This window comes from Mesobacillus foraminis (assembly GCF_004340465.1).
Taxonomy (GTDB): Bacteria; Bacillota; Bacilli; order Bacillales; family Cytobacillaceae; genus Mesobacillus_B; species Mesobacillus_B foraminis.
In genome coordinates this window covers 48,982-106,652 of the sequence record NZ_SLVV01000003.1, presented here as the reverse complement: position 1 = coordinate 106,652, position 57,671 = coordinate 48,982, and the positions used below count along the sequence as shown (strand labels likewise).

Genomic DNA, 57,671 nt, shown 5'->3' with positions numbered 1-57,671 from the left:
TACGGTTTCACTGCAGTGGCGATTTCTTTTCCTGTTGCTACTTCAACCAGTACGGCCCTTCCAGATTGTGTTCCGTAATCAACACCAATCGAATACTTTGCCATTTGAACCACCCTATCTCTTAATTTAAAGGATATAATATACAACCAGCAAAAGCCGCTTGTATGGCGAACCAAGTATCTCATTCTTTATACGTACAAGTAAAAGCAAATAGCTTGAAAGTTTTAATAGTAACAGATTAGTTGGATATGTACTCCAACTTGTACGTATAACCTTAATTAGATTGTATCATCTTCCCTGTATATTTCAATCATTTTTTTTCATTTTACGCAATTTCCAATGAAAAAAAAGACAAATTTCAGTCACAGTGCAAAGAATTGGTACGTACTACTATATTTGTATAGCGATTAAACAATCTTTTTAATACCATCAATAGGAAATATAGACCGCAGGGAAGTGGCTTTGCTCCCTCAATCTCGCTTGTTATTCCCTCCTTTTGAACGGTATAGTAATAGGTAGAGTAAGTCTTTAGGAGGATATTATGGAAATTGATCTTTCGAAACATTCTTTGCCCATCTTTGAGGCGCTGGCGAGCAAGGTGCGGATTAACATCGTCCACCTCCTGGCTGACAAAACAATGAATATTAAAGAGCTTGCTGAAGCACTGGGGTTAAGCAGCGCCATTATGACCATGCATGTCAAAAAGTTAGAAAAGGCTGGAATCATCCGCACGGAAATGATTCCCGGCAAAGGCGGAGTCCAGAAGAGGTGTGTCCTGTATGTTGATAAAATCGAAATCCTTTTCCCGTCCATTACGAAAAAAGTAATGGATTACCATGAAATGGAGGTTTCCGTCGGACACTTTACCGACTATCAGGCTGAACCCACCTGCGGACTTGCTACACAGGAGGCCATTATCGGCGAGTTCGATGATCCAAGATATTTCCTTTCTCCTGAGCGCATCAATGCCAAAATTCTCTGGCTGGGCAAAGGGTATCTGGAATATCGAATCCCTAACTTCCTAAATGCAAACCAGGAACCAAAGACACTGGAAATATCCCTGGAGATCTCCTCCGAAGCCCCATTCACCAACAGCAACTGGCCCTCCGACATAAGCTTTTACTTAAACAATCATCATCTGGGGGTATGGACGAGCCCCGGTGACTTCGGCGACAGCCGGGGCAAATTTACACCAGCATGGTGGCCAGGCGTGATCAACCAGTACGGACTGCTAAAACACATCCGGATTACGGAGAATGGGACCTATATTGACGGCAGAAAACTGTCGGACACCTCGATCGACCAGATCGGCATCCGCGAAAGTCTTTTTTCATTTCGCATTGCTGCCGAGGGCGAAAGTGAAAACGTAGGAGGACTGACGATATTCGGCAGCGGATTTGGAAATTATAATCAGGATATTGTTTTCCGGCTTTACTATGAATAAAAAGCAGGCCTCAAGCGAACCATGCTTGAGGCCTGTCTTATTTTAATTACTTATAAAAGTTTCTGATCCAGCGGTGTTTGGCCAATGTGTCAAGCTGAGCTTGAGTTAGACCTTCCCCCGACCCGACAGTGCAGTTGGCTTCCGCATGGCGAACCGATCGCATTCCAGGAATAACTGTGGATACGAGGGGATTGCTCAGAATGAAACGCAGCGCCGTTTCCGGCATTTGCTCGATGGCAATTTCTAGATCCGAGGCAATATTCTGCACCCTTTGGTACACTTCCTGCTTCCTGTCTTCCCTGAAATAGTGATTGCGGAAATCTCCTTCCGGGAATGTCGACTCAGGCGTGATTTTGCCGGTCAGCCCGCCTTCATCAAGCGGCACCCTGACAATGATTCCTGTATTGTACTTCTCGCATGCCGGGAAAAGCCTGTCCTCCGGAAGCTGCTCAAAGATATTGTAAATCACTTGTACGGTATCGACGACTCCCGTTTCAATCAGCTTAATCACATTTTCCGGTTCATTATCGTTGACCGAAATGCCGAAGTGCTGAATTTTACCGTCTTTTTTCAGCTGCTCCACTGCCTCCAGCCAGTCTCCCTGCCCTGTCCACTCATCTGTCCAGACGTGGAACTGCTGGACATCAATGGTTTCAAGCCCAAGGTTCCTTAGGCTTTCCTCCGTCTTTTCAATGACATATTGAGCCGGATAGGCATCATTCACGGATACATCCCTGCTCGCAGGCCATTTCATATTTTTGGGCGGCACCTTTGTCGCAACGTGAATCTTGCCAGATCGTTTCCTGACCGCCTCGCCAACCAGGCGTTCACTGTGGCCATTGCCATATGCCAGCGCAGTGTCAATAAAATTAAGTCCAAGGTCGATGGCTTTGTTAAGGGCTTTCAGGGACTCCTCATCGCTTGCCCCCACCCAGCTTGTCTGGCCGATACCCCAGGCTCCATAGCCAATCTCTGATACTTTTAATCCTGTCCTGCCCAATGTACGGTAATTCATAAAGCTTTCTCCCTCTCTGGTTATGAATCTGGCAAATCTCTTTATTAACACCGAGGGATTCGGGGGATCCCCCGGCTTGTACGTTATTCCAGCAGATTGCTTGATGCTGCCTTATTCTTCTGTCACCGGTACCACTTTCTTCCCGATGATGACTTCCCCATGCTCATCTTTTCCTGCGAACACAAGGGTTGGCACCCAGTTTTCCCAGTCCCATGCAGGCAGGACAATGATTTCCTCTTTTCGTTCTCTGCCGTTTTCACTTAAAAACAATTCAAACTGATTGCCTTTTATATACCTGCAGGATCCCTTGCCCCTGCCTGCTTTTGTATCGGTTCCGAGTTCAATGGACCTGGAATGAAGCTGTTCATTCTGATCCTTGTCCATTTGAATATATTCCCATGTGCCTTCCATTAGAGCAGGATCAATTTCTGTTTCTTCTTCTCCTGCGTAGCGTTCAGGGGACACTAATGGCCAGCCGTCCACACTCCAGAAAATTTTCCTGACGTGCAAATAATGCCAGTGGGGGTCCTTTTCGCCCCTTGCATGATGGACGATGAAATAGGAGTCGCCGTCCTTCAGAACCGAATTATGGCCTGGGGCAATCCAGCCTTCGGAATCGCCAAATTTATAGCCTCCCAGGATTTTCATGCCCACATCATTGGGCGGCAGGGAAAGATCGGTCATTTCATTTCCGTTAAAATCTACATACGGGCCCTCAATATGGTCTGCCCGGCCAACGCGGATATTATAGTTTTTAAATAGGGAGTCATAGGAGACAAAGAGATAGTACTTTTTAAATTCTGGATGATAGACAATATAAGGCCCTTCGATTGCTGCCTCCACACTCTCATGCCTCTTCGCAATCAGCTTCTCTTCGCTGCCTGCCAGTTTCTTCCCCGTAGCCGGGTCAATGCGGAACACAAACATGCCTCCGAAAAATGAGCCATACACCATCCATGGGTTTCCATCTTCATCAAAGGTGATATTGGGATCGATCGCATTGGGAAGGTCGCCCTGCTTTGACTTCACGACCTCACCCTGGTCCTCCCACGGTCCCTCGATATGGCTTGAGGTCGCCACCCCGATAAAGGACTGGTTTTTTCCAAACTGTGACGCCGCATAGTACATATAGTATGTATCTCCAAATTTTACGACTTCCGGCGCCCATAAGCCTTTGGCCCCCGTCCATTCGTGAGCTTCTGCCGGAATCTGATCAAAGGCATGGCCGACAAACTCCCAGTGAATCAAGTCCCTGGATTTTCTAATCTGGATTCCTCCTATTGGAGGACCGCCATATTTCGCATCCGTTGAGAAAACATAGTATGTATCGCCATCTTTAAAACTCGCTGGGTCATGGGCGTTGTTAATCGTCCACAGACTTTCTTCATGAATGATCGACTCATCGTACAGCTTGTATTTCATGGGCGCTTTAGGAAACTTCATGTAAAATCTCTCCTTTATGTCACTTTATTTGAAACAAAAAGCACTTATCAGAGGTTCATAAATGATAAGTGCCTTTTTATGGGTTTATTCTATTTCGAAAACGTAAATTGGATTTGGCCAACTTACCCTTTTACCCCGGAGATCGCAATCGATTCGATGATTTGTTTTTGGAAGACCATAAACACAATCAACATAGGAAGCAAAGCAACAACCGACGCAGCCATAATCAGCGGATAATCAGACTGGATTGCATACGAAGCATTGAAGTTGGCAATAACCAGCTGCAAGGTCTGCTTCTCTGGTGAATTCAAGTAAAGGATCGGGCCAAGATAATCGTTCCAGATTCCCATGAACCACAGGATTAACTGTGCTGCCACCGCTGGTTTGATCAAAGGGAAAATGATCTTGTAAAAAATCTGGAAGTAAGAGCAGCCATCAATCTTAGCCGCTTCAATGATAGAATTTGGAACACTGCTTAAATATTGTCTCAGGAAGAAGATCATGAACAGGTTGCCAAATAATCCCGGAACAATCAGCGGCAGAAGGCTGTCTACCCAGCCGATGCTTGAAAACATCATGAATTGGGGAATCATCAGCGCTGGATACGGAATCATGACCGAAGCGAACAACAGGATAAACAAATTATTCCTGCCACGGAACTTAAGCTTTGAAAAGGCAAAGGCAGCCAGGCTTGAAGTAATCGTCCCGATCACCGTAACGGTTACTGCTACGATTAAACTATTCGAAATACCAGATAAAAGAGGGCCCATCGACCAGATTTCCGCATATTTGCTAAACGAAATATCGGTAGGAATCCACACGGGCGGCAAAGCAAAAACATCCTCTTTCGTTTTAACCGATGTTGACACCATCCAGAGCAGAGGTGCCACCATGAAAATGGCTCCTATGCTCAGGAAGGCAAATACAAATATATTAGTGATTCTATTTCTTTTTTTCTCAGATACTGGTTCAGCTTTAATGGATTTCTTATCTGCAATGGCTACTTCCATTTTCATAAACCCCTTTCTTCTTATTCTTCATCTTTATTAATCCATGTCAAAAGAATTCTTTTCATTGATCTTAAATTGAATCAGGGTAATGATAAAGATGAAAAGTCCAAGTACTAAGGCCATTGCTGATGCATAACCTAGCTGGAAATTACCGAAAGCTTTTTGCCAGATATAAAATACGACGGAAGCAGAGCTGTATTCCGGTCCGCCCGTAGGTGTCATGACGTTGATTTCCGTAAAGATCTGGGCACCGCCAATAATGTTTGTGACGATGATGAAGAAGGTTACAGGCTTCACCATTGGCAGGGTAATATGCCAGAATGCCTGGAGAGCGTTAGCCCCATCAAGCTTCGCGGCTTCATAGTAGGACTTCGGCACACTTTGAAGCGCTGCTAAGTAAAGAAGCATCGTATAGCCAAGACCCTTCCACACTGCCATGATGATCAAGGCAGGCTTTACGGTAGAAGTATTTTGCAGCCAGTTTGGACCTTCAATGCCAATCAGGGCAAGGAACTGGTTGACCAATCCATAGTCTCCGTTATAGGCCCACTGCCATAGAATGGAAATAGCGGCGATGGAAGAGATGACCGGAATGTAGTAAATCACGCGGAAGGTACTTGTTCCAGGGATCCCCCTGTTCAGACCCATTGCAAGCAGTAAAGCCAGGACAATTCCGATTGGAATACCAAGCATCATAAAAAGGGTATTGTACATGGCTTTGTAAAAATACTCATCCTGGAATACATTCTTGAAGTTTTCCAGACCTATAAAATTCATTTGCCCCAAACCGTTCCAGTCGGTAAAGGATCCATATATGGCATAAACTAAAGGAACGAGTGCAAAAATGAGAAAACCTAGGAAGGGCGCTGCAATAAATAAGTATGCGTATCTCTCTTCTGTTCGATACAGTTTTGACGTTGCTTTCACTTTCCCCCCACCCTTTCATTAAAGAATTACTTATAGAAATTCCCTTTCTCTAAATTTCTTGGTGAGAAAAAATTTAGATAAAAGGAATAAATGGCGCCAGCGATGTTCCCTATTAAACTGGCGCCATTTACTCTTGGTCACACTAATTATTTTTTAGAAGACTGTTTTTCCTGCTCGATCGCTGCATCTAATAGCTTCTGCATTTTAGGCTGTTCTTCTTTTACGTATTGCTCAGCCGTTTTCTTGCCGTCAAGGACTGGCTGGATGTTTTTGAAGAATTCGTCGTACCATTCACCAGTATAAGTAGATTCAGCAGGGAAACCACGGCCATAATCATTGATGATGTCAAGGAATTCCTTCTTGTTGGCTGGCTTGATGGAGTCATCGGCCACCCACTGTTCAGCAACCTTTACGTTGTTTGGAAGCTGTACCTGTGCATTAACCAGGTCTTCTTGACCTTCCTGGTTAGCAGATAGGAACAATGCAAGCTCAGATGCTTCTTTCGCATGCTTCGTAGTTGCTCCTACACCAATTCCAAGTGAACCAATCCATGTTGCTGTTTCGCCAGTGGAACCAGCAGGCCAAGGCATTAAGTCATAATCAAATTTCAATTGTTCTGCATAAGTTGCCATATCCCATGGACCTACAGGGAAGAACGCCAATTCGCCTTTCATCCATCTTTGGTACGTATCAAGTGTCTGAGCTTCAGAGATGGAAGGAGTAATTTTGTGCTTGTTTTGCATGTCAGCAAAGAATTGCAATGCTTCGATAAACTTTGGATCATCAACTGTTACCTTTGTCTTTGTTTCATCAATCCAGTCTGCACCGTTGCTCCAGACAAATGCCTGCAATGCCCATGAAACGTTGAAACCTGTTGCATATTGGTCACTCTTGCCATCGCCATTTGTATCCTGGGTCAGCTTCTTGGAAACTTCGATGAATTGATCCCATGTATATGGCTTGTCCTTGTCAGGAAGAGGAATTCCTGCTTTTTCAAACATTGTCTTGTTGTAGCCAAGAGCAAATGGCCCCAAGTCTTTTGGAAGACCGTAGATTGCACCTTGCCCTAAAGTTTCTCCATCATAACGGTACTTGGCAACACCCTTCTCCCAGATGTTTTCCAATTTCACATCTTCAGCGCTTTCAACGTGCTCAGTGATGTCAAGAAGAACGCCGGAGTTTACATAAGCTTTTACTTGAGCCGGGTTATAGAAGAATACATCCGGAATTTTGCGTCCGGCAATTGCGGCCTTCAGTTTTGTATCATATTGGTCAGGCGCTACAGTTACCACGTTAACCTTAACGTTCGGGTTTGTTTCATTGTATTTTTTAATAACTTTCTGATAAGCCTCTTGTTCTTTAGGCTGGCCTCTGAACATAAAAGTAAGTTCGACTTTTCCGTCCTTGCTTTTGCCTTCGCTTCCGCTGCTCTTGCTGGAGCATCCGCCAAGCACCGCACCGATCATCATCAGTACAGCCATCATCAATACAACTAACTTACGGGACTTAAACATATAAAATTCCCCCATTTTTTAAATAAGATGGTAGTTTTCTGCCTATTTCTACAAACTTTTTATCCAAACCTGAAGACGTACTATATGTACGTACATGTCATGATGTCCACACACCAACTCCTCCTGGCTCTCTCTTAAGTTCCAAATCTACTGAAATCAACCACTTCTAATCTACTTTTTTCGAAGCCGCCCTCTCGTTGAAAGCGCCTTCTATATGTTTCATATTAAGGCACCTGTTCGTACATGTCAATCCGTTTTTTTTTGAAATTATATAAAAATTGTGAAACCACCCATATATGTCCGGACAATGTGTCCGAAATTTGTCGAAATACTAGGAAATGACCGCATTTTTGCACAATTAAAATTTAACCTGTACTTTTCTCTTTGTGTACTGTATTCTTCCTGACATTCGTGTATAATGGAATTAGTTGTACGTATGAGTGACGTTAATTTTAGACAAGTTGAAAGCGGTGATATAATTGCGGCAACCCACTAAATATATAATGGTAAAAGATAAAATCAAGGAATGGATTGAAAACGGGGATGTACAGCCCGGGGAAAAAATCTATTCTGAAAATGAACTCGTCAAGATGTTCGGGGTCAGCCGTCATACGGTTCGCCAGGCTGTGGGTGACCTGGTCCATGAGGGGTGGCTTTACAGGGAGCAGGGAGCAGGAACTTTTGTATCCAGCCTCGCGCGGGAACCACATCCCGCTCCTCAGGAACCCGCCGCGGAACCAGCTGGCGGAAAAAATATCGGAGTCATTACAACCTATATATCGGACTATATCTTCCCTTCAATCATTAAAGGAATCGAGTCCTATTTGACCTCCAAAGGGTACTCCCTTGTTTTTGCCTGTACGGATAATGATATTGAGAAGGAAAAGCAGTGTCTTGAAACCATGCTTAGCAGGAATATTGACGGTCTGATTGTCGAGCCGACAAAAAGTAGCGGCTACAACCCCAACGTCAATTACTACCTGCAAATGGAGCAGAAAAACATTCCTTACTTAATGATTAACCAGTTTTACTCGCAGCTTAATCCACCCCATATGCTGCTGAATGATGAGAAGGGCGGATTCATTGCAACAGACCATTTAATCCATCAGGGCCATGAAAGAATTATCGGCCTGTTTAAAACGGATGACCTTCAGGGTGTCTACCGGATGAAAGGATTTGTCAGTGCGTTTAGAAAAAATAATATCACTTTTTTCCCTGAAATGATCATTACTTATTCAACCGAGGACGAAAAATCGGGCATCCTTGATAAGCTGAATGGATTATTGGATTCACCGGAAACCATGCCAACAGGGATTGTCTGCTACAACGACCAAATGGCCCTCGCAGTGATCGACATGCTGAGAGAGCATGGGTTGAACGTTCCGGACGATATTTCAATTGTCGGTTATGATGATTCCTACCTGGCGACCGCCTCTGATGTGAAGATTACTTCCGTTACCCATCCAAAAATGCAGATGGGCATTGACGCAGCGAAGTGGATTGTTTCCGCTGTCGAGAACAAGCATGAAGACGGCAATGAGCAAGATTCCATCATCTATGATCCCGAGCTTGTCATCCGGAATTCTACTAAACCAATCACCAGTGACCTGCAGCAGCCGATTACGGTTTCCCAGGAATAAAAAAAGAGACGAACTCAAAGTGCCGCAATGGAACGGCACTGCTTGAGTCGTCTCTTTTTTTGTGGACCAGGAATCACCCTGCTGCGAGTGAGTGGGACTGTGACCGGTACAGCTTATAGTATGGTCCTTTCCTCGCCAGCAGCTCGGTATGGGTACCTTCCTCAATGATTTTCCCATTATCGATGAACAGGATTTTATCTGCATTCTGGATGGTGGAAAGCCTGTGCGCAATAATAAACGAAGTCCTTCCTTCCAGAAGGTGCTCCATTCCCTTCTGCATTGCAAGCTCCGTTTCGGTGTCGATGCTGGAAGTAGCTTCATCAAGGACAAGGATTTTCGGATCGGCAAGCAGCGCCCTTGCAAACGAAATCAGCTGCCTTTGGCCGGAGGAAAGTCTTGTTCCTCTTTCATTCACTTCGGTTTCATATCCATCCTTCAGGGAACTGATAAAGTCATGGGCCTGAACCGTTTTGGCGGCTTCAATCACTTCCTCATCGGTGGCATCAAGCCGGCCGTAGCGGATATTGTCCATGATGGTTCCTGAAAAAATGAACGGGTCCTGGAGCATGATTCCCATCTGTTTCCTCAGCGACGGAATGGTCACGGTGCTGATATCCACTCCATCTATTTTAATCTGCCCGTCTGTGACGTTATAAAAGCGGCTCAGCAACGAGACAATAGTAGTTTTGCCAGAGCCTGTCGCACCCACCAGGGCGACGGTTTCCCCAGGCTTCACATCGATGGAGACATTTTTCAAGATCGGAGACCCTTCTTCATAGGCAAAAGTCACATCATCAAAAGTGACTTTTCCTTTAATTGGCTTCAACTCGGCAGCATTCGGGTCACTCACCACTTCAGGCTTTTCATCGATGGTTTCGAAAATCCTCTCGAGATAGGCCATCGCATTAATTATGGCATTATAGAAGTTCCCGATATTGGCGAGCGGAGCCCAGAACATCCAGATATAGCCGATAAAGGCAACCAGGGAACCAACAGTGACTCCTCCATTGGCGATGCTCGAGATTCCCACGATATAAACCAGGGAAACAGTGAGCACCGAGATGTTCTCGATGGACGGCCAAAGCAGGAATTGAATTCTTACTGCTTTCATCCATGAGCCCCGGTAGCTGTCGGAAACCTCTTCAAAGATCTGCTTGTTTTCTTCTTCCCGGACAAAAGCCTGGGTAATTTTAATCCCGTTGATGCTTTCATGGATGTAGGCATTCAAGTTGGACTGTTTGTTGCTCAACTTCTGCCATGCTCTTCGCTGCGCATTTTTGATGATAAAAATAATGCCCGCCAGCACCGGGAATCCGGCCATCGCATAAAGGGTCAGCTTTACATCGATTGCGAGCATGAATCCGACAATAACGGCGATTGAAAATAGGTCTGTTATGAGATTGATAATTCCATTTGACAGCAGATCGCTTAATGAGTTGACATAGTTGACGACCCGGACAAGAATCTTTCCGTGAGGCCTGCTGTCATAAAAGGAAAACGATAGCTTCTGCAGGTTCTCGAACAAATCCTTCCGGATGGCTTTAATGATGCTCTGCCCGATTTCGGACATGATGCGGATCCTGAATTTCATACAGATTCCGGTGACAATCAGTGCAGCCAGATAAATGCCCGCCAAGAGGGTCAGCCCTGAAACGTCTCCATCAGGAATTTCTGTATCAATCGCCTGCTTAATCAGAAAAGGGCCGATCAAATTTGCCCCGCTGGCAACCAGCATGAGGATAACCGTGATGATAATCCTGTTCCGGTATGGAGCGATATAAGTCAGCATCCGCTTAAAATGCTGGGGGTTAAAAGGTGATTCGAGTTCTTCATCCACATCGAATTTATTCCGTGCCACTTAGCTCACTCCCTCCTGTGAGTGCTGGTTTTCAAAGTTGCCAAATTGATTTTGGTAGACATGATGGTAATAGCCTTTTTTCGCCAGCAGTTCACTATGGGTTCCTTGTTCAATGATTTTTCCGTCCTCCATTACGAGGATCAGGTCCGCTTCTTTTACGGAAGAGATGCGGTGGGCAATGATAAAACAGGTTTTCTCCATTAAAATGGATTTCAGGGTTTTCTGGATTTTCAGCTCGGTTTCCATATCCACACTTGAAGTGGTATCGTCAAGAATAAGGATGGACGGATCCTTGAGCAGTGCCCTTGCCAGCGCAATTCTTTGCCGCTGCCCTCCTGACAGGCCTACGCCTCTCTCCCCGACGATGGTATCGTATTGCTCGGGCATTTCCAGGATAAATTCATGGGCCTCCGCTTTCTTGGCTGCATCTATGACTTCTTCAACGGTAGCATCCGGCACCCCATAGGCGATATTGCCCTCGATGGTATCCGAAAACAGGAAGATGTCTTGCATGACGGTCGCCATATTGCTCCTCAGCTTTTGAATCTCCCACTGTTTGACATTGATGCCATCCACGCGTACTTCCCCTGTATCAGTGTCATAAAAGCGGCTCAGCAAGTTGATCAGCGTAGACTTCCCGGCACCTGTTGGCCCGATGATTCCTACCGTTTCACCCGGCTTTGCCCTGAAAGAGATATTCTTGAGCACTTTTTCGTCCCCATAGCTGAACCCAACCGAGTTAAATTCCACGACCCCTTTTAACTCGTCAATCTTTTTGGAGTTCGGGAGATTTTTTATACAAGGCTCCACTCTCAGGAGATCCTCAATTTTTTCGGCCGACGCGATGAACCGCTGAACATCATTGATGAGCCAGCCGGCCATGCGCATCGGGTTATTCAGCGCCCAGATGAGGGAGTTGAAGGTAACCAGTTCCCCGAAAGTCAGCGAGCCATTAATGACCATGATTCCGCCCGCAAAAATCATCACGACGGTCAGCGTGCCGGCAAGGGAATCCAGGACAGGCAAAAATCTTTCCCATACCCTTGCAGAATCAAGGCTCCTTTGTTTAAAGGCTTCATTTTGCACCGAGAATTTTTCCATTTCATAATCTTCCCTGGCGAATGCCTTTACCACGCGGTTTCCGCTGATGTTTTCCTGAACAACCGAATTCAGTCTTGAAAACTGCTCCCGAATCGCGGAAAAGGTCGGCCTTACGGTATTGGCCAGTCTGTAGGCGAAAAAGCCGATGGCCGGCGCGACTGCAAGCATGCACAGGGCAAGCGGAGGATGAATATAAAACATGAATCCAACCGCCAGCAACAGAATTGTCGCATTCTCAAAAATCATATAGATGGTCCAGGCGGTAAAATGGCGGACAGCCTCCATATCACCTGTCATCCTGGCCATGATGTCCCCCGTCTTGGTTTTATCATAAAAACTAAAATCCAAATGCTGGAGGCGGTCATAAAGATTTTCCCTGATTTTAAAAATAGAGTTCTGGGACACGGTTTCAAATACAAGCTGATAGCTGTAACGGACCACTGTCCTAATCAATGTGATTCCGATCATGACACCCAGGAATGGAAGAAGCAGGTTCTCCTGTTTGCCATAGATGACCTCATCAATGATCCTCCCCGACAGCCAGGGATTGACCATGTTCAGCCCTGCCACCACCAGAGCCATGAAAAGGCCGAGGAAAAACCTCCGTTTATAATTCCTTATATAGCCCCAAATCCAGCGAATACTTCCCATAAAAGAGCCTCCTTTCCAGTAGAATATCAGTGCAGCTCTTAACGCAGGCGCAAGAGACAGGCTCCATGGGCTGGAAGTTCCATGCTAATTTCATTTTCTGCCGGGCCGATCTCCTTTTTGTTCCAAAGGTCCTTTACGTTTACATCCCTCTTTTTAATACCCAGCTGGTCAAGAGTTACACCAATTTCTGTAAAATCATTTCCAGTATTAAACAAAGCTGCATAGGTTTCGCCATCGAGTCCATCCGCAGCCCAGACGATTTTCCCGCCTTCCCGGTAAACCAGGCGGCTGTTGGTGCTGCTTTGATTGACCTTGATGACCTCTTCATTCGTCAGGAGGGACAGAGTCCAGTCATCATTATCGCGAAGCTCTCCTCCGAACATCAGCGGCGAACGGAATATGGACCAAAGCGTCATCATCGTAATCTGCTCCTCTTTGGTGAACCGGGTATAGCGGTCCCCGCCGCCGCCATCGACACTCCGGATGCCAATATGGCCAAGCGGCAGCATATCGCAGTCCGGCCAATTTCCAGGGCCTGTGTGAGGCGCCCATTTCTCGCAGCGTTCAAACATCGCATACAGCAGGTTCCAGTGATCCCAGAAATCGTCGGTCATCCTCCACATATTCGCGCTCTTTTTCAGCTCTTCCGCATGCTCAACCGGCGCAGGTCCAGGTGACAGGCTCAGCACCATGTCCCGGCCGCACTGGTCAATTGCCTTCCGGATCAGTTCAATTTCGGCAAGATGCATCCCATAGAGGCGCGATGCCGCGATATCGTCCACTTTGACAAAGTCCACATCCCACGAGGCGTACAGGTCAAACAGGGAGTTATAGTATTCCTGCGCTCCTTCCTTTGAAGCATCCACTCCGTACATATCCGTATTCCATGGACAAATGGAATTAGGGTGGGCAATATCCCGTGCCCTTGCGTCCGTTCCTTTTATCGGCGTATTGTCATGAACCGCCTGTCTCGGTATGCCGCGCATGATATGAATGCCAAATTTCAGCCCAAGGCTATGTACATAATCAGCCAGCGGCTTGAAACCCTTTCCATCCGCGGCTGAAGGAAAACGGTTCACAGCCGGTACAAGCCGGGAAAACGCATCCATTTCCAGCGGCACAAAAGGCCGGTACTGCGACGAGTTGGCACCTGGTTCAGACCACTGGATATCAACTACAATATATTCCCACCCATATTGCTTTAATTCCCGTGCCATATATTCTGCATTTCCTTTTACTTCCTCTTCCCTCACCGCTGCGCCGTAACAGTCCCAGCTGTTCCAGCCCATCGGCGGGGTTTCCGCGAATCGAAGATGCTTCATCCTTTTGGCTCCTTATCTTTGATTTATCATTAATATCATAAAAAAACATGGAAGCGGCATCTATAATAAAGATTTGCTTCCATGTGTAAAATATTGCTGCCTTCTAGTCAAAGGTCATCTGGCTGAACGAGACCATTTCCTCTCCGTGACGGAATTCCCCAGGCGAGAATCCCGTCCATTGCCTGAACACTTTTATAAAATAGCTGCCGTTGGAATATCCAATTTCCCTGGCCACTTCTTCGACGGTCAAAGCCGTTGAGCGAAGAAGCGAAACCGCCTTCTCCATGCGGACCTTTGTTAAAAATTCAATCGGCGTCAGGCCTGTGGTATTTTTAAATGACCGGGTAAAATGGTACTTCGACAAGCCGACACTCTCGGCAATCTCCTCCAGGCTCTGCAGAGTCACGTACTGGTTTTCCATATGGGCAGCGGCCTGCCGGATTTTTTCGGGCCAAGCTGCCTTTTCCTTTTTATTGGCGGTCCCGAGCCGGTACAGCTCCATGATGAATTGATAGACAATGGAGGAAGCGCGGTACCCATCGGTAATCTGTTTCCTGGCCGCCGAATGGAAGATTTGCTGAAGGAACAGGACGGGAGGGCTTTCCTTTGACAATTCCACAACCGGACCGAAACTCCTCGTGATTTCCCTCCACTCCCTCTGGATGAAATCGGGCCTGAATTGAACAAAGTAGAATTCCCAGCTCTTGCTGGATTTCGGCAGAAAATAGCGGTGCGCCCCCGGAATTTCAACCATAAAAGCCTTGCCTGGCCCCAGTTTATGCGTCTTTCCATTGATTTCAATATGGCCATAGCCGGACAGGGTGTATTGAAACAGCAAGAGCGGGCCATCCACCCGTTTCAGTCCATCCCAATTGTATGAATGCTCCGTCACCTTCTGGCAGCCCAGAGCGTAAAGCTTATAAAAAGGCTTATCCAATGTATCCAAAAATCGAAAGCCATAAACGCCGTATTGATTGGACATAACTAATTGCTCCTCGCCGTTCCATTCTTGTTTTAAGAGTTGGTGTTTACTATAGTTAAAATCGAGCTTAATTGATTGATTTCCGCCAAAGGCTGAACGCTGGTTTCAGACTTCCTCATGCGGTGGTTGAACCATATCGCCTGCCACCCCGCCTTGATCGGTGCATCAATATCGTTTGCCCAGGTATCGCCAATATATAAAAGATCCTCAGGAGGAAGCGAGGCCTTTTCCGAAACATAATGAAAGATTTGCGGATCTGGTTTCGCAGAGCCCACAGCATCCGAAATGAAAATCATTTCCTCATCCACGTACTCCAGCAAGCCAAGCGTTCTGATTTTATTGTATTGATGGCCGACCGGACCATTTGTAATGATGCCCAGTTTAAAGCCCGCTGCTTTTAGCCGGGGAAGCAGGGTTGGCACCTCGGGGAACAGCGTTAAGGAAGACAGCTCCTTTTCATATTGCTCCTGGAACTGGAGGGCTTCTATAAATGAAAGGCGAACCCCAAAGCTTTCCAGTGCAAACATGATTCTTTGCGCCCGGAGCTCTTCCAGTCCAAGCTTCTCGCTGCTGTACTCCTCCCAAAGGAGATCGCTCATCCGGCGGAATTCCTTGTATAACGTTAAATCAGATGCTGACTCAGGCAAGTTGAGAACGCATTCATGAAGCGCATTAGCGAAGGGCTTCAAATGGTCATGCAGAGTGTCATCCAAATCAAAAAAAATGGCAGAGAACGCCATAGTTGCTTCCTCCTTTAATGGTATGAAAACCATGAAAATACTATTCTTATTTATTTTAATGGTAGAGATCGATCAAGGGTTTGGTGAACTTTTGGAAATTGAATCTGCTGCTTTCCTGTTACTATTGATTATAGCTGTTTTTAAGCTGATAATCCTCTTTCCTAACATGGCAAGTTCATATTTTGGAAAAGGCTGTGGGCAGAGGGGCTCTTTTCTTTCATTTTTATAGAAGGAAGTAGCGGAATCCGGGCGATTGTGACTTTTATTGGTTGCTGACAAATGGTTATGCATTGATTGTTCGAGGTTATGCATCGATTATTTGGAGTTATGCGTCGATTAGTTTCATTTATGCATCGATTCTATTAGTTTATTGAAGAACCTGTGTCCTGCTGGTGACATCGGGGCAGTTTGACCAAGGGTTATGCATCGATTCTATTAGTTTATTGAAAAACCTGTGTCCAGCTTGTGACAACGGGGGTTTTTTAGTAAAAAACGGTAGTTTGCCTTTCGTTTTTAAAAACGAGTTGGTTGGATCCTCACAATTAAGGGCGGCTGTGACTTTTATCGGTTGCTGGCAAAGGGTTATGCATCGATTTTTCCGGGTTATGCATCGATAATTTTCGTTTATGCATCGATTCTATTAGTTTATTGAAAAATCTGTGTCCGGCTGGTGACAGCGGGGCAGTTTTATAGTAAAAAACGGTAGTTTGCTTTCGTTTTCAAAAGCGAGTGGGTTGGATATCTGCGCTTTTCCCGGCGGCTGTGACTTTTATCGGTTGCTGGCAAAGGGGTATGCATCGATTGTTCCGGGTTATGCATTGTTTATTTTGAGTTATGCATCGATAATTTTCGTTTATGCATCGATTCTATTAGTTTATTGAAGTACCTGTGTCCGGCTGGTGACAGCGGCGGGCGGAGTTTTATAGTGAAAAGCGGTAGTTTGCTCTGCTCTTTATAAATGTAATTTGTCTTTATTTTAAGCTTTCCCATACAGGAAGTAACAGAAAGGGGCCACGCATAACCTGTATGCGCGGCCTCTCCTTTCCTATATAAGTTTAGCGGTTTGCCTGCGCCAGGTTCGCTACTTCTCCTGGTGACAGGGCGCCTTCATAGATGCGCAATTCGTCCATTGCTCCCTTGTACGGGGTATCCCACCAGTTGACGCCCAGGCTGAAGCTGCCATTTGACGTGGTGAAGATATCAGGGAAGTTCGTTCCTGTGAACTTTTTATCCCCGTTAACATACAGGTTAATGGTCCCTTTATCAACGGTGAACGCAAGATGGGTCCACTCGCCTTTGTTGATCGTCAGGCCGGCCGGAGCGTCATACCATCTTCCGCTTCCTGACCAGACCATGGTGTTTCCGCCAATTGGGCCGTTCGGAAGAAGGCTGACCCAGTTATTGGAGTCTCTCGCACCGAAAAACGTTGTTGTGTAATTCGTCAATTGCTCTGGCTTCAGCCATACTGAAACGGAATAGGTATTGCTGGAAATCAGTCCGTTCGGCAAGCGTACACCTGATTCTCCATTAAAGACAGCAGCCTGGCCGCTTTTACCTTCCGTATAAGTGATCGTCCCGCCAGTATTATCAATTCGATTGCCTGTGATGGTACCATCACTGAATTTTCCATCGTTGTCTTTCAAACTGCTTTCGAAGCTGTAAGCTGCTGTCAATCCGGTTGCTTTGTAAGGAAGCACAGTAATGTCAAAGCTCTTCGTTGCAGTGACTTCCCCTTTGGTGACGGTTGCTGTCAAGGTAGCCTTCACGCTTTCTTTCCCAGCTTCAGGGCGAGTGATGACTCCTGTATTTGTTACAACAGCAGAGTCGGAAGTCTCCCAGGAAATCGTCGCGTGGTTTGTTCCTTCAACAGGAAGGTTCAGGTTGGAAATCACCTTGTCGGTATCGCCAAGGCTCAAGTCGCTGATGACCGCACCAACCACTTCTTTGTCGGTTTTGCTTTCAATTTTGCTTCCCCAGATCGATACGCCTTCCTTCGATAGAGCTGTAAACGCCATTACATAACGTTCTGATGTCGGATCCCACTGGCGAACGAATACTCCAGTGTAGGTTGCCCCATCGATTGTGATAATCGCTGTATTATGGCTGTCCTTCTCCCATGTTCCTTCTACATCGCCGGAAATGGTGCCATCCTTATTCAACGAGATAAATACTGATTTTTTAATTTCAGCAGAATAGTCTTTTCCTTGATTGATAAACTTATAGTCTCCAATTAGATCCTGACGGTTGACCTTGGCGATTTCCTCCCCTGCATAGCGGTATGGCGCCACTACTGGCCAGCCTTCTTTATTCATGAACATCTGGTGGATCCGGACTTCATGCATTTCACCTGTCTCAGGGAAACGGGAATGGAAGACCAGGAATTGCTTGCCGGTTTCAGGGTCCAGGTAGACGGAGTTATGCCCAGGGGACATGTATCCTACACCGATTCCTGTACCTGGGTCACCGACTTTTCGTTCAAACAGGAAATTACCCATAATTTTATTGCCATAAGGAGTATGATCCACATTGCCTGGCAGGACCGCATCCTGTCCACTTGCATCCAGGTAAGGACCATCAGGACTTTTCGACCTGAACTGCCTCATGTTATAGCCGCCGTCTACTCCCAGCCAGCCGTAGGTAACATACAGATAAAAATAGTCGGTATTCTTGTCATAGACAATGTACGGGCCTTCGCCTGATTTGGTATAGCCGCCCGCAATCTTCGTTCCGAAATAACGGTCAATCATGCGTCCATCTTCAGTTTTGCCGTCTTTTCCTGGATAAATGGCTTTGCCTGTCTCTTCGTCAATTTCTAAAACGAAGATTCCGCCTGACCAGGAACCGTACGTCATCCACAGCTTGCCTTCTTTGTCACGGAACAAGTTGGCATCAATGGCGTTAGGGAAATTGCCGTTAGCGAAAGAGCCGTTGCTGTTGAACCAGCCAGTTCTCGGTCCTGTTAATGTCCCTTCATTGATCAGGTCCTGAATGTTGGTGTTGGTCCATTTTTTATTGACCTTGCTGTTGGCATCATATGCTTCTTCCTTCGTGAAACCAGAATATACAATGGTATCAACATACTTGTAAGGCCCTTCGATTTTGTCAGAAACGGCATATCCGATAGCTGAACGGATATAAGTGGAGGAAGCACTGTAATAGATCATGTACGCACCCTTTGATCCATCCTCGTTCACATAGTTTTCATTCCAATACACATCCGGAGCCCAGACAGCGAATCCTCCTTTGCTGTCTGAATCATTTTCTCCTGCCCATTCAAAAGACCCTGCCAGATTTTTGGACAAGTCCCCATAAATGGCATTGTCCGGTGTCGTATAGCCATTGGTAAAGGTTTCCCAGCTTTTCAGATCTTTTGACTTGGCTGCCTCAATATGGGAGCCGAATACATAATAGGTATCTCCATCTTTTACAATGGAAGGGTCATGCACGGAAACATCATTAAACACCGGTGCCGGGCCTTGGATATCCTGGCCTGGCTTATTGCTGTTCTCGTTCGGCTTTGCCGACTTGGCCAGCCCTTTCCCAAAGGTTGTGCTGGAAATCACCAGAACAAGCAACAACATATAAATCGTAAAACGCCCTAGGTTTTTACGCATCTAAAAATTCCCCCTCTTTTCTATTAGATTGAAAGCGCATCCATTTTTTGGTTACGTGAAGCTGCCTATCTACTATATGGTATGGCCTGTCCCCTCCTTAACAGAGATTAATAAAAACATTAACATATTAATGTTAATATAAATTCAGATAAATCTCAATATTATCTTTAAATTGACACAATTAAAACAAATTCTCCTATGGCAGCAATATCCCTCTGTGAACAACGGCTCTAACTAAAGTGCCCACATCAAATTGTCCATAGAGATCTTAGTATTCTATTGCTTTTATCAGATATCAATCAATTTTTCAATATTGGAGCGGATATTTTAACAAGTTGTAATTCTATTGTCATATTCCAGTTTCATAGTTGAGGTAAACTATTTAAAATGATGAATATCTCACGCTAAAAATAGGTCAGAGCCAGAAAGGTTAGTGAACTTTTAAAATGCTTTATATTTGGGACATCGAGAAAATAATCAAAAATGCGTTACACGAACTCAAGATAGATCTTGACTATGCACATGACGATAAACTAGCTGCACCAATGAGTTACAATGTATCCATCAAGACCATTAAATTTAATTACCTCGAAATTAACGGTTATATAGGAAAAATCAAATTTAAGGAAACCCAGGAGAATCTAGTTAAAATCATCCTCTATCATGTAATCGGTTACTACCTGGATTTTAAGAAAAACAAGCATGATACACGGATTTTGATGTATGGAGAGGATGAGGAAAAGGAACAGTTGAAGTCTATAATAGAAACAAATGCCTGGGAATACGGGAGGAAAGTGGTACCTGAAAATCTGTTAGATTCATATGATAAAGTGCGTGAATTCGATAAACAATTAATAAAGAGTTTGTAATACCATTCTAAGTTGAGGATTTATAGTTTGGCTTTTATTAAAAAAAGGTAACTTTGCTCTGAAACTGGGCCTTGTCACCGCCCGGACACAGGTTTTTCAATAAATCATGATGATCGATGCATAAAATTCCGTAATCAATCGATAAATCCCGGGAATCGATCCATAAACGTCGGTGAACGATGCATAACTCGAATTTACTCTTGTCATACGTCTTTTGAATCGAGCTCTAGACTCTCGTTTTTCCAGGTTTTAGTGGGAATATTGGGTTTTCTGGCTTTTTTAATTACTATTTTTATAGGCTTTTATTAAAAAAAGGTAACTTCCTCTGGAACTGGGCTTTGTCACCTCCAGGAAACAGGACTTTCATCAAAAAGCACCGGGCATAATGCCCGGTGCTTCTGATTTCTTATTTACGGATCCAGACGGCACCAGCAGAGTTGTCTTTCGCTTCGCCGATGACCTGGAACTTGATTGGATACTGGGAAGGTACCTTCACGCCGGCATCCGGAATCATGCTATTAATGTAGGTATTGGCAGAATCGAATGTAGATATACCCTTAAGTCCTCCGTATTCATAGAGGCCTCTAGTAGGAGAATCTACTGTCCATGCCGGAGCTTTGTCCAGGGAGAACGCTGCATCCGCTACCTGGTATCTTACACTTTGGTTGATGCTTGGCTTACCGTTCAGTGTACCTACAATTGCTTCTGGATGTGCGTCAACTACACTTAGGAAGCCTTCGCCAGGGTGAACGCCAGTCCAGTTGTCAGTATAGGTGTCATCGCCATACCAAACGACTAGACCAGTATTATATTTTACTCCGCGGGAGAATTGAAGAGCTGTATCGGAACCAGCGTAGTTTCTCCACTCAAGATAGTAATAATGAGGCTTTGTGATAAAGCCGTCGGATACTTCAAAACCATCCAGAGTGACTTTCGCTTCGCCTTCAGCGTCGTCAGAGAAAACAACTGTCCCATCGACTGTCAATTTAAGATCATCCATCGCGAAACCGTTCGGAGCCAGTCCGCCGTCCGTCACGTATTCAAAGACAAGCTTCACTTTCTTTCCGGCAAATTGAGTTAAGTCAAGAGACTTGTCTTCCCATTTGCCAAGGGAAGTTTCCATCCCATCTTTCGTATTAACATCACCGATTGTATCAAGCGTTACGGAGGTACCATCTTCGGTAACAGCTTTTACATACAGATAGTCATAATCAGTTTCGACTTCGTACCACTGCTTGTAATCAAACTGGGCAACTGAAGCAGCAGTTAAATCAAACTGTGGTGTTTCCAGTACAGTGTGAAGGTCATCGCCTTTTGTGCTGTAGTAGTATTTTTCACCAGAAGCAACCGGAATTCCAGGAACCTTTTTATCTGGAAGATTCACTTTTACAATTCCAGGATTCTTGGACTTCGTGACACTCTGGTCAATGACAGTTGCAAGACCGTTTTTATCGATATCTTCATAGTCTACTTCTGTAATGTTTGCCCAGTTGCCGCCCATTGTTTTCTGGAAGAATTCTTTGTTTTGCGGAGAGAAGCTTGGTGCTTCTGTTCCGGCAATCTCACCGTTCCAAGAGCCGCCGCTCATGATGGACCAGGAAGCAACTGTGTCGCCGTGTCCAGTGTACTGGGTATCATATTCATCCGGAAGGCCAAGGTCATGTCCAAATTCGTGTGCGAATACACCAACGGCGCCATCTTCAGGCTCGATTGTGTAATCAAAGGCTGCCATCTTGCCGCCCCAATATCCTACAGATGCTTTCGTGTTATCAACACGATAAACGCCATCCAAAGTCCAGCGGTGGGACCAGATTGCATCATCGCCCAGCGCTCCGCCGCCAGCTTCCTGGCCAACCCCTGCATGAAGGACCATCAAGTGGTCAACAAGGCCGTCCGGCTCGTTTTGGTTTCCGTCGCCATCAAGGTCATATAAGTCAAATTCATCATACTCAGCCAGATCGATTCCCGATGCCACAGCTGCATTCAAAGCATCTTTTACAAGCCCGCGTGGACCTTTTGTTCCTGGGTTATTATCGTTTCCGCCTTCAGGATTGTCACTTCCGTAGTCTTTATAGTTCCCTGGCACAGTCAGCCAGTCGGAAACCATCCCGTCAACCGTGTAGCTGCCGCCGGACTGCTCTTCATAGTATTGTTTGAAGGTTTTTACTTTATCTCCGTTGAAAAGTTCGAAATCTTCATCGCCAAACAGCATTTTTTCATAATGCTCTTTGTTGAAATCGTCTGCATACATATAGCCTGGTGCTTGCTTGATATTGTTGTGCTTGAAATCAGCGTATTCTACCAGCAGCACAAGCACCTTGTCCTCACGAACGTCCCCATCATAGCTTGCCTGTTTAGCAGAGTCGACTTTCACTGCGCCGTTTGGCTTGCCCTTTTTAAAATTCTCATGGCCTTTGTCAAGCTGCTTGGACAGCTTGTCCTTTTGTTTGGTTACGAAATCCTTTGCTTTCTGGTCAAAAGCCTGCTGTTCTTTCGTAAGGGCCTTGTCTGATTTACCAGGCTTTTCCCCCTGCTTTTTCTTTATGTAGGCTTTTACCGCTTTGTTCACTTCCGCCTCGGAAGCACCTTTCTTAATGACGCCTCTTTCCTGCAAGGCTTTTGCCAGCCTGTCCTGATCCACGATGTTTAAATCGATCGGCGCTGATTCCGCAGCTGATACCGGTGCAGCTGAAACTGGCGCTGCACTTGGACCAGCGAAGGTTGCCGAAAATAATGCTGTGGCTGCGATCGTCGTAGCCGCGATGCTGGACAGCACCTTTAACCCACTGTTCTTTTTCACCCTTGTAACCCCCATTACTTTTTTAATAGATTGTGATATGGATTGTAGCACCGAGTTAAAATATTGTAAATATTTTAATATATTGTTATATTTTAATCATTCAATCTATTTTAAGGACTATCTTCCTAAAAATAGGAGGGAAACTCCCTGTCAAAATGGGGAATTTGGTAAAATAAAGCAAAAAACGGCGAGTTTACCGCCCATTTTACTAAAACTATACTTATTTCGCGTCCCGAAATTTGATTCTTTTTACCTATGAAAAACAGGCGGAAAAATTAGTTTGTTTTACCCACTACATTACTTTACTATAGTAAAACCGTACAGAATTAACTTGGAAAAGGAATCCTTTTTGATAGTCCGTGGTACTTCCACTAACCACAGGCTCCGTACCCTTATATGTAAAATATTATTGCTCCTATCTACTGCTGATCTAAATAGCGGAAGGCTTCGCCGAAATATTTATTAATCAAACGTTTGATTAAAAACCCCTTGGCAAATCAAGGCTCATCGGTCCTGTGCCCGAAGTAAAATGAAATTTGCAGCAAAAAACAGCCCGAAACCGGTTCGTTTCGGGCTGTTTTTTATGAAGAATAGGAAACTAGCAAAATGATCAGCAGCGGGCCGAAAATGAGGAAGTACCCTTTTGGATTGGCAAAATTGATGGTCCATCCAACCCCAAACCGCTTCTCCACAAAGATGGAGGGATCATTTTTATTAAAATAAAAGAGTCCGACCTTCCAGTGGTCATCTTCATCATAGTCTCGGATTCCCTGGGCAGCCGGCCCTTCGCCTGCCTGGTGGCCGGCAGTTCCCACCTTGACCGCAAAGACGATGGACCCGATCAGGACAACAAGCATGAAAACGACCGGCAAAATCATCATCACCGCATCATCAGCCAGGCCCTCATGGATAGTGGTGAGCTGCAGGAAGGCCAACAGCATGGTCATCAATACACATACAAGAAACATAAACCAGCTCGAGTATTTTCTAAGTGTCAGCTGCCGGATGGTGGAAGCTTGCGGCCTTGATGCGCTTATTTTAATCCCGGAGCGCTTTGTGGCCTCGTTGATTCCCAGGAACATCCCCTGCATGCAAAAAAGGACGATCAGCGGGGTAATGACAGAGAGCGGGCTTTTAGCCGTAAAGGCATCCGGCTTTCCATTTGCTCCCCAATGGGTCGGAATCTGTTCGGGAAGAGCGCCATATTGTGTGGCCGTGTAGCCCATCACCCCCAGCGTCACAGCAATCGGAAGCAAATAGACGTACCATGGGAGCATTTCATCCTTTGAGCGGGCCGACATATCCGTTATTTTCACCTGCTTCAGGTCCTCGCCCCACTTTTCGGTCCTTTTCCGCTTTGCCGTCTTGCCGTGAAAGTAAAAATAAAGGGCCATGCTTAAGAAAATGATTCCAAACTGGATCGCTGTTCCTGTCAGGACCAATTGACCCTCGGCCGGATTACCGGATACGGTCCATATCCAGAAAACAACTATAGCCAGCGCGGATAGACTGAAAACCAGCAGTGAGTATGTTCTCTTATAGGCTGCAAGCTTGTCATCCTTCGCCTCTCCCTCCGGAATGGACACCCCGAAAACGACTGTCTGCTTGACTAAATAAGGAATGGCTGTTTGAGTCATTGCCAGGAATGCCAGCGTGATCAATAAAATGGTTAAAGCCATGAGTACTCCTCCTTCTTCATGATTTTATTTCTTTTAGATCGTGAATGATGGAAATGAGCTGCTTCTCAATTTGCTGCTGATCCAGCCCGACAACCAGCGCCTCTGCAATCACAGGCCTAAGGGCGGCAAAAATTCGTTCGGCATGGCCGGCCTCCTGGCTGATTTCCTTCCGCGGCCGGACCACCGCGCCTGATTTTGGAATGATGGAGATGATCCCTTTCTTCTCGAGTTCATGATAGCTTTTATTGACGGTATGCATATTGACGCCAAGATCGGCTGCCAGCGCCCGGACCGAAGGCAGAGAATGACCAGGCTGTAAAAATCCGGTGGCAATTCCTTCGATGATTTGGTTCGTCAGCTGCGTATAAATCGGAATATCAGACTGAGGTTCTAACTGTATGATCATTCCTGTCCCTCCATTCTGTTCTACTTACATTATAACAGAACTGTTCTATATTTTATAGAACAAACATAAAAAAACGCCGGAGAATTTCCGGCGCCTTAACGAAAACAACTACAGGTAATAATAACCATCGAAATTGTACACCCAAATGCTGTAAAATGGGAGATGGCTGTTCCAATGGGCAGCACTTTTAAACGCAGCATTCCATCAGAATAGGATGTGTTGAATAATGACGGCAAAAGTCTTTATAAATTTCCTCTTTATCATGACATACTTCTATTTAGTCTAATATGCCCCATCTGCGGGCATTTTTTATTTGGCGATTTTTAATTGGCTTCCCTGTTGCTGCCCTTTTTTCTGCTGTCAGGGAACAGGATGTAACTCAATGAAATCAGAAAGTCGATGCCCAAAATAATGGACCACTTATTCCATACCCCCATTAAGGTTTTCGCATTGGATGATCCCTTTCCCGACAAGTAAATCATCCCTCCCAAGAAGGCTCCGCCAATGATAAATGCCAGCAGATGTCTGAAAAAGTCCCGCATTTCTTTTTTTCCTCTTTCCAGACCGTACAGCTTCTTCGGGCGATTGTCTATTTTTAGAAAGTAATACTGAAATTGCCGGTCTGCCCACTGAATCATTTGTTTGCCGTAAGCAATGGAGACTCCAATATAGATTGCCTCTAATCCATGGGCAAAGGTCGCTTCCGCCCCATTTTTCAAGTCAAACGCGGTGAACATCAGCAGCATGAGGTCGATGAGCGGCGTCATGCCGAACAGCCACAAGCTCAATTTTTCCTTTTTTAACCTATACCTCGTTACAAGTCCTGCCAGGATAAAAATCCAAAATCCGATTTCAGCCAGTATGATTAGGATTGTAATCATTTCGCTCTCCCTTTAATCCATTTTCATTCAGTTACCTATCAATATACTTGTTCCGTGTTTAAAAGTTTCAAAAATTAAAGGTTTGCCTTAGTAAAAATAAAGTGAAGGATATGGGGGATTGCCATTTCCAAATGGGAGCTTGTTTCATATTTTATAGGTAATAACAGTGTAAGGAAGTGTTCTAAATGGCAAGAAACCGAAACGAAAGGTCCCGGTCATTTTGTATCTTCCCCGGATACAACTGGTGCGGACCTGGCTGCAGCGGGCCAGGGGCTCCGATAAATGAGGTCGATTCGTGCTGCATGAAGCATGACGTGTGTTTAAGCCGGGGAAGGTCGCGCTGCGAGTGTGATTACCTGTTCATGGACTGTCTTCGGTCAAAGCGCAATCCCCGCACCAGGCAAGGGCGGCATGCTGCGTTGATGTATGGGTTTATGAATTTTAAAACGGGTTTTACTTGCAGGAGATGGTAGGGATGGGCAAAGGCTGCAGCGGGATGGAGCTTGTTTGTTGACTTATCGATTGATTTTTTAGGGGATGGACCGGTTGTTATACGTTCTAAATAGGTTATATAGGGAGATGAAATGACTAAATCAGTTTATAGGTTGACTATTTCGGGTTATGCACCGTGTTTTTCGTAGAAGTTAGCTTCTTTTCGTTTTATTTGAGTTTATTGAAAAACAGGTGTCTTCCTTGTGACAACGGGACTTTTCAGGGGGTACTCTTCATTTATTTCATAATAAACCTTTGCCGGACCTTTTTATCAGTCTTTTGAATTGGATTTGCAACAGTCATGGACACCAGCTGGAGCGGTTAAATTAGTTGAAAACGACTTATGCATGGATTGTCTGGAGTTATGCATCGATTATTTCGGTTTATAGATAGATTATTTCGGTTTATGCATCGATTATTTCGGTTTATTGAAAAACCCGGTGGCCGCCTTGTGACATCGGGACTTTTCAGGGGGTACTCTTCATTTATTTCATCATAAATCATTGCCGGAAACCTTTTATCTGTCTTTTGTATTGGATTTGCAGCTGCCATGGATGCCAATTGGAGCTGAAAACGACTTATGCATAGATTGTCTGGAGTTATGCACCGATTCTTTGAGTTTATTGAAAAACCGGTGTCTTCCTTGTGACAACGGGACTTTTCAGGGGGTACTCCGCTCATTCAATTATCCCGGGGTTTATCAAAAGTCTCGCTTATTTTCATCAAAATTAAAAAAGGAGTGAACATTCCTGTTCTCTCCCTGCCTGGTTTATATGCTTTTATAATAAAAAATCGTGGCATCGAGCTCTCCATTCGCCGACCTGGCATAATGGGGAATGCGCCCCGCCTGCACGTAGCCCATGGAAGTGTACAGCTGATTGGATGGGTCACCTTCCCTTGTGTCGAGTACCAATAATGACCTTCCCTCTTGCTTTGCCCGTTCCTCCGCCTGTTCCATGAGCAGTCGGCCAATTCCGTTTCTCCGGTGTTCCGGGTGCGTCATCAGCTTGGCGATTTCCGCCCGGTGGCTGCCGTTCTGCTTCTGGCTTAAATGCAGCTGGACACTTCCAACGCTAGTTTTGTTGATCTTGGCCACCAACAGAACCACATCGGGTGAGATCACGTCCTCCCAGTATGCTGCTGCCTCCAAATATTTTAATGGGGGTAAAAAACCAATTGAAGCCCCGTCTCCAACCACCTGAATGAGCAGCTCCGAAAGTTCATGGATATGCTCGCCAATCTCTGTCAACTCGACAATTTCTAGATCACTAGCCAATACAATCCCTCCTCTTTACATTAAACAGGAAACGATCGTTTCTTACACCTTCAATGTGAGATGTACTGACACATATCTTTTCCTGCCGTTCTGCTGCTGTCCTTATTCTGTTTGTACCTGGGCCACAATGGGTATATTAACTTTAAATACAGAAATGGAAGGAGAATTTTTCATGCTCTGGACAATCATTAGTATCCTGCTCGGCTTATGGGTGCTTGGCCTCATTTTTGATATAGCTGGAGGAATCATTCACATCCTCCTTGTCATTGCAGCCATTGTGTTTATTGTTAACTTTTTCAAGGGGCGATCTTCAAGCAGAGGATAGCCTGATTTCCTAAAAAAAACTCTTAAGCTGCAGCCCTCGCCTTTTCCCTGGCGGGGGCTGCATGCTTTTTTACCTGTTGTCACTCACTGCTCCATCAACAGTCTCTCGGTCACACGCAAAAATTCTTCGCAAATTTCGAGACTTTCGATAATTTCCTCCCATGTCATATCCATTCCCAGCTCATTGGAATGGGCAATCCGATCCCTGAGATCCCTGACTTGATTGGCCATTCGTTTCCCCTGGCTTTTTGAACTTACGGGAAATTGACCCTTCAGGTGCGGATCGTTCAAGACAATATGCAGCTTATCGCTGATCTGCAGGCACTCAATCAGATGAAGGTCTTCATCCTTGGCCAGCCGCTCCTGGTACAAGGCTTCCGCTTTGCTAAGGCGCCCCTCACTCAGCAGGCTTCTCCAGCTGCTTTCAGGCAATTTTTCATAAATCAGCTCGCCCAGGTTCATTTCCAAAAGGGTAATATACCCAAATATCAGCATCCGGACGGGGGGCTTTTGCAGGTCGGCCCCTGTAATCAGCTGTGTAACTTCATTGTTTTCGAGGACAAAGATTCTTTTCCGTTCTTTAAAAATATGTAAAAACTGCATCAGCGGAGTGGAGTTGGAGACAATTTCCCTCGTCTGAAAAGGCCTGACAAAATCGCGGATGGTTCCTTCTTCCAGCCTCTCTCTTTCCACATACCCTATCACCTCATCGCCTTCCTTCACACCCAGAACATCGTAATTCCTTTGCGCCAACTCCATCTTCATCGATAATGCGTCCTCTTGGATATCACAAACCAACAGGTACTCCGCAATGCTTTCCACTGTAATATTGGTTTCATAGAGTGTCTTGAGAGCCTGGTACTTGCTCTTTCTCCTTACATGGCGGTCCATTTTCATTTTTCTGCTCCTTATCCGTACAAAACTTTCCGCCGCCATTTTAGTTATCCTCCTCAATTAAATGGGACGGATGATCCTCTTCCTTTTAAAATAACACAAGTTTCACAGCTGCCAATTATAAATTCTCAGCTTAAATAAAAAAACTGTGAACCTGCCTAAGGAAAGGTTCTTACTCACGACAGGTCAAAAGCGAGAGTAGATAGCGAGGGAGTCCTTAGGGTAACTCTAAAGCTTTGTGGTCGCTCAAGCAGAAGATAATCCTGAGGAAAGACTGAATCAGCTTTAATTTATTTAAAGCTTTGTATCCCGCAAAACAGGAGAGGGAGGAATCAAGCACAAGTCAATAAAGGTACTTAGAAATGGAATGAAACGCCCCCCCTCTTACAGGGAGGGGTTATTTATACGGAAATTTACCTTCACTTGGCCTTTTCTCTGTCTTCCCTGTCTTTTAGCATCAAAAATTTCTTCACTCCATCATTCCAGGAAAAGGCAATTAACTTCTGCCTTCTCTTCCCTGGTGCGTCTGTCACGATAACAGTAAAAAGGGTCTTCAGCTTTGTTTCAGGGTCGGTGTAGAGATAGAGGCCTTCTGGCTCGCCGAAGTTGGCCTCATATCGTCCCTTGCGATTTAGTCCGACCGGCCTTTTTAGTTCTTTGACGATTTTCCCTGATGGAAGATCGATATGATATAAATGAAAGTCACTCGCTCTTTGTCCAAAGGTAAGATAAAGGTTTGGACCATCCAGGGTCATACCTTGAAGGATGAGTTTATTCATCGACATCGGGAATTCGTAGGAGTATAACACCTTATTTATGCCTTTTTTGACATCCTCAATGTTCCGCACCTCAACCCTGCTGGCCTTCTTGCCTTTTTTTAACGAGGTGTGCCGGTAGGCAATAGATTCATTCTTAGCATCGGTAAAGGGTGACATATAGGCAGCTGGATCAGGAAATTCCGCAAGCTTTTCAACATTGGGGGAATTCACGGTGAGCTGGCTTCCCGCTGCGTATGGATAACGAGTTAAGAACTGGGTTTTAACCCGCCCATTCGAATCCACACTAAGCATATTGGACCAAATATAAACAGAGTTGCCATTTCGTTCAATTCCAATCGACGTCCCATGGCCCCCGTAACGTACGGTCATGCTGTCCAGCAAGCGTCCATTAAGGGTTAACCTGGAGATCACGAAGCTTTCAGCGGTGTCTCCTTTAAAGGTCCTGGCTTGCGTGGCGTATATGCGCTGGCCGGCTTCATCGATCACAATCGTTTGATTGACGGTGGATGCTGCCAGATCAAGATCATACAGATAAACTTCAGACCATTCTCCGTCAGGTGCTGCATGGAGTAGCGGTGTTCTTTCTGCTTTCGCAGAGTATTCTTCGCCTAAAAATAAAAAAGAGCCTGTTAAGGTCAAAATGGCGGCTGCTCTTACCCATGTTTGCCAAAACATTCGTCCACCCCTCATTTTGTTTAGAGGTAGTATTTGTTGAGTCAGGCCAATTCTTCCCCCGTTAAAGTTGGATAGTCTGTAAAATTTTCCCCAACCCCAGGTTACAGGGAAATAACAATTATATGACAAGCCCCCTCTCCTTCCATAAATATGGTAGAATGGCGTACATGCGCTAGTGAAAGGAGCAAATAACTATGTTTAAACGAATTTCTGCCTGGTTCATCATCCTGAGTCTTGCAGCCATTTTAGGGGCCTGCAGCAGCAATGAGGCTTCAGACAAAAGCAAGGAAGACAAAAGCAAGGAAGCTAAAAACGAAGAAGCCGTTGCCACGGTTAATGGCAAAGAGATTTTGAAGTCGGATTATGAAAACTCACTGAAAAGTGCGAAGGCAACCTATGAACAGCAAGGCATTAAGCTCGACAGCAAAACGGAAAAAGAAATGGAAACCGGTGTGCTTGATCAATTAATCAACACGGAGCTTGTCCGTCAATCGGCAGAAGCTGAGGATATATCGATTAAACAAAGCCAGGTGGATTCCGAGTTAGCCAATATAAAATCACAATTTGAAGATGATGCGAAATATAAAGAAGCTCTGAAGCAGAATAAAGTAACCGAGGAAGAACTCAAGAAGCAGGTTAAGCAGCAGATGGTGATTACCGAGTATCTCGACGGCGCCATTGGCAAGGTAACGGTAACCGAAGATGAAGTGAAGGTAATCTATGACCAATACAAGGCCCAAACCGAAAGCCAGGATCAAAAGGCTGAGAAGTTTGAAACCGTAAAAGCTCAATTGGAGCAGCAGGCCATCGCCCAAAAGAAAAACGAAAAGGTCAATCAATTAGTCGAGGATTTACGGAAGAAAAACGAAGAAAATATCAAGATTCTATAGTTTTCGTGCCCCTTGCCTCCCTGGCAAGGGCTTTTTAATTTACATGGTAAAAAGGCTACCTAAAACCGTTTAGGGAAATTAGGATAATATCCTCCTATATAAAGAAAAAAGGTTCGATGACCTATTCCCCCGTCATCGAACCTTTTTCTATTAAACAGATACAGGCTTGGTTGAAGCACTGCCTTCGTTTTCCAGCTTGCTTACGGCTTCAGCACTTGTATCCACACGTTTAACAAATATCGCCATGATGAGCACAATGATGTTGATGGCAAATGTTACGTAGAAGGAATACTGAATTCCGGACAGCAATGCCTGCTGGGTTAAAGCGGCTGTGGAGGCCTCTGTCATGGTGGTTGGATCCACACCTGACATTAAGCTCTCTGCCTCTGATTTTGTTACGGAGTTCATGATGGTAACCAAAATCGCTGTACCGATTGAACCCGAAACCTGCTGTGCAGTATTGTTGATTGCTGTGCCGTGCGGGTTTAGACGAGTTGGCAATTGGTTTAAGCCATTTGTCATGATCGGCATCATGACCATGGACATCCCGAACATGCGCAAAGTATAAACCAGGATAATATAGGCGTAGCTTGAATCCAGCTGCAGGTGAGCCAGCATGTAGGTTGAGATCGCGGTAATCGCAAGACCAACTACTCCCAAGATTCGAGGGCCCATCTTATCGAACAGCTTTCCTGTTATTGGAGACATAATCCCCATGATAACTGCCCCCGGCAGCATCATTAAGCCTGAGTCCAAAGGTGAAATGCCCCTTACACTTTGAACATACGCAGGCGTTAAAATCATTCCAGAGAACATGGCCACTGCATTGACAATGGCAATGATTGATCCTAGTGCAAACATCGGATACTTATAAACGGTTAAATCCAGCAGTGGTTTTTCCATTTTTAACTGACGAATGATGAAGGCAATCAGGGCGATGCCCCCAACAATGAGTGACGTCAGCACAAAACCGTCAGTCCAGCCGTCCGAGCTTGCGGAACTGCATCCGTACAGCAAGCCGCCAAATCCCAGGCAGGATAAAATCACAGACAAATAATCAAGGGTGGCATTTTTGTTTTGCTCCATTACATTGTCAAGCTTCCAGACCGCCAGGATCACACTGATCACGGCAAGCGGCAGGATCATTTCGAAAAGGACACGCCAGTCGTGGTACTGGACAATGTAGCCGGACAACGTCGGACCGATGGCCGGCGCCGTAATCATGACGAGGCCAAAGATGCCCATGGCAGCACCGCGTTTTTCACGCGGAAAACTGACCAGCATGACGTTCATCAGCAAAGGTCCCATGACTGCTGAACCTGCCGCCTGGACCATGCGTCCAGTGAGCAGTACACCGAAGTTTGGTGCAAAAGCTGCCAGGGCGGTACCTAAAGTAAAGATGACCATCGAGGTAATGAATAACCCCCGATTGGAAAAGCGTGTCAGCAAAAAGGCTGAGGCCGGAACCAGTACCCCGCTGACCAGCATGTAGCCGGTTGAGAGCCACTGGACAGTGGAATAATCCTTTATTTCTAAATCGACCATAATCGATGGCAATGCTACGTTTAGCAGCGAGTTATTTAAAAATGACACAAACGCTCCGACGAATAAAATCGCAATCATAAGATACGGAGTTTTTTTAGCTTGTAAACTGGAATCCATGTTTCCTCATCCCTTTTTCTGTTATTAAGTTTTCATTACTGATATATTTTATACCCACCGTTCAATTAAATCAATAATTTTATACCAAAGGTACAAACCATTGTATTTCCAGTGCAAGAAAATTATACTAATCCTATAAAAAGATCAGGAGGACGGCATGAATAATCGAAAAAGGAAAGTAGCCGACATTGCGCTAAAGCTGTTTACCGAAAAAGGAATCCAGCAAACCTCCATTCAGGAAATCATTGAAAAGGCGAACATCTCCAAAGGAACCTTTTACAATTATTTCTCATCTAAAAATGACTGTGTTGCCGATATATTGGAAATCCTCCGCTATGACGCCAGTCAGCAGCGGATCGCCCTGCAAATTGGAAAGGACACGCAGGACCGGGAAGTTTTCATCGACCAGATCACCATTTTAATGAGGCTGAACGAGGAACGAAATCTGCATGCCCTGTTTGAGGCGATTTTATTTTCAAATGAAACGGACCTGAAAAAACTGGTCCTCCAGCACCGGGTCTATGAATTGGACTGGCTGACCAACCGGCTGATTGAGATTATGGGAGAAGACATACGGGAATTTGCCTTTGAAGGAGCCATCCTGTTTTATGGCATGCTCCAGCACATCCTGTTCACGCTGCGAATTACAAACAGCACCTATTCCCTGAAGCATTTAGTGTCTGTGATCCTGTCCTATTTAGAATTAATCATCCCGCAGATGAAACAGAATGGCGGCTTGATGCTCAATTACACTGCGGTCGATTTATTGCGGTCAAACGTCGATAAAAATATCAAAACCCTTCCTGAGATCATGGAATTCGCAGATAAACTCCAGCAGAATTACTCATTCAATGAGGAGCAGCAGGACCTGTTTGACGCCATTAAAAGTGAATTGCAGCGAGTGCGCATCCGAAAAATAGTCCTGCAGCCATTGCTAAAACCATTGCAGCAATCCTTTACTGACACTTCTGCAGAGTCACAGGTTCACACCTTTACCAATATGATTTGGTATTATTTGAAGACCACATAAAAAGCTGCCTGAATGGCAGCTTTTTTTTGGTGGGGCCAACTATTTGGCGTGTTTCATTAGGGTTTTTTTAGCGTAGCTTTTTAGGATTTGAAGACAGGATTCAGGTCTTATTTGAGGCTATGGTATTTAGACTGGAAGATACCCATTCTTTGGCATCGAGTCCGAATGGCACCTAAGTTTTACACGGTTCCCTGTTTCCTGGTATCCACCCTGAAGGACGCCCAATTCAGACAGGATTATTCCTTCTCACTAGCGTCGGGACCGAATGGGAACTCCGCACTTACTATTGCCATGGAGGTATTCAACTCACAATACGGAAAGGAGATCCGTGCTTACTTTCCCGTATTGCTCCATCCACTCCTCTTTGAATTTCTGGACATCAGATGCAACGGAGGGATGCTCAATCAGTCCCTGTATCAATTCAGGTGCAGCCGTAATGCCATGCGCCCCGGACAAACACACCTGGTGCAATTGCTGTACGTTTTTGAAGCTTGCTGCCAATACCTTGCAGGGAAGTCTGTGGGCAGTAAAAATCCTGGTGATATCCTCTACGACCTGAACCCCATTGCCTGTGAGATTATCAATCCGGTTTACATAGGGTGCCACATACTCAGCTCCGGCCTTCGCCGCCACAAAGGCACTCATCGGGGTATACACAGTGGTCGCCAACGTGCGGACCCCTTTCTCTTTCAAAAGCTTAATCGCTTTTATTCCTTCTGCTGTTACAGGAACTTTTATTAAAACTGGCCCGGCCAATGCCTTGGTGATCCCGCAAGCCTCTTCGACGATTTCTTCTGCTTCGTCGGCCACCGCCTGGACAAACAGTTCCTTTTCGTCCCCAATCACACCCCTGATTTCCTGCAGCAGTGGGAGGAACGGCTTTTTTTCTTTTACAATTATGCTGGGGTTGGTAGTGACTCCATCAATCGGAAAATACTTATTCAACTGTCTTATTTTTTCTGCGTTTGCTGAATCAATGACAATCTTCATCTCTCACACCTCTTTTAAAATAAAAAGCTTAACTCCTGTGGCTTCTTTTATAGAAGACAATCGTTAAGCTTTTTTTAATTTTTATTTAGTTAAAACCTGAATCTTATCCCCTGTCTGAACTTCCCCAATTTCAGCATCCTCCAGATAAAGCGAACCTGGAAGCTCAGGTGTCTGCGATCCGTCAAATTTCAGCGTGATATGTCCGAGGGAGGTTAAATTTTTCTTTACCGCATCCCCTACCGCCGTGATTTTATAGGCTTTTTCACCGATTTGAAGTATATCACCAGGCTGGATTTCTCCATTAACATCGTTAACATCAATCAACAGGCAAAATTCTGCTAACTCGGCTGGAGCGTTTTCACCAAAAAGGATCAGCATTTTTTCACCAAGGAAATCGGACACAGACGGTCCAATGGTATTAATTTTTGTTTCATATTTTAACATCGTGAAATCCCCTTTATTTCTAGATTTAAAATCATGCTGGATGAGAAATTAATCGTATAGTCCAAAGCTTGCCAGCCATGCGATAAAGACGGTCGGCGCACCTGTCAGGAACCTCGAATACAGGACGGATGGAACCCCTACTTCTACGGTTTCAACCTCTGCCTCCGCAAGGCCCAATCCTACCGGGACAAAATCGGCTGAAGCCTGGGCATTGATGGCAAACAAGGCCGGCAATGCAAGGTGTGCAGGAATGTTCCCCTTGCCGATTTCCACCCCGATCAGCGTTCCAACCACCTGGGCAATAACGGCGCCAGGTCCCAGGAATGGGGACAGGAGCGGGAACGAACATACAAGGGCAATGACCATTAGTCCCCAAATGTTGCCTGCAAACGGGGACAGGATTTTCGCAAAGACATCCCCAATGCCAGACTCAAGGATAATCCCGATCAGCATGGCAACAAACGCCATAAATGGGAGAATCGTTTTGATGACCGTATCAATTGCGTCACGGCCAGCCTGGTAAAAGACACTTGTGACAGAACCCATAGCCATTCCGACTCTTGCCATGAATCCCTTCGGCTGTGTTTGTTCACTGATTTTCTTTTTTGTGCTGTACTTCCCTTCCGGCTTGCTTTCCTGCTTGTTTTCCGGCTGGATTGCTTTTGCAGCAGCCGGCTGAGGAGCAGCAGCGCCTTCTGCCAATTGAATATTGTCCACTTTGACGCCAGAGACGTAGATGTCTTCCGTAATATGTTTTGCCAGTGGGCCGCTTTGTCCTGTAGGCATGATGTTGATCGTAGGAATCCGCTTCTGGGGATACAGGCCACAGCGAAGGGTTCCGCCACAGTCGATGATGACACAAGCCATCTCTTTTTCAGGAACGGTTGTTTTAAAGCCATCAACCAGCTCGCAGCCAGTCAGTTCAGCGATCTTCTCTGCAATGTCGGGCCGTTGGCCGCCTGTTATATAAACGACTTTATTCTTCTCCTCTGTTGGAGAGATGACTAAAGGACCGCCAAACCCGCCGGGACCTTTTGAAATTTTAATTGATTGGAATTTTGTCATGGTTGTCATAGCTTTCACCACCTATAATTGGACTGTGTCTTTCAATTTTACATTTTGCTGTTTAGCGACATATGCTGTTGTTAAATCCGTCACCCAGCCTCTTAGGAAGTTGGTCACAACCCCGACCAGGAAGTAGCGGAGAGCCAGCTCTGTTACATCATGTCCCAGCGTCGTGATCCCGGCGGATATTCCGAGGAACACGAACAGCTCGCCAGGGTTTACATGCGGGAACAATCCATTGTGTGTATGGCAGGAATAGGAGGCCGCTGCATAGTAGCTTGGTTTGTATTTCTCCGGCAAAAACCGGCCAAGCGACAGTGTCATTGGGTTTGCCAGGACGAATGTTCCGATGACGGGCAAGACAAAATATCTGGTGAAGGCATTCTTCCCGGATTTTCTTGCAAGCCTTTCAACCCTTTGTTCCCCTACCAGGCGGACAAGAGCGTTCATCGCTACCAATAACATTATCAGGAGCGGTACAATATCGGTGACCAGGTTAACGAATACCTCGCCGCCATGCCTAAATAAATCCATAAATTTTTCAGCAAATTTAATAACGATATTCATGATTTCACCCTTTTCTTATTTCTTACTAGGAATTAAATAATCAATCCAGCCTTTTTTGACCTGGAGCTCCCCGCCTTTTGAAATGATGTCATAGCTTCTTAGGGCGTCTGTAATGGCCAGCCTTGTCAGCTTGTCCACACCTTTAAAGTCCTCTTCAGAAATTTTCAATAGATATTTCCCTTCAAAGCCTTTTAGCTCCCTCACACGGGAGAAAACGGTGACGCCCTGCATTTTTGCTGCTTTTAAAATTTTATTCCTTTTATCGATGCAAAACATGACGACCGTGCCTGCACGGAACATCCCAGTCCGTTTTCCGATTGCCACCCGTCCAAGCGCCCTCATTTCGGCATATTTTTTATTAAAATGCCTGATTTGAACGAAACCAAGTATACTCTGCACAAGCCAGGCTGCACCGATTAAGATAATTAAATAGACAATCATCTCTTCATCCCTTTTCATTCTGTTTGTGATGGTGTGTAAAATAAGGACCAGTTTCAGCAGTGTTAAACATCTGCCTGGCATAGCTGGCAAATAGTTAGATCAGGCCATCCGTGCTCAATTGCACCGCAAACGCTGTCAAAAAAATCCATTAAAGATAGTCAGCCTCGTATGGATCCTTATACCCTGCTGCGTTTCGAAACGGCCTGTTCAAGGAGCTGTTTGGCCTCCTCATGGCTGCTGGCACGGGCCAATTGGTCCGTCAGCTGCTGGTCATTGGCGATTTGCAAAATTTCATCATACACTTTTACGATCAGATGCTCATTGTTGTCCGTTTGCTGCTCTGGCAATCCAAGCAGGAAAACGAGCTTGACTTCCTTTCCGTCCGCTAGTACTTTTTGAGGAAAGACCCCCAATGCCAGCTCGATTGAAGGAGACTGATGGTTAAAAGTGTGAGGCAAAGCCACATAGTTATCGAAGACCATGGAGCCTTTCATTTCTCTTTCCTTAAGGCGTTCTTTAAAGCCTTCATCCAGGAAGCCCTGTTCCACCAGGCTCTCCACCATGATTCTCACATTTTCGTGATAATCCTTCGAGCTGTCTAAAAGAAAGAATTTCTCTTTAGGAATCAAATGATTGATAATGGACTGATGAACCTTGGTGTCTTTAATGTTTAGCTTTTGCAAATAGGATACTTTTTCAATTTCTCTTGTCACATTCTGTTCATCAAAAATTTCACTGATTGTGATGAATGGTACGCTTGTTTCAAACGGCAGTGTAACCGTCGAAAAGACAATATCATATCGGGACAGGACCTCTTCAGTGATCTCCTTTTCTGAAAAAAGGTCAATCTGAGTATTCTGGTTGAGAACACGCTCCAATTGAATCGCGACCAATTTTGCCGTTCCTCTTCCCGTTCCGCACACGACCGCGGCCTTTTGAAACCTTTTCACCTTGACATTGCTTTGGGCAATAAAGACTCCAAAATAGAAGGCCAGGTATCCAAGCTCATCCTCCGAAGCTTTCAGCTCATATCGATTTTCAATCACTTGCCCGGCGATCTCGGCCATTTTATAGGCGACTGGGTATTTCTCTTTTACATCAGCGAGCAGCGGGTTTTTCAGCCGTAAACCAAACATCAGGCGGTTAAGCATAAAAGTCAGGTGATATTGAAGATCCTTAAAAAACGATTCATGCTCCTGGATAATTTCCTTATTGAATCCCACCTGTTCAACAATGAGCTCCAGCAGCTGCTTTACATCATTGGTAATGGTGATTTCCGCCATGGTCCGATTATTGGTAGGTGTACGCCGCCCTGCAATTGGGATGGTCATGAACAAAATCTCAGGCTGAGGTATTTTGATGGGCAGCAGTTTCTCTATAGCGTTTACAATTTCCAGTGCAATTTGATAATCGTTGCTGTTCAATAATTTTTGATGCTTTTCATCCATCTCGTTTAAGGGATGGTCTTTTAAAAGGCGGTCCAGCATCACAGTGATAAACTCCATCAATCGGGCTTGAGTGGAGGAATCAAAATCATGCCTGCCTGAGATGTTCGCAATCTCTTCAACAATATCGATATCGACCGGATAATCGCCATACAATAGGTCATAGATATTGTCGAGAATAAAGAATCGAAGATCAAGCTCCCTTCCGGACAGCTCCATGCCCTTGTTCGGCTTCCCCTGAATGAGAAGATTGTAGGTTCCCAGGGGGACCGATGCTTTTTTCAATTCATTCACAAGAGTGGTTCTCCCAATATGCATCTCAAAAGCCAGGTCATCCAGGGTATAGGTTTTATCACTATTGATCATTTTGTCGATAATGAATGCAATCCTGTGTTTGGAGGAACTGACTGAATCATTCCTGGCGCTGCTTTTGTCAAGTAAAGAGAGGAATAACTCGTCATCGCTGACTTCCAGGTGATATCCCTTCCCTTTTTCATTCACTAACGATGCAATTCCGTCCAGATCATGGTTCAGCTGTTTAATATCATTACGTACCGTCCTCGTGCTCACACCGAGTGATTCGGCCAGAAAATCCAGAGAACAATAGCTTTTCTTGTGTGTTAACTCCAGGATGCGAGCCATTCTTTCATCTAGTATTAATTCAGACATTTCATCACCTCTGCGTAAAAAACGAATGCCATAGAAATTGAAGTTTACAGGGAAAAAGTCCAGATAGATGTACAACATGATTTCTCTAGTTTTCCCTGCCGAGCTGACATCCATTAAGGTCTGACCTGTCTCAAATGCTGTCCTGTTTTTTAACCGCGGGACTTTCCGCCTGAGATATTTAAAGTCGTACCAGTAATATAGCCAGCTCGATCTGAAGCCAGGTAGGCAACAAGATCGCCGATTTCCGTCAGCTTGCCTTCTCTTCCAAGCGGAATGGATTTACTGTAATCTGTGTTCAGGCCATCTACCGTCACGCCGCGTGTGTAGGCCAAAGCCTCATTGTAGGAATCCGTCCTCAATCCTGTTGTTTCAATGATTCCTGGTGCGATGGCAACAACGCGGATATTGTGTTTTCCCAATTCCTTCGCCCAAGCTCGCGTAAAAGCAATCACTGCCCCTTTTGTCGCGGAATAACAGCTTTGTCCAGCAGAACCTTCCTGCCCTGCTTCGGAAGAGACATTTATAATAACACCCTTATTTTGTTTGATCATTTCTTTGGCGGAAGCCTGCGCAAAAAGGTATGGGCCTTTTTGATTCACTGCCACCATAAAGTCGAAATCTCTTTCGCTTAACTCGTATTCCGGCCTTTCCCCTTTGTCATCAACCAAAAGCCTTGGAAGATTGACACCTGCATTGTTGACCAGAATGTCTACTGAACCAAATACCTCAACCGCTGTTGCAACTGCCTGGTCCACACTTTCCTTTTTGGTCACATCACATCTAACAAAGTAGGAGCCATCCGCTTGCTGTCCGTCCTCCCCATACAGGTCAGCGACTACCACCTTCGCCCCATTTCTAAGTAATTCATTTACAATATTTAATCCGATGCCAGAAGCCCCACCGGTCACAATTGCTACTTTACCTTCCAAACCAAGCCAAGAGCTGCTCATAAAAACAATTCCTCCTAATCCCCTTCATTTTGAAAGCATTATCATTTGCTTGTGTTAAATATAGAGGATTACAAAAAACAAATTAATACAGACTTTTTCACCTTGAAGTGAAAAAGTTTGTATTAATAGATTTTTATAAGAGCAGATTCTTTTTGAATGAGATGGATTCAGACGTGCGTTCCTTCATGAGGAGAAAATCCCCGGCCTCAGGCACACAAAAGAGAAATGCGTTCCCGAGCCAGGGAAATATCCATGGAACTAGTCACGCAAAAACAATATGCGTGACCCACCAATGAAAGAATCTCTGACCTCAGGTACCCAAAGGGGAAATGCGTTTCCGAAAAAGCAGAGAATTACTGGTCTCCGTCACGTAAAGAGAAACTAGTCTTTGAGAGAAGAGCTGAATCTCGCATTTAAAAACTCCAAACAAGATGTATATGAGCACCCAAACGAGTACCTAAGCAAAATCAGGCGTGAATTCCTGTGAGGATTCACGCCTGATTTTTACTATAATTTATTTCTTCAACGATTCATAATGCCCGATGATTTCTTTGGCAAGCTCGCTTGATTCATCCAAACCGGACACTTCCTGGAGGGCATACGCCACTCCGTGTTCCTGGATCATGGCCTGCAGCTTGACGGCATCTTCGTCTTCCTTATAGTCAAACAGGAGCGCTGCCGCTATGGCCTTTGCCAGGTTGGTATAGGATAGGCCTGCTTTTTGCGCCTGTAATGCCGGGCGCACGAGACGGTCCTCTGGTCCAAGCTTCCTGATTGGGGAACGGCCGACCCTTGTGACTCCATCGTTCAGGTGGGCGTTCTGGAAACGGCTGATGATTTTATCAATATATTTCTGGTGCTCTACCGGATCCAGATTATACTGGTTGATCAGGTAGGCACCCGTCTCACCAAGCGTTGCCTTTACCTGATTGTAGATTTCCTCATCGGCCAGTGTCTGGTCAATGGTTTCCTTGTTGGCAAGATAGCCGAAATATGCAATCACGGCATGGCCAGTGTTGACGGTGAACAGCTTTCGTTCAATAAATGGAGCTAGCTCGGGAACAATCTTCATCCCTTCAATGTGAGGGATTTCTTCCGTTGTTTCCACAACCCATTCATGGTAAGGCTCAACGAGGACATCCAGTGAGCCCTGGTTGTTTTGAATGGGAACAATTCGGTCAACCGCGGAGTTCAGGAACGCCACATTGGCCAGGACTTTCTCTTTTGCTCCCTCATCAAGGTGCTCCAGGATATAGCCTTTCAACAGATCGGTTGCTGAAATCTGGTTTTCACAGGCAATTACATACAGCTTATCGCTGGATGCCTCTGCTCTTGCCATCAGGCCTTTGGCAATTAACGGCGCAATCCTCGGAAGGATGTTAGGCCCAATCGCCGTGGTTAAAAATGTGGCCTCCTTGATGGCCTCGACCACTTCGTTTTCCTGCTTCAAATTATTCAGGCCGGAAACATTCGTAATCATCACGGTTTCCTGCTGATCTGTCGCAAGCTTGACGTTGTACTGCTTCTCTTCATTTAATTGATTAATAATCTGATCGGCAATATCCACAAAAGTCACATGGTAACCAGACTGGGAAAACAGCGCCCCGATAAATCCTCTGCCAATGTTCCCTGCACCAAAATGCACTGCTTGTTTCATCGAATCATTCCTTTATCGGTTTATTTTAAAATTTGATTGAAGATACTCTGCAAAAATAGATTCCAGCTTCTTATAAATCATTTCCTCATTTCCGGAAGAAAAAACCAGGATCGCTTCATCACTGTCAATGATGTTGGTGCTGATCAAACTTAAGATTTCCTGCTGCCTTTGGGTCAGTTCCGCCGGAGCCAGCATGAGCAGAAGGTTCTTCATCAGCACTTCGTTTCCGTCCATCCCTTTTACCAGGCATGGATCCGGCAAATGGGCAATCTGGAAGATCAGGTCGCGCACATGCTCGTTCCTGGCATGGAAAAGGGCGATATTTGTCTCCGGAATCCCGAGTCCGCCCTTCTTTTCCCGCTCCCTGAGAGAATTAAGCACATGAGGCGGATTTGTCAGCAGGTTCTCCGCTTCCGCCTTCAGGAGCATGTTTTCCAGGATTTCTTCCTGAGCTCCCCACTGCTCCATCCGGTAAAAACGGAAATTATCGATAATCGCCTCGATGCTGTGCTGCACGTCCCTAAGATCTCCAAGCAAATCCGCCAATGCTGCGTTTTGCTTGACTGAAGAAGCCGGTTCCTCGTTCTGCGAATTTTTTTGATAATGCTTGCCTTGAGTAAGGCGTTCGATATTATTCTGTAAAAAAGTTTTAATCGTCGTGATGTTTTCTTCACTCAGGAGCGGATTCACCAGGATATACTCTGCATTCATAAATGGAAGGCGGACGGTGGACAGAATCAGGTCGTAAGCTTTGAGGTCCACCTGCCCGGTGATCTCCTTGATGGATTTAATCTCAATTGCATCGATTTCCGATATTTCTTTTTTAATCCTGCTGGCCAGCATCTTTGAGGTCCCGATTCCCGTTGGACAGATGACCAGTGCTTTTATGGGCAAATTCTCTTCGCGCATCACCAGGGCGGATCCAAAATGAAGAACCATAAAAGCAATTTCATCATCAGGAAAATGGTCGATTTCCTTAAACTCCTCTTCCACACTGTTTTTCACTGCCATGAACAGGACCGGATACTTCCGTTTGATTTCCTCTTTAAGGGGATTAAACGAATCCATTTTCTGCTTGATCCGGAACAAGGATGGTTCCATATGGGCAAGCAGCCCTTGAAATAAAGAAAAATCGCTTGTTAAATCGACATGCAGCTGGGCGGAAACGGACTGGATGACGTTTTTGATCATTTGTGCGAGGACAATGCTGTCATACGGAACACCCTCTGCTCCCCGAAGCTTTGTTCCTTTAAGGATCCGCGCTAGAAACAGGATGTCCATGTCTGAAAAGGCTGCGTCGAATTTCCGCTCAAGCTCCTTGCCTATCCTCTGCATCACTGCATACTCACTGGCAATTTCCCCCTCCGGAAGGCTTGCATCTCCCTCCAGATAAAATTGTGCCTCTGCTCTCTGCAGCGTGATATACGTATGTAAAACCATTTCTAAATAACCTGTGTCGGCAAGACGGGCATTCGCACCGCTAAAAGCACTGTTAACCAGGGCATTCACTTCCTGCAGTTCGTCCGGAACAAAGTAATGAAGGATTCTTTCTTCAGACAGCTTTCCTCTTTCCAGTAAAAACAGCTTTTCAATCAGGTCCTCATGAAAATATTGCAGGAAAAAGTGTGCAAGCGCCCTTCGCTTGTTTGCCTCGGTGCCATGAAGTTCGACTCCGACGCCTCTTTTTCTCGTCAGCTGCAGCTGAAAATGCTTTAGCCAATGGGCAAGCTCATCCAGGTAAGCCGTTAATGTAGCGGCTGAGATGCCAAGATAGTTTGCCAGTACCTGGGCTTTATATAATTCCTCCTCAAGGATGGCCAATAAAAGCCGCAGCCGTTTTTCCTGAGGCGGCTGGTCAATCGGTTCGCTCGAGGTGATATGCTGGATCAGCCGGAAGATTTGTTCGTTCCTTCCCTCAATGGCAAGACCCTGATTGCTGGTGCGCGTAAGCTCAAGATCAAATTCCTTGATGATCTTTTCGACTGCCTTTAAATCCCTTTGGACGGTCCTGGCACTAACATTTAAAGAAGATGCGATCGACAGGGCTGTATGCTTTCCTGATGTTTTTATGATCAGTTCAATAATCGCTTTTTCCCGCGAGGTAATATACATGGGATCCTCTCATTCCTGGGTGAAATGACTAGAAAATAATGAATAGAAAAGCGCAGTTACCACGCTTTTCTATTCTTAAAGGTAATGTAATTACTTCTTGCCGATGATATCGATGATTTCCTGGGCTGTTTTAGCTCCAGCCATTTTCTCGATATTTTCCATCTCCGAGCAGGTTACGGCAATTCCGGACAGAATTTCAAGGTGAGTGCCGTCTTTTCCGGCGATACCGAAAATCAGGCGCACTTTCTGGCCATCGAAATCAACACCATTTGGAACCTGAAGCACGGTGAATCCGGACTTGATGACAGCCTTCTTGGCTTCCTCGGTGCCATGCGGGATGGCAACATCATTCCCCATATAGGTGGACGTCATATTGTCCCGTTCAATCATTGCTTCAATATAGCTTTCTTCCACATAGCCTGCATCGACAAGGGCTCTGCCGGCGAAGCGGATTGCTTCATCCTTATTGGTAAATTCCTTGTTCAGGAAGACATTTTCCGGACGGAGCAAGTCATCCTCATGGGCTGTTTCTTTATCCTGTTCGTGATTCTCCGTACCATTATCATCCGCATCCTCCACTATCTCGTGAAGCTGTGAATTGGCCGGGAACTTCAGCTCGCTGATCAGCTTATCGTACTCAGGGCTGGACAGGAAGTTATCGACCGAAATGTGGTACGCATTTGGCACTTTATTCTTCGCTCTCGGAGTCAGTTCCTCCTGGGTGATAACGATTTGTGCATCACCAGGCAGATTTGAAATGGCCATATTGGTAACAGAAATATCCATGCCGGCTTCTTTTACTTTTTTACGAAGAAGGGAGGCACCCATTGCACTTGATCCCATGCCCGCGTCGCAGGCAAAGATGATTTTAGAGACATTGTCTGGCATTGCTCCCTGGTCAGCCGTGATGGCACCAGCCACAGAGCTCTTCTTGCCTTTCATCTCCTGCATTTTTTTAGTTGCTGCTTCAATATCTTCTTCGCCCTGCTTTCCTGTTTTTAAAATGAAGGCAGAGACAATGAAGGAGACAGCCGCAGCCACGATCACACCTGCAAAGTTAGCAATATAGGCACCAGCATGGTGTGGTGTGACAGCCGTGATGGCAAGGATACTTCCCGGTGAAGAAGGAGCGAATAATCCGCCGCCTAAAAGAACCAATGTGAATACGCCGCTCATTCCGCCAAGGATCACGGCAAGGAAAAGCATTGGACGCATCAGGATATACGGGAAGTAAATTTCATGAATACCGCCGAAGAAGTGAATGATTCCCGCACCAGGTGCAGACTTCTTAGCAGCGCCTTTTCCAAAGAACATGTAGGCAAGCAGGACACCGATACCTGGTCCAGGGTTAGCTTCAAGCAGGAACAGGATGGATTGGCCTGTTTCTTTTACCTGCTCGACACCAATCGGCGAAAGCACGCCGTGGTTGATGGCATTGTTCAGGAACAGAACTTTTGCCGGTTCAATCAGGATGCTTGTCAATGGAAGCAACCCTGTTCCAACCAGCCAGTCAACACCGGCTACAAGCCAGCCAGTGAAAGCGTCGATGACCGGGCCGACACCAAGGAAAGCAAGGATTGCGAGGATCGCACCAAGAATCCCTGCAGAGAAATTGTTGACAAGCATTTCAAAACCAGCGCGAACTTTTCCTTCGATCATCTGGTCGAATTTCTTGATCACCCATCCGCCAAGCGGACCAATGACCATCGCGCCAAGGAACATCGGGATATCTGCACCCGCGATGACCCCCATGGTCGCAATCGCACCAACAACAGCTCCGCGCTGATCGTGCACAAGCTTACCGCCGGAATATCCAATCAGGATCGGCAGCAAGTACGTCACCATTGGCGAGACCATTTTGGCAAGGCTTTCATTTGGAATGAAACCAGTAGGTATAAATAAAGCCGTAATCAAACCCCAGGCGATAAATGCTGAAATATTCGGCATCACCATGGAGCTAAGGAAGTTACCAAACTTCTGAACAGCTACTTTTATGTTAGACTGAGCCATTTGCACTCATCCTTTCAAATGTATAGTACTTTTCTAATCCTAAAGTACTCTGCCGCAGGACTCAACAAAGTCGAAACCTAACTTTGTCTTCGGCGGTGCGACAAAATTAGTGTTTCTCAAAAAATAAAGGATTATCCTGCTCGGTAACGATGCATGAACATTGGGCTTATCTGGGTTGCATGGTGCTGGTGAGGGTAAAAATGATGTAGAACTCTATGGTGTGAACGAGGCGCATTATTTGACAAGCGTTGGTACGTTGTCTGGTCTGGATGTGGTCTGCTAAGCTTCGGGCTCTGCTGCGTTGTTTCATTCATTTCAGGAAACACTTGTTGATAATTATCCTCCCTGGCTCTGGCTATTTCACCGCGATGCGGCGGGGTCCTCCTTTATAGGGTTGTTTACCCTGAGCGGAATAGGACGTAACCAGATTTTCAGCATAGGTTTGGGAAGGGGTTAGTCTTGCTCAGGTGGGTTGAGTGGGCGATCGCTGGGCTGGCTGCTGGATCTCGACGCTACATAAAACCAAATAGCGGACCTGGACCACTTGAGATCCTGTCCAAATCAAGACCCTCTTCACAGCTTAGACACAGGTTTTTCAATAAACGCCAGGAATCTATGCATAAACTCGGATGATCTATGCATAACACTAAACATGGACCCGATCAACTTCTGATCCTGTCCAAATCGGGACCCTTGTCACACCCTGGACACGGGTTTTTCAATAAACCGAAAGAATCGATGCATAAATTCAAATGATCAATGCATAAATCGGGAGAATCAATCTATAAATCCAAATAATCGATGCATAACAGTAATCGGCAGGGGCGCCCTATCTGGCTTCTGCCTAAACTAGTCCATTTTGCTACCGCCTGGACACATTTTTTTCAATAAACTCCATTAACCAACGCAGAAAACCTTCGGAAACATGCATCATACTTTAGCACAGACCCGGTCACCTTCTCATCTTGTCAAAATCAGGACCCTTGTCACCTCTTGGACCCCGGTTTTTTAATAAACTCCAGGAATCTATGCTTAAACTCGGATGATCTATGCATAACTTCTGAGAATCAATCTATAAATCCAAATAATCGATGCATAAAACTCTTGGCAGGGTACTGCCTACTTGAAACCCACCTAAATTAGGCCATGTGTCACAGCTTGGACACAGGTTTTTCAATAAACCGTAAGTATCGAGGCGGAATTCTTCGTAAATCATCCATAATACTAAATATGGACCTGACCAACTTCTCATCTTGTCAAAATCGGGACCCTTGTCACACCCTTGACACAGGTTTTTCAATAAACCCAACGCTTCGCTGCATTAAATCAAATATCTCAATTCACAAGTCACAAAACTGTAAAAAGTAATCACATCCAAGCGCAGGTTTTGAAAGTGTAATCGGCGAATATCCCTTTGATATCTGAAAGGAGGATACCTTTGATTATAAAACCACTCCAAATACCAATGATTCTGGAATCGTTGGAAGCTTTAAAAAACCGGCTGATGACTGACCACCCCAAAACAACTGTTGTTCAGGCTGAATGGGCCAAAAGGAACGCTGGATACATCGGCGAAAAGAATGTTTATTACTTTCTATCTACTCTTGAAGAAACTTCTTATTTGATCTTCCATGATTTGCGCCTCGCGAACGGGGAACACTTCTTCCAAATTGACTTCCTGATCCTCACTTCCCGATTTGCCCTCATTATTGAAACGAAAAACATCTCTGGAACCTTGTTATTTGATGATCAAGGTCAGCTTATCCGAACCATGAACAACAAGGAAGAGGGTTTCCCGGACCCAATCGCTCAGGCACAATATCATAAAAGAAGTCTTCAAAAATGGCTGGATGCCCACCATTTCCCACCTCTGCCCATTGACTATGTTGTCGTCATCAGCCAGCCTTCTTCTATTATCAAAGTGGAAAGAAATCAACCCGAAATTCGGAGAAGGATCCAGCCCGTCTCAAGCCTCCCTGAATTTATCCAGCGCCTGGAGAATTTATGCAAACAGGACCAATTGGACGCAAAGACCCTTAAGAAACTCAGCAAGCTTTTTTTAAAACTTCATTGTCCCATTCAAATTGATATTCTCAATGAATTTGCCTTGACCGAGAAGGACATCGCGACAGGGGTCCAGTGCCCTCACTGCCGCGCCATCCCCATGATTCCTCTTAAAGCATTTTGGAAATGTTCATCGTATGGGACTCATTCCAGAGACGCCCACACCCAGGCCGTACAAGACTATTTTCTCCTCATCAGCCCCAATCTCACCAATTCCAGGCTCCGCCAATTCCTTCACATCACATCCATCCAGAAAGCGCGAAGATTGCTCACCTCCATGAATCTTCCTTATGAAGGTGATAAAAAAGCAAGAGTCTACTTTCAAAAATAGCTCAGAAGCATCAGGGTTACCCAGTAAGTAGACCGCTAGGACGAGCTTAGACCCGCAGCCGGTGATACCACCACCGCATTTTTGTCAATTCCAAACCTCTTTACCACTTTAAAGCACTGCGGGCCAGGCACCGTTTAGTGGATTAAAGCAGCCCTGTGCTTATTTCTTCCCTTCCACCCCAAAAATTTGCTTAGATATGGTAAAATAATACATATTATAGAAATTGTTATGTTTTTGGGGGAGATTGTTTGTTTATTCGATTGATGAAACTGCTTCTTTTTTGCTTGGCTGCTTCTGCTTTTACTTTTACATCGGCGGCTGAGGCGAAATCGTATTCGGTTGATGAGGTAAAGATCAGGGCCTGGATCCAGCCTGATGGGGATTTGCTGGTGAATGAGATCTTTACTTATAGCTTTGACGGGGAGTATGACAGTGTGAGGCGTTCGATTCACAAAGCGAACCATAACGGTGTCAGCCAGTTTGAAGCCTATGAATTGCTGAATCCCGATGCGAAGCTGGGCTTTATTGACATGCAGGATTTGCGCCCGCTTTCGGTTACTCAGGAAGGCAACACCTACCGGGCATCCTTTCCGGTTGAAGACGGAACCAAATCCATCTTTTACTTTTATGAATTAAAAAACGCAGTGAAGTCCTACCAGTCCTACAGTGACCTGACTGTGCCTTTCTTTGGGACCGGGGACAACCACGACCAAGACCTCCTGAAGGTCACCATTGATTTTGTGTTCCCTGAGGAACTGGAGCCCAACAGCTATTTTGCTTATTTTCACGACCGCGAGGGAAAAGTGCAGAGGAAAGAAGCAAGTGTTGTCCGGTTTTATACGCCAGGCTCCTTGATGTATTCCCTAACGGAAACCCGGCTGCTGTTCCCGTCAGGCATCATGACTGCCCAGGAAAAATCAAAGGAACCGCTGCCGCTGAAAGAAGTGCTTGCGGCGGAGGATGAACGCGCGGAAAAGGCTGCGGCAAAGAAAGAACAATTAAAGAATTTCAGAAATGTTCTCCTCTGGTTTTCCGGTCTCCTTGCCCTGGGATGCCTTTGGATGCTGATCAGGCAATTTCTTGGAAGGCTGAAAGGCGCCAGCCGCCCTGAAGATCTGCTTCAGGCAGACCCGCTCCAGCTGTATCTTGTTGACCGGCTCGGCAGGCAGGACCATTATGGATTCATCGCCGGCCTGTATTCTCTGGTCGAAAAGGGACTTGCCACCGTCCGAACCGAGCGAACCACAAGCAGGTTCGAGAAAGACCCCGATTCCCCGGATGAGACGCTTTATTTTACCTTAAGTGTCCCGGAAAGCAGCTTGAACGACTGTGAACAGCGCCTTGCCTCCTGGCTTTTTACACGAAAGGGCAAGAATGGAAGGAACTCCTTCTTCATGAGTGATGCTGCCGGCGCCACAAAACTGGAGCGGAACAATACCCAGCATTTAAATAAATACCATTCCAAATATAAGCTGTTCAAGAAAAAAGAGAAAGAATGGTTCTCCTGTGTACTCAGAGAGATTAAGGAAACAGGAATGATGAGGAGCACCCTGTTTGTCTGGCTGGGGAGAATTCTGATGCTTACCCTGTACCTAGGCACCCTTTATGCTTATGTGATTGATTCCAGAACCACAGCCGCCCTTGTAGTCTATACCTTTTTAGCAGGATTCTTCCTCACCTGGGGCTGGACGAATCCCTCCAATCGGCTTCCTGCTGTCCTGTTCTTCATCGTATCTTTCGTCGCCGGCCTCATGCTCTATGACGAAGAAGTGCTTGTGCTTCTGATCTTCTCAAGCTTCCTGGCTGCATTGCTATACGCTCTGACCCCAAGAATGAGCCTGTCAGAAGAAGCCCAGCAGGTAAAAGCCGACATCCGGGCGTTTAAAAAACGGCTGAAAACAGAAGGAATTCCAGCCGGCATTCCAAGCGAAGATCAGGATAAGTGGATGATCCGCGCCCTCTTGCTGTTCAGAAACAAGGCAAGGAAATCGGCGAGCGAGAAGATATTCCCTAACCGTGATGAGGCTGCAGCTGCGCCCCTTACCTACCTGATGGCATCCGGCCAGGAACCGGGACAGTTCCTAACCAACTCATGGAAGTGGAGTGTCCCGCCAGGCAGCTCTTCGTCCTCTTCCAGTGACGGCGGTTATTCAGGCGGAGACAGTGGCGGCGGGGGTGACAGCGGCGGCGGGGGCGGCGCTGATTAGCCTGAACCGGAAGCATGCTATAAAATAGTGATCGTTGTCCGGTTTGAGAGTATGATGAGCTAACCGTCCCTCCATGCGAAGAAAACGGCTTATGTTCCTTTAAAACTTGCACCTGCTGCTGGTTCTAGTTTTAAAAGGATGATGTTGTTGAAGCGGAAGAAGGAGTACTCCTGCGTATTCCCGTGACCCAAAGCCTGTACCAATATATTGGCTGGAATAGCGGGCCTCCCTTTTTCCCAGAAACTTGTTCTCAAGCAGGATGTGTGAAATAGAGGCAATCCGCTGTTGAAAAAGATTAATGAACACATGTTGTTCACCAGAACGCGGTTCAGAGGGCCGTCACCTTTCTTTACCCAAAATTTGGCTGCCTGCCGTCACGCTTCCTCTGTCCCCTGCATGTTTGATACAAATAAAAACCGGGAACTATAGGACTAGCCACACCCAGGGAGGGATCATCATGTCAAAACTGATTAGAACGCTCATTAGGCTGGCTCCCATTATCTACCCTATTGTCCGAAAGATGATGGCAAAGCGTGGTACAAAAGCAACCTATCCGCAAAGATAAAGCACACACAAAAAACAGCTGGGATTCCCAGCTGTTTTTGTTTTCTGCTTATCCCCGGCAGAGAAATTCCTTACTTTTCGTTTGCCTCATCATACGCGATCAATACAATATTTTCATTCGTCTCCTGCCGAAGCTCCCTCTCCAGCATGTCAATTTTCTCAAGCTGGTCATCACTCAAATGAGCGACGGGAAAATTCTTATAAGGTTCCATGCCCATCCCCCTTTCCGTAAAAAAATAAACAGCGCTATACCATAGTTTGAGACCTCATCCAACTTCCTATTCAACACCATTCCGAAACCCAAATTCACCCCAATAAAAAAAGCCTGACCCTGCGGCGCTTTAAAGCGCTGCGGGTCAGGCACCCTTTGTTGTGTTAAAGTAACTGTCAGGCCAGGCCGCTGTTTTTACTAACAGCCCTTACTTTTTTGGAGCGAGTTCGACGGCCTGCCTCATGGCCTCCATCAGGCTTTTTTCGTCGGCAATTCCTTTTCCGGCGATGTCGAAGGCGGTTCCGTGGTCAACGCTTGTGCGGATGATCGGAAGTCCGACGGTGATGTTTACACCAGCATCGAGTCCCAGGACTTTGACTGGCCCGTGTCCCTGATCGTGGTACATCGCGACAACGATATCAAAGTCACCGCGGACTGCTCGGAAGAACAGAGTATCAGCCGGCAGCGGGCCAACCGCGTTGATTCCCTCTGCCTGTGCTTTTTCCACACCAGGAATGACTTTTTCTTCCTCTTCGCCGTAGCCAAACAGGCCGCTCTCGCCTGCATGGGGATTGATGCCGCAAACCGCAATTTTCGGAGAAGAAATCCCTGCTTTTTCGAGCGTTTCGTGGGCCAGCTTGATCACATGGTACACCCGTTCAGGATTAATCATCTTCACGGCATCAATAATTCCCACGTGAGTTGTCACATGGATAACTTTAAGATTTGGAGCCGAAAGCATCATGGAGAAATCCTCGGTATCCGTCAAGTCAGCAAGGATTTCGGTGTGGCCGGGATATTTATGGCCGCCTTTTTGAAGAGCTTCCTTGTTCAATGGAGCCGTACAGATCGCATCAATTTTTTGCTCCTTCGCAAGCTCGATGGCTGTACGTAAGTATTCGAATGCCGCATGCCCGGCATCCGGGGATACCTGTCCCACCGGAAGATCGGATGGCAGCAGATTCAGGTCAAGGCAATGAACGGTTCCAAACTGGTAGGAAACCTGATCCAGTTCCTCCGCCGAAACGGACTTGATCACCAATTCGCTGTTCACAAAGCTTTTTGCACGTTCCAGGATTTTGCTGTCGCCGATCACAAGCGGTGCGCTGATCTGGTACATTTCCTCGTACGCCAGGCTTTTTAAAATAATCTCAGGCCCAACCCCTGCTGCATCTCCCATGGTAATCCCGACTACTGGCTTATTTTGATTCATATTGCTCAACCTTTCCTGTCATATATTTCACTGCATGTACCAGTGAGTTTTCCGTTCCGAATCCGCCGGCTTTGGTCACAGCCCAATACGCCCTGTTTCCGGAGGCAATCTGGCCAAAAGGCAGCCCTGGCTCCACCTCGGAATGCAGCGACATTTCGCAGACACCAAGCTCAGAGCACACAGCCTTGGCAGTATCTCCGCCGGTTAAAATCAATCCGTTGATTTCTGTCTCTTCTTTTAAAATAGCTGTTGCTGCTCTGCCCAGCCCGGAAGCAATCGCCTCGCTTACCTCGTTTGCGTCCATCCCAAGCGTTTTTCCGGCAGCACTTGCCGCTATCCGATTTTCATCAGAGCTTTCAACATAGACGACCAGCTGTTTTGCGGATTTATTCTCTTTCCCCTGTACAATCAATGAGGCGTAATCGAGAGTATTATTCACCAGATCCACTGGATTGATTTCAATGAACTGGACTTCCCTGAAATCTTTTAACCTATCAAGCTGATTTTTCGTTACCTGTGACAAGCTTCCTGACACAATCAGCGTTTTATCAATAACAATTTTATCATCTTCTCTTTTATCATCAGGCTGGATGTCCAGCGCTTCCGGCAAGTATTCCACTAAGCCGCCGGAGCCTGCCCAGACAACCGATTTTCCGGTTCCCGCAAACGCAGAGGCAATTCGCTCCAGATCCGACTCCGTCTCAGCATCACAGACAAACCATTTCTGCCCCGCCGCCACTTTTTCCTCAATAAAAGCAATGACATCTTCCAAAGAACCTCGTAAGACCGCTGCGTCCAAAAGTACGATCTCCTCCTGGACAGCTTCCTTTAAAAGCGCCGGAATAAAGCTTTCCGTCACAGGCGTTTTCGGGTCCCGGCCAAACTCTGTCTCAGTAATCAATTTGCCGTTTACATAGTGATGTCCGTTCAAAGTTGTCCTGTTGAGCTTCGGAAACGCCGGAGCCACTGCAACCGCATCCGGACGGTATACCTCAACCAGTGCGGCAAGCTCCGATGCTATATTTCCTCTAAGTGTTGAGTCCACTTTTTTATATACATGGGGATACCCCTGGTTAAAAAGAAGGGAAGCAGCTTTGGAAACTGCCTCATATGCCTGCTCCCCGGGAACAGCACGGCTGTCGGTATCAATGACCAGGACATCCGCTTCCCCGCTGGCACTCTTCTTTTGAACATCCATCACAACTGTGGAGGCAAACCCTTTTTTCGCTAACTGAACACCTGAATCATTAGAGCCTGTTAAATCGTCTGCAATGATTCCGATTTTCTCTGACATTGATTTCCCCACCTTTAACCGCTTACTTTTGTAATGTTCCCCTGTTTAAATTGATACCCTTTTTTCTCCAGCCGCTTTACCAGGAAGGCAACATAAAGCGGCAAAAGAATCGCCGTTGTCACGGTAGACGCCGCTACCTGAACCGTTGCCAGCTCGGCATAAGCCGCAAAGCTCGCATTCGCTGCTGCAATGGCTGCTGGTGTTGCGACTGCATTTCCTGCTGTTGATCCTTCAGCCGCCCCAACAATCGGGTTCCAGCCAAGGGCTTTGAATAGGAAGTACCCTGCTGTACCAGTTACAAACACAGTCAAGACCCCTAAAAGAATACCTGTCAGGCCGCCTTCTACGATGGCTCCAAAGTCAATTCCCATACCAAGGGCAAAAGCGAAGAACGGAATCAGCATAGCGCTTCCATTATCAAGGAATGTGCGCATGTCTTCATCAAGATTACCAAGAACCATACCTACTAAAATCGGAAGAAGAACTGCGATAAAAGACTGTACTGAGAACATTCCGTTTACGAAGCCCATTGCACCAAAGATTGATAGGGCCACCATTGTCAGGAATGGTCCATCGTTAAGAGCAAGCAGTGAGTATGCCGCACGGTCTTCTTTGCTTCCGTACTGGCCGACAAGGGCAACGAACAATCCGCCGTTGCTGTTTGTCATGGCGGCAATCACGGCAATTGGAGCAAGCCCAAGCCATAAACCATCGCTGCCGGCAAACATATAGGCAATCAGACCAACTGCTGCACCAACAATCCACTTGGTCGCAAGCAATGTCGCACCTTTTCCTAAAGAAACACCGAACGATTTTAAATTAATCTGTGCACCTGTACATAAAAGGAACAAAGCAATCAGCGTGCTGGCACCGTTTACAAACAAGGCCTCGGTAAAATTGCCGATTCGAAGCAAGTTTGGTGCAAATGTATTAAGCGTTGCTGCAAGAAGCAACGGAACAACCATCATTCCTCCTGGAATTCTTTCTAAACCTGCCTTGATTTTCATATTTTAGCATCTCCTTTGATGTTGTTTCAAATTTAAACGATTTTGTTATCGCTTACAGGTTTTATATTAATAAAAACGGTTTCAATTTGCAATACTTTTTTCAAAAAAGTTCTCAACCAGTTTTTTCTAACGACGTTGTGTTGCATTTTTAAACAATAAAAAAGCAAGCTGAAATTAGTCTTTCAGCTTGCGCCATAAAGTGGAACGGTTCATTCCCAACCGCTTCGCCACTCTCGTCTGGTTTCCGTCTTCCTGTTCCAACACGGCAAGGATGATCCGCTTTTCAATTTCTTCAAGGGAGCCTTGTAAAAATACACCCGGTGCCGTTCCGGAAGCTGGCGTCTTATCCTTTAGAAGTGTTTCTATTTTTTCTTTCCCTAATACATATCCCTTTTCCAAGGCTGCCGCATCCTGGACGAGTGCCTTTAGCTCCGCTACATTCCCCGGCCAGGAGTAGGCTTCCAGCAGTGCGACCGCCTCCTCTTTGATCTTGATCGGCGAGGTGCCGCGCTGCTGGTGAGAATCCGCAATAAAATATGCAGCAAGCGTCCGAATATCCTGAACCCTGTTCCGAAGCGGCGGAAGATAAATTCTCGCAGTGTCTTCAGCATAGAAGAGGGAATGCAGAGTGCTCTCTTCCTTCTCCAGCGAGATGATCAGGTCAATTCCCCTCAACGCCTCAGCCTTTTCCAGCAGCTTCACAGTCCCGCCAGAATTCAGTTCCTCAGTTCCATGGATGTAGAGGGTCTGAATTTCCTCCTCCACGCCTGGGCTGCCGTCAATAAAGTCCCCAGCTGCCATTTCGGCAAACAAGCCCTTCCCCTGCTGCTTTGCATAATGAATATAACGCGCCAGCTGTCTTTTGCCCGTTCCTTTCTCGCCGATCAGCATCCACCTGGATTTAGGCAAATTAGCCTCGACACTGCTAATACACTCTTTCATCGCCGTGCTTTCACGAATCAGCATCGGAAGCTGCCGGACGGCCTCCAGCTTGGCTGCTGCTCTTTCCAGCCCGCCCTCAAGCTTCATGAAAGAAAGAAGATGATACTCTTCATTCCTGACGGTGATTTTTTTAGGATCAGCTTTCAACCGGTCACCATTGGCTGATTCCAGCATTATTGGCGCCAAAGGTCCCGTGCCAATGCCTTCAGCAAGCTTCCATGTCTCTATCCCCTCCGGAGAAACAGCCTTCCATTGCTCAAACACAATTTCCCCGCCGGAATTAAAGACGATAAAATCTGGCGAGGTCTCAGCCAGCACAGCTTTCAGCAGTTCAATTTCACTCCGGGTCTTTTGATTGAACGCATAGGTAGTCCGAACCCGGTCAAACGCATCAAAAATCGCTTCCCGTCCCGACTGGATCAAAATCCCCTCGAGCCCGTGCCGGTCGGCTGCATTTACGGTGACAACATCTCCCATGATTACGTGGAAACCTTCCTCTTTTAGACGGCGGACCAAGGGTTCTACTTCTTCCGCCACCTCAACGGTAAACACCTCGGTCGGAAAATCCAGGATGTCGGTAATCGTTTTTGCCCCAAGCGTTATGTTCGAAAAGCCCACGATCGCTTTTTTCCCCGGAAAGTCGTTCGCCAACGTCAGCACCCGCAGCATATCATAGCCCGATACATGAACGTCGATGATCGGCAGGCTGGTTTCCTCCTCCATAAGCCTTGCCGTTCCGCCGCGGCTGATAATGACGTCATAGCCATCTTGTTCGGCGCTTTGCGCAATGGGGATCGCTGCTTCGAGGTTCGCAACCTTCACATCAATCTCCATATCCTCGACTTCCCGCCCGCACTCTTCCGCCAAAACTGTCAATGCCGGGTACGGCGCAATAAATAAAACCTTAATCTTCATCTCTGATCACCCGTTCTTTCTTCTCCCTACATACATAGCACACCAGTGTAAAAATCGCAATTTTGGATTCCCAGGCAAACCCTTTTATCCTGTTCGTTAATCGGTGATCCCGTTCTATCATCATGACATCAGCAAAGGATGGGTATACCTAATTTTTGTCATTATTCATTTTCTTTGGAGGGCCAGGTTTGCTTATTTACCCATGGCCGCGGCCCAGCAAAATCTATTAAACACAAGGGCTAATTAGCAGAGCCTTTATGGATCTTGATCAAACGTTTGATTAAACTCTCCTTGATGCAGCAGCGTTTATCGAATGACGGATTCACTTTTAAAACGACCGTTGTCACCGGCTTGTCACCGGTTTTTCAATAAAATCAAATGATCGATTTATAAACCAAAATGATCGATGCATAACTTCGAAAAATCGATGCATAAATCCTTTTCATTGAACAATAAACTGATTCAGATCTTTATCTGGACAGTTTTAAAATGGTATCCTGGTTACTTTTAATGTACTTTCTAGTAAGAAGTCATCTTTTAGGTAGAAATCAACCCCTTTTCACCGGCCTGTCACCGGTTTTTTAATAAAATCAAATGATCGATGCATAAATCAAAATGATTGATGCATAACTTCGAGGAATCGATGCATACATCC

Annotated in this window: 46 protein-coding genes (1 of these 46 running past the window's edge); 10 read left to right on the top strand and 36 right to left on the bottom strand. The window is 45.8% G+C overall.

The annotated features are described in order from the left end of the window. Nucleotides 1–104: the 5' portion of a ribulokinase gene (gene araB / locus EV146_RS05160; RefSeq protein ID WP_132002900.1), read on the bottom strand. The gene continues 1,591 nt to the left of window position 1, outside the view; 104 of the gene's 1,695 nt are visible here — the first part of the coding sequence; its start codon is at nt 102–104; the stop codon falls past the left edge of the window. Between the two features lie 437 nt (nt 105–541). Between araB and EV146_RS05155 the strand changes: the two genes are divergently transcribed. After that, nucleotides 542–1,444, top strand: coding sequence for an ArsR/SmtB family transcription factor (locus tag EV146_RS05155; RefSeq protein WP_132002897.1), 903 nt, complete (start codon nt 542–544; stop codon nt 1,442–1,444). 46 nt (nt 1,445–1,490) lie between these two features. Here EV146_RS05155 and EV146_RS05150 read toward each other — a convergent pair whose 3' ends face one another. The 5 genes from EV146_RS05150 to EV146_RS05130 form a co-directional block, all read right to left on the bottom strand. Next, the gene (locus tag EV146_RS05150; protein WP_132002894.1) at nt 1,491–2,459 is read right to left on the bottom strand and encodes an aldo/keto reductase; all 969 of its coding nucleotides are present in this window, start codon (nt 2,457–2,459) and stop codon (nt 1,491–1,493) included. Between the two features lie 111 nt (nt 2,460–2,570). Further along, complete coding sequence (locus tag EV146_RS05145; protein ID WP_132002891.1) at nt 2,571–3,902, bottom strand: arabinan endo-1,5-alpha-L-arabinosidase; 1,332 nt, start codon at nt 3,900–3,902, stop codon at nt 2,571–2,573. A gap of 122 nt (nt 3,903–4,024) precedes the next feature. Continuing rightward, a complete protein-coding gene (locus tag EV146_RS05140; RefSeq protein ID WP_121610877.1) occupies nt 4,025–4,912 on the bottom strand; it encodes a carbohydrate ABC transporter permease in 888 nt (295 codons plus the stop codon). A gap of 36 nt (nt 4,913–4,948) precedes the next feature. Continuing rightward, nucleotides 4,949–5,839 (bottom strand): carbohydrate ABC transporter permease, encoded by an 891-nt coding sequence (locus tag EV146_RS05135; RefSeq protein ID WP_132002888.1) that lies wholly within the window; start codon nt 5,837–5,839, stop codon nt 4,949–4,951. 146 nt (nt 5,840–5,985) lie between these two features. Beyond that, nucleotides 5,986–7,353, bottom strand: a complete 1,368-nt coding sequence (locus tag EV146_RS05130) for an ABC transporter substrate-binding protein (protein ID WP_132002886.1) — start codon at nt 7,351–7,353, stop codon at nt 5,986–5,988. Nucleotides 7,354–7,856: 503 nt separating this feature from the next. Between EV146_RS05130 and EV146_RS05125 the strand changes: the two genes are divergently transcribed. Further along, the gene (locus EV146_RS05125) at nt 7,857–8,993 is read left to right on the top strand and encodes a GntR family transcriptional regulator (protein WP_181215839.1); all 1,137 of its coding nucleotides are present in this window, start codon (nt 7,857–7,859) and stop codon (nt 8,991–8,993) included. A gap of 73 nt (nt 8,994–9,066) precedes the next feature. On the opposite strand, the gene EV146_RS05120 is transcribed toward EV146_RS05125, so the two are convergent. The 5 genes from EV146_RS05120 to EV146_RS05100 all read right to left on the bottom strand — a co-directional run bounded on the left by EV146_RS05120 (nt 9,067) and on the right by EV146_RS05100 (nt 15,647). Further along, complete coding sequence (locus EV146_RS05120; RefSeq protein ID WP_132002881.1) at nt 9,067–10,851, bottom strand: ABC transporter ATP-binding protein; 1,785 nt, start codon at nt 10,849–10,851, stop codon at nt 9,067–9,069. Further along, nucleotides 10,852–12,603 carry an ABC transporter ATP-binding protein gene (locus EV146_RS05115; protein WP_132002878.1) on the bottom strand — a complete coding sequence of 584 codons (1,752 nt, stop codon included), beginning with the start codon at nt 12,601–12,603 and terminating at the stop codon, nt 10,852–10,854. A 38-nt stretch (nt 12,604–12,641) separates the two neighbouring features. Beyond that, complete coding sequence (locus tag EV146_RS05110) at nt 12,642–13,925, bottom strand: glycoside hydrolase family 27 protein (RefSeq protein ID WP_132002875.1); 1,284 nt, start codon at nt 13,923–13,925, stop codon at nt 12,642–12,644. Between the two features lie 103 nt (nt 13,926–14,028). After that, the gene (locus tag EV146_RS05105) at nt 14,029–14,907 is read right to left on the bottom strand and encodes an AraC family transcriptional regulator (RefSeq protein WP_121610870.1); all 879 of its coding nucleotides are present in this window, start codon (nt 14,905–14,907) and stop codon (nt 14,029–14,031) included. Nucleotides 14,908–14,939: 32 nt separating this feature from the next. After that, complete coding sequence (locus EV146_RS05100; protein WP_158287009.1) at nt 14,940–15,647, bottom strand: HAD family hydrolase; 708 nt, start codon at nt 15,645–15,647, stop codon at nt 14,940–14,942. Between the two features lie 22 nt (nt 15,648–15,669). Between EV146_RS05100 and EV146_RS26810 the strand changes: the two genes are divergently transcribed. Then, nucleotides 15,670–15,876 (top strand): hypothetical protein, encoded by a 207-nt coding sequence (locus tag EV146_RS26810; protein ID WP_199232658.1) that lies wholly within the window; start codon nt 15,670–15,672, stop codon nt 15,874–15,876. An 826-nt stretch (nt 15,877–16,702) separates the two neighbouring features. Here EV146_RS26810 and EV146_RS05095 read toward each other — a convergent pair. Next, nucleotides 16,703–19,261 (bottom strand): LamG-like jellyroll fold domain-containing protein, encoded by a 2,559-nt coding sequence (locus EV146_RS05095; protein WP_132002869.1) that lies wholly within the window; start codon nt 19,259–19,261, stop codon nt 16,703–16,705. Between the two features lie 446 nt (nt 19,262–19,707). Here EV146_RS05095 and EV146_RS05090 point away from each other — a divergent pair, with 446 nt between their 5' ends. Continuing rightward, nucleotides 19,708–20,130 (top strand): hypothetical protein, encoded by a 423-nt coding sequence (locus EV146_RS05090; protein ID WP_132002866.1) that lies wholly within the window; start codon nt 19,708–19,710, stop codon nt 20,128–20,130. Between the two features lie 406 nt (nt 20,131–20,536). Here the strand turns inward: EV146_RS05090 and EV146_RS05085 are convergent, their stop codons facing one another. The 4 genes from EV146_RS05085 to EV146_RS05070 form a co-directional block, all read right to left on the bottom strand. Continuing rightward, nucleotides 20,537–22,945: an immune inhibitor A domain-containing protein gene (locus EV146_RS05085; protein ID WP_132002863.1), complete on the bottom strand. Its 2,409-nt coding sequence runs from the start codon at nt 22,943–22,945 to the stop codon at nt 20,537–20,539. A gap of 566 nt (nt 22,946–23,511) precedes the next feature. After that, complete coding sequence (locus tag EV146_RS05080) at nt 23,512–24,609, bottom strand: DUF1648 domain-containing protein (RefSeq protein WP_132002860.1); 1,098 nt, start codon at nt 24,607–24,609, stop codon at nt 23,512–23,514. Between the two features lie 16 nt (nt 24,610–24,625). Continuing rightward, nucleotides 24,626–25,015, bottom strand: a complete 390-nt coding sequence (locus tag EV146_RS05075; protein ID WP_132002857.1) for a GntR family transcriptional regulator — start codon at nt 25,013–25,015, stop codon at nt 24,626–24,628. Nucleotides 25,016–25,338: 323 nt separating this feature from the next. Next, on the bottom strand, nt 25,339–25,896 hold the full coding sequence (locus EV146_RS05070) for a hypothetical protein (RefSeq protein WP_219916253.1): 558 nt from the start codon (nt 25,894–25,896) through the stop codon (nt 25,339–25,341). Between the two features lie 185 nt (nt 25,897–26,081). On the opposite strand from EV146_RS05070, the gene EV146_RS27805 reads away from it, so the two are divergent. Beyond that, on the top strand, nt 26,082–26,369 hold the full coding sequence (locus tag EV146_RS27805) for a phospholipase A2 family protein (protein ID WP_132002854.1): 288 nt from the start codon (nt 26,082–26,084) through the stop codon (nt 26,367–26,369). A gap of 788 nt (nt 26,370–27,157) precedes the next feature. On the opposite strand, the gene EV146_RS05060 is transcribed toward EV146_RS27805, so the two are convergent. Beyond that, entirely contained in the window at nt 27,158–27,664 is a 507-nt protein-coding gene (locus tag EV146_RS05060) for a GNAT family N-acetyltransferase (RefSeq protein ID WP_132002851.1), read from the bottom strand. A gap of 172 nt (nt 27,665–27,836) precedes the next feature. Between EV146_RS05060 and EV146_RS05055 the strand changes: the two genes are divergently transcribed. Then, nucleotides 27,837–27,989 carry a lmo0937 family membrane protein gene (locus tag EV146_RS05055; protein ID WP_121610861.1) on the top strand — a complete coding sequence of 51 codons (153 nt, stop codon included), beginning with the start codon at nt 27,837–27,839 and terminating at the stop codon, nt 27,987–27,989. A gap of 83 nt (nt 27,990–28,072) precedes the next feature. Here the strand turns inward: EV146_RS05055 and EV146_RS05050 are convergent, their stop codons facing one another. Both EV146_RS05050 and EV146_RS05045 read right to left on the bottom strand, forming a co-directional pair. After that, nucleotides 28,073–28,924: a hypothetical protein gene (locus EV146_RS05050; RefSeq protein ID WP_132002848.1), complete on the bottom strand. Its 852-nt coding sequence runs from the start codon at nt 28,922–28,924 to the stop codon at nt 28,073–28,075. 377 nt (nt 28,925–29,301) lie between these two features. Next, nucleotides 29,302–30,336, bottom strand: a complete 1,035-nt coding sequence (locus tag EV146_RS05045) for a phage baseplate protein (protein ID WP_132002845.1) — start codon at nt 30,334–30,336, stop codon at nt 29,302–29,304. Between the two features lie 194 nt (nt 30,337–30,530). Between EV146_RS05045 and EV146_RS05040 the strand changes: the two genes are divergently transcribed. After that, nucleotides 30,531–31,226: a SurA N-terminal domain-containing protein gene (locus EV146_RS05040; RefSeq protein ID WP_132002842.1), complete on the top strand. Its 696-nt coding sequence runs from the start codon at nt 30,531–30,533 to the stop codon at nt 31,224–31,226. Nucleotides 31,227–31,376: 150 nt separating this feature from the next. Here the strand turns inward: EV146_RS05040 and EV146_RS05035 are convergent, their stop codons facing one another. Beyond that, nucleotides 31,377–32,888 carry an MDR family MFS transporter gene (locus EV146_RS05035; protein ID WP_132002839.1) on the bottom strand — a complete coding sequence of 504 codons (1,512 nt, stop codon included), beginning with the start codon at nt 32,886–32,888 and terminating at the stop codon, nt 31,377–31,379. Nucleotides 32,889–33,045: 157 nt separating this feature from the next. Here EV146_RS05035 and EV146_RS05030 point away from each other — a divergent pair, with 157 nt between their 5' ends. Then, entirely contained in the window at nt 33,046–33,918 is an 873-nt protein-coding gene (locus EV146_RS05030; protein ID WP_132002836.1) for a TetR/AcrR family transcriptional regulator, read from the top strand. A gap of 306 nt (nt 33,919–34,224) precedes the next feature. Here the strand turns inward: EV146_RS05030 and EV146_RS05025 are convergent, their stop codons facing one another. The 10 genes from EV146_RS05025 to EV146_RS04980 form a co-directional block, all read right to left on the bottom strand. Further along, the gene (locus tag EV146_RS05025) at nt 34,225–34,908 is read right to left on the bottom strand and encodes a transaldolase family protein (RefSeq protein WP_132002833.1); all 684 of its coding nucleotides are present in this window, start codon (nt 34,906–34,908) and stop codon (nt 34,225–34,227) included. Between the two features lie 81 nt (nt 34,909–34,989). After that, the gene (locus tag EV146_RS05020) at nt 34,990–35,352 is read right to left on the bottom strand and encodes a PTS glucitol/sorbitol transporter subunit IIA (protein ID WP_132002830.1); all 363 of its coding nucleotides are present in this window, start codon (nt 35,350–35,352) and stop codon (nt 34,990–34,992) included. A 48-nt stretch (nt 35,353–35,400) separates the two neighbouring features. Beyond that, nucleotides 35,401–36,417: a PTS glucitol/sorbitol transporter subunit IIB gene (srlE, locus tag EV146_RS05015; protein WP_132003711.1), complete on the bottom strand. Its 1,017-nt coding sequence runs from the start codon at nt 36,415–36,417 to the stop codon at nt 35,401–35,403. Nucleotides 36,418–36,438: 21 nt separating this feature from the next. After that, the gene (gene srlA / locus EV146_RS05010) at nt 36,439–36,984 is read right to left on the bottom strand and encodes a PTS glucitol/sorbitol transporter subunit IIC (protein ID WP_132002827.1); all 546 of its coding nucleotides are present in this window, start codon (nt 36,982–36,984) and stop codon (nt 36,439–36,441) included. Between the two features lie 15 nt (nt 36,985–36,999). Continuing rightward, nucleotides 37,000–37,443, bottom strand: coding sequence for a transcriptional regulator GutM (locus tag EV146_RS05005; RefSeq protein ID WP_241993817.1), 444 nt, complete (start codon nt 37,441–37,443; stop codon nt 37,000–37,002). Between the two features lie 158 nt (nt 37,444–37,601). Further along, entirely contained in the window at nt 37,602–39,539 is a 1,938-nt protein-coding gene (locus EV146_RS05000) for a BglG family transcription antiterminator (RefSeq protein WP_132002821.1), read from the bottom strand. Between the two features lie 149 nt (nt 39,540–39,688). Beyond that, the gene (locus EV146_RS04995; protein WP_132002818.1) at nt 39,689–40,489 is read right to left on the bottom strand and encodes an SDR family oxidoreductase; all 801 of its coding nucleotides are present in this window, start codon (nt 40,487–40,489) and stop codon (nt 39,689–39,691) included. Nucleotides 40,490–41,003: 514 nt separating this feature from the next. After that, entirely contained in the window at nt 41,004–42,146 is a 1,143-nt protein-coding gene (locus EV146_RS04990) for a mannitol-1-phosphate 5-dehydrogenase (protein ID WP_132002815.1), read from the bottom strand. A gap of 12 nt (nt 42,147–42,158) precedes the next feature. Beyond that, on the bottom strand, nt 42,159–44,258 hold the full coding sequence (locus tag EV146_RS04985; protein WP_132002812.1) for a BglG family transcription antiterminator: 2,100 nt from the start codon (nt 44,256–44,258) through the stop codon (nt 42,159–42,161). A gap of 90 nt (nt 44,259–44,348) precedes the next feature. Beyond that, on the bottom strand, nt 44,349–46,268 hold the full coding sequence (locus EV146_RS04980) for a PTS mannitol transporter subunit IICBA (protein ID WP_132002808.1): 1,920 nt from the start codon (nt 46,266–46,268) through the stop codon (nt 44,349–44,351). 1,438 nt (nt 46,269–47,706) lie between these two features. Between EV146_RS04980 and EV146_RS04975 the strand changes: the two genes are divergently transcribed. Beyond that, a complete protein-coding gene (locus EV146_RS04975) occupies nt 47,707–48,663 on the top strand; it encodes a nuclease-related domain-containing protein (protein WP_132002805.1) in 957 nt (318 codons plus the stop codon). A 263-nt stretch (nt 48,664–48,926) separates the two neighbouring features. After that, nucleotides 48,927–50,870, top strand: a complete 1,944-nt coding sequence (locus tag EV146_RS04970; RefSeq protein ID WP_241993834.1) for a DUF2207 domain-containing protein — start codon at nt 48,927–48,929, stop codon at nt 50,868–50,870. A 99-nt stretch (nt 50,871–50,969) separates the two neighbouring features. On the opposite strand, the gene EV146_RS04965 is transcribed toward EV146_RS04970, so the two are convergent. The 6 genes from EV146_RS04965 to EV146_RS04940 all read right to left on the bottom strand — a co-directional run bounded on the left by EV146_RS04965 (nt 50,970) and on the right by EV146_RS04940 (nt 57,016). Continuing rightward, on the bottom strand, nt 50,970–51,176 hold the full coding sequence (locus tag EV146_RS04965) for a hypothetical protein (protein ID WP_132002799.1): 207 nt from the start codon (nt 51,174–51,176) through the stop codon (nt 50,970–50,972). A 329-nt stretch (nt 51,177–51,505) separates the two neighbouring features. Continuing rightward, entirely contained in the window at nt 51,506–51,646 is a 141-nt protein-coding gene (locus tag EV146_RS27420; protein ID WP_162990177.1) for a hypothetical protein, read from the bottom strand. A gap of 207 nt (nt 51,647–51,853) precedes the next feature. Further along, nucleotides 51,854–52,858, bottom strand: coding sequence for a 4-hydroxythreonine-4-phosphate dehydrogenase PdxA (pdxA, locus tag EV146_RS04955; RefSeq protein WP_132002792.1), 1,005 nt, complete (start codon nt 52,856–52,858; stop codon nt 51,854–51,856). Next, on the bottom strand, nt 52,845–54,152 hold the full coding sequence (locus EV146_RS04950; protein WP_132002789.1) for a four-carbon acid sugar kinase family protein: 1,308 nt from the start codon (nt 54,150–54,152) through the stop codon (nt 52,845–52,847). Before EV146_RS04950 ends, pdxA begins: the two co-directional genes overlap by 14 nt. Nucleotides 54,153–54,166: 14 nt before the next feature. Further along, a complete protein-coding gene (locus EV146_RS04945) occupies nt 54,167–55,159 on the bottom strand; it encodes a 2-keto-3-deoxygluconate permease (protein ID WP_132002786.1) in 993 nt (330 codons plus the stop codon). 174 nt (nt 55,160–55,333) lie between these two features. Further along, nucleotides 55,334–57,016: a sigma-54-dependent Fis family transcriptional regulator gene (locus tag EV146_RS04940; RefSeq protein WP_132002783.1), complete on the bottom strand. Its 1,683-nt coding sequence runs from the start codon at nt 57,014–57,016 to the stop codon at nt 55,334–55,336. Between the last annotated feature and the right edge of the window lie 655 nt (nt 57,017–57,671).

Coding starts and splice junctions, on each gene's coding strand:
- EV146_RS05155 (WP_132002897.1), top strand. CDS start 542: ATGGAAATTGATCTTTCGAAACATTCTTTGCCCATCTTTGAGGCGCTG.
- EV146_RS05150 (WP_132002894.1), bottom strand. CDS start 2,459: ATGAATTACCGTACATTGGGCAGGACAGGATTAAAAGTATCAGAGATT.
- EV146_RS05145 (WP_132002891.1), bottom strand. CDS start 3,902: ATGAAGTTTCCTAAAGCGCCCATGAAATACAAGCTGTACGATGAGTCG.
- EV146_RS05140 (WP_121610877.1), bottom strand. CDS start 4,912: ATGGAAGTAGCCATTGCAGATAAGAAATCCATTAAAGCTGAACCAGTA.
- EV146_RS05130 (WP_132002886.1), bottom strand. CDS start 7,353: ATGTTTAAGTCCCGTAAGTTAGTTGTATTGATGATGGCTGTACTGATG.
- EV146_RS05125 (WP_181215839.1), top strand. CDS start 7,857: ATGGTAAAAGATAAAATCAAGGAATGGATTGAAAACGGGGATGTACAG.
- EV146_RS05115 (WP_132002878.1), bottom strand. CDS start 12,603: ATGGGAAGTATTCGCTGGATTTGGGGCTATATAAGGAATTATAAACGG.
- EV146_RS05110 (WP_132002875.1), bottom strand. CDS start 13,925: ATGAAGCATCTTCGATTCGCGGAAACCCCGCCGATGGGCTGGAACAGC.
- EV146_RS05105 (WP_121610870.1), bottom strand. CDS start 14,907: ATGTCCAATCAATACGGCGTTTATGGCTTTCGATTTTTGGATACATTG.
- EV146_RS05100 (WP_158287009.1), bottom strand. CDS start 15,647: ATGGCGTTCTCTGCCATTTTTTTTGATTTGGATGACACTCTGCATGAC.
- EV146_RS26810 (WP_199232658.1), top strand. CDS start 15,670: ATGAAAACCATGAAAATACTATTCTTATTTATTTTAATGGTAGAGATC.
- EV146_RS05095 (WP_132002869.1), bottom strand. CDS start 19,261: ATGCGTAAAAACCTAGGGCGTTTTACGATTTATATGTTGTTGCTTGTT.
- EV146_RS05090 (WP_132002866.1), top strand. CDS start 19,708: ATGCTTTATATTTGGGACATCGAGAAAATAATCAAAAATGCGTTACAC.
- EV146_RS05085 (WP_132002863.1), bottom strand. CDS start 22,945: ATGGGGGTTACAAGGGTGAAAAAGAACAGTGGGTTAAAGGTGCTGTCC.
- EV146_RS05080 (WP_132002860.1), bottom strand. CDS start 24,609: ATGGCTTTAACCATTTTATTGATCACGCTGGCATTCCTGGCAATGACT.
- EV146_RS05075 (WP_132002857.1), bottom strand. CDS start 25,015: ATGATCATACAGTTAGAACCTCAGTCTGATATTCCGATTTATACGCAG.
- EV146_RS05070 (WP_219916253.1), bottom strand. CDS start 25,896: ATGATTACAATCCTAATCATACTGGCTGAAATCGGATTTTGGATTTTT.
- EV146_RS27805 (WP_132002854.1), top strand. CDS start 26,082: ATGGCAAGAAACCGAAACGAAAGGTCCCGGTCATTTTGTATCTTCCCC.
- EV146_RS05055 (WP_121610861.1), top strand. CDS start 27,837: ATGCTCTGGACAATCATTAGTATCCTGCTCGGCTTATGGGTGCTTGGC.
- EV146_RS05050 (WP_132002848.1), bottom strand. CDS start 28,924: ATGGCGGCGGAAAGTTTTGTACGGATAAGGAGCAGAAAAATGAAAATG.
- EV146_RS05045 (WP_132002845.1), bottom strand. CDS start 30,336: ATGTTTTGGCAAACATGGGTAAGAGCAGCCGCCATTTTGACCTTAACA.
- EV146_RS05040 (WP_132002842.1), top strand. CDS start 30,531: ATGTTTAAACGAATTTCTGCCTGGTTCATCATCCTGAGTCTTGCAGCC.
- EV146_RS05035 (WP_132002839.1), bottom strand. CDS start 32,888: ATGGATTCCAGTTTACAAGCTAAAAAAACTCCGTATCTTATGATTGCG.
- EV146_RS05030 (WP_132002836.1), top strand. CDS start 33,046: ATGAATAATCGAAAAAGGAAAGTAGCCGACATTGCGCTAAAGCTGTTT.
- EV146_RS05025 (WP_132002833.1), bottom strand. CDS start 34,908: ATGAAGATTGTCATTGATTCAGCAAACGCAGAAAAAATAAGACAGTTG.
- EV146_RS05020 (WP_132002830.1), bottom strand. CDS start 35,352: ATGTTAAAATATGAAACAAAAATTAATACCATTGGACCGTCTGTGTCC.
- srlE (WP_132003711.1), bottom strand. CDS start 36,417: ATGACAAAATTCCAATCAATTAAAATTTCAAAAGGTCCCGGCGGGTTT.
- srlA (WP_132002827.1), bottom strand. CDS start 36,984: ATGAATATCGTTATTAAATTTGCTGAAAAATTTATGGATTTATTTAGG.
- EV146_RS05005 (WP_241993817.1), bottom strand. CDS start 37,443: ATGAAAAGGGATGAAGAGATGATTGTCTATTTAATTATCTTAATCGGT.
- EV146_RS05000 (WP_132002821.1), bottom strand. CDS start 39,539: ATGTCTGAATTAATACTAGATGAAAGAATGGCTCGCATCCTGGAGTTA.
- EV146_RS04995 (WP_132002818.1), bottom strand. CDS start 40,489: ATGAGCAGCTCTTGGCTTGGTTTGGAAGGTAAAGTAGCAATTGTGACC.
- EV146_RS04990 (WP_132002815.1), bottom strand. CDS start 42,146: ATGAAACAAGCAGTGCATTTTGGTGCAGGGAACATTGGCAGAGGATTT.
- EV146_RS04985 (WP_132002812.1), bottom strand. CDS start 44,258: ATGTATATTACCTCGCGGGAAAAAGCGATTATTGAACTGATCATAAAA.
- EV146_RS04980 (WP_132002808.1), bottom strand. CDS start 46,268: ATGGCTCAGTCTAACATAAAAGTAGCTGTTCAGAAGTTTGGTAACTTC.
- EV146_RS04970 (WP_241993834.1), top strand. CDS start 48,927: ATGAAACTGCTTCTTTTTTGCTTGGCTGCTTCTGCTTTTACTTTTACA.
- EV146_RS27420 (WP_162990177.1), bottom strand. CDS start 51,646: ATGGAACCTTATAAGAATTTTCCCGTCGCTCATTTGAGTGATGACCAG.
- pdxA (WP_132002792.1), bottom strand. CDS start 52,858: ATGAATCAAAATAAGCCAGTAGTCGGGATTACCATGGGAGATGCAGCA.
- EV146_RS04950 (WP_132002789.1), bottom strand. CDS start 54,152: ATGTCAGAGAAAATCGGAATCATTGCAGACGATTTAACAGGCTCTAAT.
- EV146_RS04945 (WP_132002786.1), bottom strand. CDS start 55,159: ATGAAAATCAAGGCAGGTTTAGAAAGAATTCCAGGAGGAATGATGGTT.
- EV146_RS04940 (WP_132002783.1), bottom strand. CDS start 57,016: ATGAAGATTAAGGTTTTATTTATTGCGCCGTACCCGGCATTGACAGTT.